The organism is Kitasatospora sp. MAA19 (assembly GCF_029894125.1).
Taxonomy (GTDB): domain Bacteria; phylum Actinomycetota; class Actinomycetes; order Streptomycetales; family Streptomycetaceae; genus Kitasatospora.
On record NZ_JARXYZ010000029.1, the window covers coordinates 57,672 to 106,152 of the forward strand.

The window sequence follows — 48,481 nt, forward strand, 5'->3', positions numbered from 1 at the left end:
GCGCTGTGGCGCTGGATGCCCTGGTCGCGGGCGGGTATGCCCTGCGGTGTGTCCGCGTCAGTGGGTTGAGCGGTCATCTCTCCTCCGCAACGGTGGTCTGGGGGGTCTTGTGGGGACGCTCGGTCAGGCGGGCCAGGTGCTGAACTGTCTCCTCCCGTAGAGCAGCGGCGGTGCGTCGCTGAGCTCGGTGATCCGGACGACCTCGCCGAAGACCATCCGCTGGCCGCCGACCGGGACCACCTGGCCGACCCGGCAGTCGGCCACCGCGTGGGCGTCGCGGACCAGGTGGGGTCCGCCGGCGCCGGGGGGCAGCCGCCAGGTGGTGGTGTCGAACCGGTCCGGGTCACCGGAGGCGAACAGTTCGGCGGTGCCGCGGCCGTCGGCGTGCAGCAGGTTCACCGCGAACGCGCCGCTCTGCAGCACGGCCTTCAGGGTCGGGCTCTCCGCCCGCATGCCGACCAGCAGCGTGGGCGGCTCGACGGTGACGCTGCACAGTGCGGAGCAGGTCATGCCCCAGGGCCGGGCCGTGTCGTCCAGCGAGGTGACGATGGAGACGCCGCTCGGGAAGCCGGCCATGAAGGTCCGGAAGTCGGAGGGGGTTGAGGTGACGAGTTCCACGTGATTCACCGCTCGACTGGGTAGGGGACCGGCGACGCGGTCCGGGGCGCGTCCGCGTCCGCCGTGCGCCGGTCGATGACCCACAGCAGCGGGCCGCTGAGCACCGTCGTGAACAGGGCCATCACGACGAGGGCGAGGAAGAGCGCCGGGGTGAGGATCCCGGCCTGGTAGCCCGTCTGGAGGACGGCGAGCTCGGTCAGGCCGCGGGCGTTGAGGAACACCGCGATCCGCATGCACTCCACCCGGGGCCGGCCGGCCGCCCGCGCGCCGAAGTAGCTGCCGACCAGCTTGCCGAAGATCGCGAGCACGACCGACAGGACGACGGCCTGCCAGGAGAACACGCTGAGCGGCGCCGAGGCGAGGCCCATGCCGGTCACCGTGAACAGCAGCGGCAGCACGAACCGGCCCCAGCCGCCGACGGTGTTGGCGGCCCTGGTCCAGGGCCCGGTCCCGCTGTCGCCCGGGAGGGCGAGTGCGACCAGGACGGCCCCGAGCACGTCGGTCAGGCCCAGCCGCGAGGTGGTCAGGGCGGCGGCCACCGCCGCGGCGGTGGTCAGCCCGATCGGCACCGCCACCGGGATCCGCTCGGCCCAGGCCCGGGGCCCCGGGAGGCCGCCGGCCCGGCGGATCGCCCACGCGCCCAGCAGGCCGACGACGAACACCAGGTACGGGGTGATCTTCCCGCCACCGTGCGAGAGGCCGACCGCGATCGCCAGCAGCGACCAGGTGACGGCGTCGATGGAGACCGCGACCGCCATGCAGAGCCGGCCGATCGCGGTGTTGAGCATGCCGCGGTCGTCCAGGATGCCGGCCAGCACCGGGACGGCGGTGACGGCCAGGGCGATCGCCAGCATCAGGACCAGCACCCCGGCCGGTGCGCCGCCGCGCAGGGCCGGGGAGCCGTCGGCCAGGACCCACGCGGCGAACGCCACGCCGCAGCCGAGCGGCAGCAGCAGCGAACCGGTGGCGGTCAGGGCGATGGTCCGCCCGCCGAGCCGGCTGCCGCCGGCCCGGATCTCGTGGACGGCGCCCACCAGGAAGAGCGCGAGGCCGAGGTGGCCCGCCTTCTCCAGGACGGCCCCGCCGTCCATGGTGGCCGGCTTCCAGTGCCACTGGCTCGCCAGCAGCGCACCGAGCAGGAGGCAGGCCATGATCTCGCCGACGATCTCAGGCTGTCGCAGCAGCTTGGCCAGGCGGCGTCCGAGCAGTGCCACGGGGACGAGCAGAGCGAGCGTCACCGCGGCCGGTACGTACGGAAGACTGTCCATGGTGCCTCCTTTCTCGGGGCGCGGACGGGTCAGTGCATCTGGGCGAGGTACTCGTACTGGCTGGGCAGGCGCTTCAGGAGCTCGGCCGACTGGTCGCTCAGCAGCTGGAACTCCTTCTCCGCGCGGGTGGAGTCCTGCAGGGCGAGCGCGGGCGGGGCCTTGAGCTCGATGCCGCCGAGACCGAGCAGCATGGCCAGGTAGGAGTAGGACTCGAACCCGTGGAAGTGCGGGAAGATGGTGGCCTCCGTCGGCGGCTTGGCCTTCCACAGCTCGATCCGCTCGGCCAGGCCGTCGGGCATCACCCGGGTCTTGGCGTCCCGCCAGTAGGCGTTGTCCTCGCGGGCCGCGGCCTTGTAGTGCAGGACGAGGAACTCCCGTACGCCGTCGATGGTGTTGCCGACGATGCGGTTGTAGGAGCGGCGCAGCCCCGGGTCCCAGGTGGCGTCCGGGAAGTGCTTGACCAGCTCCTCGATGCCCTGCTGGATGAAGAAGATGCCGGTCGACTCCAGGGGCTCGACGAAGCCGCTGGACAGGCCGATCGCGACGCAGTTGTTGACCCAGGCGTTGCGGGTGCGGCCGATCCGCATCTTGATGTGGTTGGCCTCCAGGCCCTCCGCATCCGGGCCGATCTGGGCGCGCAGCGTGGCCTCGGCCTGCTCGGGCGTCGTGTACTCGTCGGAGTAGACGTAGCCGGTGCCGATGCGGCCGAACAGCGGGATGGTCCAGATCCAGCCGGCGTCCGAGGCGGTGGCGGTGGTGCACGGGCGCAGGCCGCGCTTCTCCATGTCGACCGGGACGCGCAGCGCGACCGCGCGGTTGTTGGGCAGGGTGTCCTGGAAGGAGGTGAACGGCTCCTCCAGGGTCTGGTTGATCAGCAGGCCGCGGAAGCCGGTGCAGTCGAGGAACAGGTCGCCCTCGATCAGGCCGTGCTCCTTGGTGCGGACGCCGCTGATCCAGCCGCGCTCGTCCTGGACGACCTCGACGACGTCGTCCTCGATGTGCTTGGCGCCGCGCTCGGTGGCGTACTCGGAGAGGAAGTCGGCCAGCAGCGAGGCGTCGAACTGGTAGGCGTACGGGAACTGGGTGTCCTGCTCGGTGAGGGTGTCGCGCTCGGCCGAGTCGCCGCCCTCCTTGAAGTCCTGCTCGAAGAGGGTGCCGTCGAGGTAGCGCGGGGACTTCTCGGCGTCGCAGATCGCGGCCATCAGGAACACGTCCTGGTCGAAGCGGTCGCCGGAGCGGCTGTTCAGCCACCAGTCGGTGAGCGGGAGGCCGTCGACGACCCGGAGACGCTCGAAGGGGTGGTAGAAGTAGTGGCCCTTGCGCCGCCAGTTCTCGAATCGGATGCCCAGCTTGTAGGTGGCATTGCACTTGGGCATCCAGACGTGCTCCGGCAGGCCCAGGTAGTTGAAGAAATGCCGGACGGTACTGAAGGTCGCCTCACCGACCCCGATGGACTTGATTCGCTTGGATTCCACCAGCGTGACGGAAATGCGATCGCCGAATGCGGCGCGCAGGTACGAGGCGGCCATCCAACCGGATGTCCCACCACCGACGATGACGACGTTGCCCAGCATTCCTGACCCTCTCAGCGGTCGTTCAACCCGGAGGACCGGGCTGTCCCATGGCTCGAAATCCTCCGACAGCGGCGCCATCGGAAACAGGCTTTTAAGTCTCAGCGGAAACACGCACTCCAGCGCCGCCCGGGCCTTCGCCGAGAGTTTTCCGACATGCCGAACAGCTGGCACCCGATGGTCGGGGATGCCAACTGTTCGGCGGAAGTCGCCGGAATTCGGCGGGGTGGCGCGGGCCCGGACGGGCCGGCGCTCAGTCCCCGTCCAGCAGGTAGTCGTGCAGCAGCGAGATCACCCGGGCCCGCTGCGCGGTCAGGTAGAAGTGCCCGCCGGGCAGCACGTGGAAGGCGAACTCCTTGCCGGCCAGCGCCTCCCAGCCCCGGGCCCGCTCGACGCTCACCGTGACGTCGGAGTCCCCGGTGAACACCACGACCCCGCAGTCCACCGGGCGCAGCGCGGTGGGCCGGTAGGAGTCGATCAGCAGGTAGTCGTTGCGCAGGATCGGCAGGACCATCTCCCGGATGTCCGGGTCGTCGAAGATCGACATCTGGGTCCCGCCGTGGCCCGCGACGGTGGCGAGCAGGTCGTCGTCGCCGCGCGGCCGGGCGGCCGCCCGCCCGGCCGCCGCGTCACCGGTTCCGCTCGGCGCCTGCGGCGGCGGGTACCCGGAGAGCACCAGCCGGGCCACCGGGAGGCCGTGCGCGTGCAGCGACTGCACGGTCTCGTACGCGAGCAGCGCACCCATGCTGTGGCCGAAGACGACCGTCTCGACGCCGGGGCGGTCGGTCTCCAGCAGCGCCTGCGTCAGCTCGGCCACCAGGGTCTCGGCGTCGTCGACGAAGGGGTCCTCGATCCGCTCCTCCCGCCCCGGGTACTGGACGAGTTGGAGCTCGACGGCCGCCGAGAGGTGGTTGGCCCAGGGCCGGTAGAAGCCGGCGCTGCCGCCGGCGTGCGGCAGGCAGACCAGCCGCCGGGTCGCCTCCGGGCGCGGCCGGGGGATCACCAGCCAGGGTTGGTCGTTCACTCGGTCCCTTTCTGCCGTCGGCCCCGCGGGGCCGGGTTACCGGTGCGGCCGGTCATCCGCAGGCCCGGATGATCGCCCGCAGGGCCTCGTGCACGCCCTGGAGCAGGGCGGTGACGGCCGCGTCGTCGAACCGGCCGCCCGCGTGCACGCAGGACAGCTCCATCCGGCCGCCCTCGACCGCGGCGGCGACGTCCAGCTCGTAGGTCCGGGTCTCGGCCGGCTCGTGGTCGCCGCCGCCGTGGTCCAGGTGACGCAGGACCAGCCGGTCCCCCTCGGGCAGCTGGTTGTCCCACTGGCCGAGGTAGTTGAAGCCGATCCGGGCCCTGGGGGCGGGGACCCGCAGGTCCTCCCGGGCGGCGGCGTCCGCCGCCAGCCGCAGCACGCCGTGGCCGATGCCGCGGCGCGGCACGGCGCGCAGCCGGCGCTTGGCCGTCCGGACGGCGGCGGGCGGCGCGAGGTCCGCGGGCACGTCGAGCAGGACGGGGTAGATCGTGGTGAACCAGCCGACGGTGCGGGACAGGTCGACGCCGTCCAGGATCTCCTCGCGGCCGTGCCCCTCCAGGTCGATCACGGTGCCGCCGTCGCCCGCGTGACCCTGGGCCGCGAGCGCCTGGGCGAGGGCGGTCAGCAGCACCTCGTGGACCTGTGCGCGCAGCGCGCCGGGCACCCGGCGCAGCAGCGCCTCCGTCTCGTCCACGGTCAGGGTGCGCCGCACGGTGCGGCGGTCGCCGAACCGGCCGGTGTCGACGGGCTCCCCGGCGGACTGCTCGACGGCTGCGGGCAGCGCCCGCCAGTGCGCGAGCTCGTCGTCGAAGCCGCCGGCCAGGGCGTGCTCGCGCAGCCGGCGCGACCACTGGCCGAAGGAGGTGGAGCGCGGGGCGAGCCGGACGGGCCGGCCGGCCGTCAGATCGGCGTAGGCGGAGCGCAGGTCGTCCAGCAGGATGCGCCAGGAGACGCCGTCCACCACCAGGTGGTGCGCGGTGAGGAACAGCCGGGCCGGGCGGTCCGGTCCGAGGTCGGCCAGGACGGCGCGCAGCAGCGGCCCGTCGGCCAGCCGCAGGCCCCGCTGGGCCTGCCGGAACGCCTCGGTGAGCCGCTCCTCGACGTCGTCCCCGGCACCGGCGAGGTCGAGCAGCCGGAAGTCCCAGCACCCGTCGGCCTGTTCCGCCACCTCCTGGGACCAGACCCCGGCGCCGTCGCGGGTGTAGCGGGCGCGCAGCATGTCATGCTGCGCGACCAGCGCGGCCAGGGCCGTGCGCAGGGCCTCGACGTCGGTGCCCGGGACGAGTTCGAACAGCAGGGACTGGTTGAAGTGGTCCGGGTTGACGGTGTGGTGCTCGAAGAACCACTGCTGCACGGCGGTCAGCGGGACGGGCCCGGTGCGGTACGGGTCCTCCTCGGCCGGCCCGGCGTCGCCCGTCCCGGCGACCTTGGCGAGCGCGGCGACGGTCTTGTGCTGGAAGAGGTCCCGGGCGGTGAAGTGCAGGCCCTCCTGGCGGGCCCGGGCGACCACCTGGGTGGAGAGGATGGAGTCGCCGCCGAGCAGGAAGAAGTCGTCCTCGGCGCCGACGTCCTCGACGCCCAGCACCGAGCGGAACACCGCGGCCAGCGCGGTCTCCACCGGGCCGTCCGGCGGGGTGACGACGCGGGCCAGCGCCTCCCGGGCGTCCGGCAGGGCGCCCCGGTCGACCTTCCCGTTGGTGGTGAGCGGCATCCGGTCCATCGGGATCAGCGCGGCCGGCACCATGAAGGCGGGCAGTTCCTCGGTCAGCTCCGCGCGGACCGCGCGGACCGCCTCGCCTTGGTCGTGGCCGGGCGCGGCGACCAGGTAGCCGACGAGCTGCTTGCCGCGGTCGCTCTCGCGCACCACCACGGCGGCCTGCTCGATGGCGGGGTGGCGCTGCATGGCCGCCTCGATCTCGCCGGGCTCGACCCGGAAGCCGCGGATCTTGACCTGGTCGTCGGCGCGGCCGCGGAAGTCGATCCGCCCGTCCGGCAGCCAGGCGGCCAGGTCGCCGGTGCGGTAGAGCCGCGCCTTGGGGTCGTCGTCGAAGGGGTGCGGGACGAACCGCTGGCGGGTCAGTTCCGGGCGGCCCAGGTAGCCCTGGGCGACGCCGCGGCCGCCGAGGTGGATCTCGCCGGTGACGGCGGCCGGCACCGGGTTGCCGTGCGGGTCCAGCAGGTAGACCTCGGTGTTGGGCAGCGGCCGCCCGATCGACAGCCGGGTGCCGCCCTCCTCGGCCCGGACCTCGAACATGGTGGCGCCGACGGTGTTCTCGGTCGGGCCGTAGCCGTTGATGAAGCGGTGCACCCGCGACCACTTGCGGGCCAGGACGACCGGGCAGCGGTCGCCGACGGCGAGCACCACCGAGCCGGCGGGCAGCGCCTCGGGCTCGACCGCCGCCAGCGCCGCGGGCGGCAGCCCGAGGACGGTGGGCCGGCCGGCCGCCATGGTGCGCAGCTGCTCGCTGCCGAGCGCCTCGGACTCGTTCGCCGGGATGGCGAGGACGGCGCCGGAGACCAGGGCCAGGAAGGTCTCCCAGACCGCGCCGTCGAAGCTGGGCGAGGAGAGCTGGCACACCGTGTTGTCGGGACCGGTGCCGACGATCAGCCGCGAGGCGTTGATCATGTTGGTCAGGCCGCCGTGGCCCAGCAGCACGCCCTTGGGCGTCCCGGTGGAGCCGGAGGTGTAGACGATGTACGCGAGCGCGTCCGGCGCCACCGGCAGGCCCTCGGGCACCGCTCCGGTGTGCGCGTCGAGCTGCGGGCGCAGGTCCTCCAGGACCAGCGGCTCGGCCGCGGAGGCGGCGGAGTCGGCCGATCCGGCGAAGTCGGCGGCCAGCGAGCGCTGGGTGAACACGAACCGGGCGCCGGTCTCGCTCAGCATCAGCTCCCGGCGGGCGGCCGGGAAGCGCGGGTTCAGCGGCAGGAAGGCGGCGCCGGCCTTGAGCACCGCGAGGGTGGCGGCCACCTGGGCGGGGCCGCGCTCGCAGCAGATGCCCACGACGTCCCCGGGGCGGGTGCCGCGCTCGCGCAGCACCTGGGCCAACAGCCCGGACAGGCGGTCGAGTTCGGCGTAGCTGAGCTGCTCCTCGCCACGCACCACCGCGAGCTGGTCCGGACGTTCGGCGGCCCGCTTGGCCACCAGCAGGTGCACCGGGTCCTGCTCGGGGAAGGCCACCGGGTTGCGGGCCCAGTCGACGGTGAGCCGGTGGTGCTCCTTCGGGTTGAGCAGGTCGAGCCGGCCCAGCTCCTGGTCGGGGTCGGCGGCGATCGAGCCGAGCAGGGTGGTCAGGTGGCCGGCGAAGCGGCGCACCGTCTCCTCGTCGTACAGGTCGGTGCTGTACTCCAGCGCCGACCAGAGGCTGCCGTCGGGGCGCTCCTCGAAGGCCACCACGAGGTCGAAGCCGGTGCTCGCCTGCGGCAGGGCGAGCTGCTCCATGGTCAGCCCCGGCAGGTCGAGCACCGCCTCGGGGGCGTTCTGCAGGACGATCAGCACCTGGGCGAGCGGCATCCGGCTGGGGTCGCGCTCGGGCTGGACGGCGTCCACCACCCGCTCGAACGGGACCTCCGCGTGGTCGAAGCCGGCCAGCACGGTGTCGCGGACCTGCCCGAGGAACTCCCGGAAGCCGAGGCCCGGTTCGATCCGGGCGCGCAGCACCAGCGTGTTGAGGAACAGCCCGACCAGGTCCGCCAGTTCGGGCTCGTCGCGGCCGGCCACCGGGGTGCCGACGGCGACGTCCTCCTGCCGGGAGAGCCGGGCGAGCAGCAGCTGGGTCGCCGCGGTGAGCGTCATGAACAGCGTGGCCGCGGCGGACTCGGTGAGCTCGCGCAGCCCGGCGACGGTCTCGGCCGGGACGCTGAACTCGTGGAAGGCGCCCGCCCCGGTGGGCACGGCGGGGCGCTGCCGGTCGGTCGGCAGCTCCAGGACGGGGACGCCGTCGAGCTGCTTGCGCCAGTAGTCGAGCTGCTCGTCGAGCCGCCCGTCGGAGAGCCGCTCGCGCTGCCACACCGAGTAGTCCGCGTACTGCGGCCCCGGGGCGGGCAGGTCCGCCTCGCGCCCCTGCAGCGCGGCCGCGTAGGACTGGCCGAGCTCGCGGGTGACGATCGACAGCGACCAGCCGTCGTGCGCGATGTGGTGGATGCTCAGGACCAGCACGTGCTCGCGCTCGGAGAGCCGCACGAGGAGGGTCCGCAGCACCGGGCCGGTCCGCAGGTCGAAGGGCCGGGCGGCCTCCTCGCGGACCAGCCGCAGCAGTTCGTCCTCGCGGTCCTCGGCCGTCCCGCCGCCGGCCTCCACGACCGGCAGCGGGATGTCCACGCTCGGGTGCGGGATCTGCACCGGGACGCCGTCCACCTGGTCGTAGGTGGTGCGCAGCGCCTCGTGCCGGCCGACGACGGCGGCCAGCGCGCGGTGCAGCGCCGCGTGGTCGAGCTCGCCGCGCAGCCGCAGCGCGAAGGAGGAGTTGTAGCCGACCGCCTGCGGGTCGAACTCGTACAGGAACCACATCCGCTGCTGGGCGAAGGACATCGGCAGCGGGCGGCCGCGGTCGACCGGGCGCAGCGCGGTGCTCGCGGCGGCCGCCGGGGCGGGCGCCTCGGCGCCCGCCAGCCGGTCCCGCAGCAGGGCCCGCAGGTGCTCGGGCAGGGCCGCTATGCGGTCCTGGCGGGACGTGGACGTCTGGACTTCACTCATGTCGGTTGCCCCTACTCCCCCGCCGGCGCCGACTGGCGCGCGGCCTCTCGCTCCAGCTCCTCCAGCAGCGCGTCCTCGACGAGTCGGGCGACCGCCGACACGGTGGGGTTCTCGAGGAGGCTGCGGAAGGCGATCCGGACGCCGAAGGTCTGCTTGATCCTGGTGATCGCCTGAACACTGGTCAGGGACTGGCCGCCGAGCGCGAAGAAGCTGTCGTGCGCGCCGACCCGCTCCACGTGCAGGGTCTCGGACCAGATCCGGGCGATCAGCTTCTCGGTCTCGTCGCGCGGCTCCACCCAGGCCTCGGCGGCCTCGACGGCCGTCTCGGCCGGGTCGGGCAGCGCGGCCCGGTCGATCTTGCCGTGCCGGGTGAGCGGGAAGGACTCCAGTTCGACGAAGGCCGCCGGCACCAGGTGGGCCGGGAGCCGCTCCGCGAGGTAGCCGGCGAGTTCGGTGCCGCCGGGGGCGCCGCCCGCGGCCGGGCGCAGGTAGGCGACCAGGCGGGCGTGCTCGGCCTCGCCGCGGACCAGGACGACGGACTCGGCGACGCCCGGGTGATCGTCCAGGGCCGCGGTGATCTCGCCCGGCTCGATCCGGTAGCCGCGCAGCTTGACCTGGTCGTCGAGCCGGCCGAGGAACTCCAGCCGGCCGTCGGACCGCCGGCGGACCCGGTCACCGGTGCGGTACAGCCGCTCCTTCGGGTCGAACGGCGCGACCAGGAAGGCCTGTTCGGTCAGCTCGGGGCGGCCCAGGTAGCCGCGGGCGAGGCCGTCGCCGCCCAGGTACAGCTCGCCGGGCGCGCCGACCGGGGCGAGGTTGCGGTCCGGATCCAGGACGTAGGCCCGGACGTTCTGGACGGGCAGGCCGAGGACGGGCCGGGGGCTGTCGGCGAGCCGGCAGACCAGCGCGTCCACGGTGGCCTCGGTGGGCCCGTAGAAGTTGTAGACGATCAGGTCGGACTGGGCGCGCAGCCGGTCCCACTGGGCCTGGCCGATCGCCTCGCCGCCGAGCGCCGCCCCGCGCAGCGGGTGCGCGCCCGCGGCGAGCAGTCCGGCGTCGTCGAGCTGGCGGAACCAGGACGGGGTGGTCTGCAGGAAGTCGATCCGCTGCTCGGCGCGGTAGGCGACCAGGGCGTGCGCGTCGCGCCGGACCTCGTCGTCGACCAGGTGCAGCTCGTGGCCGGCGACCATCCACAGCACCGGATTCCAGGAGGCGTCGAAGGAGGCGGGCGCCAGGTGGGCCACCCGGACCTGCCGGTCGCCGCAGGCCTCGCGCAGCGGGTTGAAGACGGTGCGCAGGTGGCTGTCCAGCAGGTTGGCCAGGCTGCCGTGCTGGATCAGCACGCCCTTGGGCCGGCCGGTGGAGCCGGAGGTGTGGATGACGTAGGCGGCGTGCTCCGGGGCGAGGGCCACCTCGGGCGCGGTGCCGGGGCGGGCCGCGATCTCCTCGTGCTCGCGCTCCGGGACGACCACCGCGACGTCCGCGGGCAGCGGCAGCGCGGCGCTCGCGGCCTCGTCGGTGATCACCACCCGGGGCTTGACGTCGTCGACCAGCAGCCGCAGGCGCTCGACCGGGGCGGCCGGGTCCAGCGGGGTGTACACGCCGCCCGCCTTGAGCACCGCGAGCAGCCCGGTGATCAGGCCGGGGCCGCGCCGCAGGCAGACGGCGACCGGCACCTCGGGGCCGACGCCCCGGTCGGCGAGGTGGTGGGCGAGCCGGTTGGCCCGCTCGTCCAGCTCGGCGAAGGTGATCCGCTCGCCGTCGTGGACCAGGGCGACGGCCTGCGGGGTGGCCGCGGCCTGGCGGGCGAACTGCTCGGGCACCAGGGCGTCGGTGCTGAGCGCGGTGGTGGTCTCGTTGTGCCCGGTGAGCAGCCGCTCCCGGTGGGCGGGGGCCAGCGCGCGCAGCTCGGCGAGGGTGCGCTCGGGCTCGTCCGCGATCTCCTCCAGCAGGGCCCGCAGGTCGCCGGTGACCCGGTCGGCGGTGTCGGCGTCGAAGAGCCCGGGGTCGTAGGCGAGCCGGAAGGACAGCTGCTCGCCGGCGAAGACCGCGAGCACCATGGCGTAGCTGGTGGGCTCCTGGGAGCGCACGTCGCGGATCCGGATGCCCTGGTCGGAGCCCATCTCGCCGTCGAAGGGGTAGTTCTCGACGACCACGTAGCTGTCGAACAGGTCGACCCCGGCGGGCAGTCCGGTCCAGCCGCGGATCTGGGCCAGCGAGACGTACTCGTAGCTGCGGGCCTGGACCTGGCCGCGCTGGAGGTCGCCGAGCCAGTCGAGGACGGGCTGCTCGGGCCGGACCTCGACCCGCACCGGCAGGTTGTTGATGAACAGGCCGATCATCGACTCGACGTCCGGCAGGTCCGCGGGGCGGCCGGAGACGGCCGAGCCGAAGCAGACCTCCCGCTCCCCCGAGTAGCGCGAGAGCATCAGCGCCCAGGCGCCCTGGGCGAGGGTGTTGGTGGTGAGCCGGTGGCGCCGGGCGACCTCGGCGAGGCGCGCGGTGACCTCCGGCTCCAGCTGGAAGACGCTGGTCGCCTCGCTGCCCTGGCGGGCCGCCTCCTCGCCGGCCCGGTCGGCGGGCAGGGCGGTCGGGGCGGTGAAGCCGTCCAGCAGCTCCCGCCAGTAGCGCTCGGCCTCGCCCAGGTCCTGCTCGCCGAGCCAGGCGACGTAGTCGCGGAACGGGCGGCGGGCGGCCGGCCCGGGCCGGTCGTGACCGGTCAGCCGCAGGTAGTCGTCGACCACCTCGGAGACCAGCTCGGCGCTGCTCCAGCCGTCCAGCAGCAGGTGGTGCGAGGTCCAGACGACCCGCAGGGCGCCGTCCGGCTCGTCGATCAGGGCCAGGCGCATCAGCGGCGCCACGGCCAGGTCGATGCCGCGGGTGCGGTCCTCGGCGAGGAAGGCGGCGAGCCGCTGCTCGCGCTCGGACTCCGGCAGGGCGCGCCAGTCCAGCCGCTCGACCGGCACCGTGACGTGCTCGCGGACGACCTGGAGCGGCTGGTCGGTGTCCACCCGGGCGAAGGCGGTGCGCAGCATCGGGGTCCGGTCGGCGAGGCGCTGCCAGGCCTCGGCGAAGGCGTCCGCGTCCACGCCGCCCTCCAGCAGGAAGGACAGCTGGCCGAGGTAGACGCCCTCGCCCTCCTCGGTGAGGCTGTGGAACAGCAGGCCGTGCTGCATCGGCGTGGCCGGGTAGAGGTCGGCGATCCGGCCCTGCCCGGTCAACTCGTCGAGCAGCGGCTGGTCGACCCGGGCGAGCGGGAAGTCCGAGGGGGTGGCCCCGGAGGCGGCGGCGCCGGCCTCGCGGCAGTGCGCGACGATGCCGCGCAGCGCCTCGACCAGCTGCTCGCCGACCCGCTGGACGGTCTCGGCGGTGTGGGTCGCGGTGGAGTGGAACAGCTCGAAGCCGAGCTTGCCGTCGCGCACGTAGGCGACGATGTCGAGCGGGTACTCCAGCAGTTCCTCGGGCGACTGCTCGGTGCCGTAGCCGAGCCGCACGTCGTGCAGCAGGCCGCCGTCGTGGCCGTCGACCACCCGGCCGAGGTAGTTGAAGCCGACCTGGGCGCGGGGCTGTTCGGCCAGCAGCTCGCCGGGCGCCCCGGCCGGGCTGAGGTGGCGCAGCGCGCCGTAGCCGATGCCGCGCTGCGGGACGGCCCGCAGCTGCTCCTTGACCGAGCGCAGTCGGGCGCCCCAGTCGGCGCCGTCGGCGGTCTCCAGGGCGACCGGGAAGGAGGTGGTGAACCAGGCGGTGGTGCGGCTCAGGTCGACGTCGTCGAAGATCTCCTCGCGGCCGTGGCCCTCTAGGTCCACCAGGACGGTGGAGCCACCGGTCCAGTCGGCGAGCACCCGGGCGAGCGCGGTCAGCAGGACGTCGTTGACCTGGGTGCGGTAGACCGCGGGGACCTCGCGCAGCAGCGCGTCGGTGCTCTCCGCGTCCAGGCCGACCCGGACGGCGGCGGCGGTGGCGACGGTCGGGGTGCCGGTGAGGTCGGCGGGCAGCGGCTCGCCGCCCGCGCGGCCGGCCGCGAACCAGTGGTCGAGCTCCTCGTCGAAGCCGCCGACCGCGGTGTGCTCGGACAGGCGCCGGGACCAGTCGAGGAAGGAGGTGCTGCGCGGGCCCAGGTCGACCGGCCGGCCCTCGGCCGCCTGCCGGTAGGCCGTCTCCAGGTCGCCCAGCAGGATCTGCCAGGACACCGCGTCGACCACCAGGTGGTGGGCGGTGAGGAAGAGCCGGGCGCCCGCGGTGCCGCCCAGGTCGGCCAGCACGGCCCGGACCAGCGGGCCCTCGGCCAGGTCGAAGCCGGACTGGGCGGCGGTGGCGGCGGCCAGCAGCGCGCCCTCCGGGTCGGCCTCCAGGGTGAGGTCCAGCCGCTCCAGCGGCCAGCCGTCGCCAGGGGCGGCGATCTCCTGCTGCCAGCGGCCGTAGACGGTGCGGAAGCGGGTGCGCAGGGCGTCGTGGTGGGTGAGGAGCGCGTCGAGCGCGGTGCGCAGGTGCGCCTCGTCCGGGAGCTCCCGCAGTTCGGCCAGCACGGACATGGTGCTGTGCTGGGGGGCCTTGGTGTGGTGCTGGAAGAAGGCCCGCTGGATCGGGGTCAGCGGCGCCCTTCCGGTGACGGGTTCGGTGTTCACGCCGGCCGGCTCCTCGGGTTCGTGGGTGGTGATCGCCGCGGCGATCCCGGCGATGGTCTGGTGGCTGAAGATGTCCTGCGAGCTGAGGCGCAGGCCCAGCTGCCGCGCCCGGGAGACGACCTGGATGCTCAGGATCGAGTCACCGCCCAGGTCGAAGAAGTTGTCGTCGACGCCGACCTCCGGCACCCGGAAGACCTCCGCCCAGAGCCCGGCGAGGGCCTGCTCGGCGGGCGTCCTGGGGGCGGTCCTGGTGACGACCGGGCGGTCGGTGGCGGCCGCCGCGGGCAGGGCCCGCCGGTCGACCTTGCCGTTGGCGTTCAGCGGCAGCCGGTCGAGCCGGACGAAGGCCTGCGGCACCATGTGGCGGGGCAGCGAGCCCTCCAGGTAGCGCCGCAGTTCGGCGCTCTCCGGCGCGGTGCCGGGCCGGGACACGACGTACCCGGTCAGGACGGCGCCGGGTTCGGTGCGCAGCGCCGCGACGGCGTCGAGGACGTCGGGGTGGCGGCGCAGGACGGCCTCGATCTCGGCGAGTTCCACCCGGAAGCCGCGGATCTTGACCTGGTCGTCGCCGCGGCCGAGGAACTCGATGTCGCCGGTGGGCAGGTAGCGCGCCTGGTCGCCGGTGCGGTAGAGCCGGCCGTCGGGGTAGGGCGTGAACGGGTCGGCGGAGAAGCGCTCCTCGGTGAGGTCGGGGCGGTTGAGGTAGCCCCGGGTGACGCCGGTGCCGCCGAGGTAGAGCTCGCCGACGACGCCGACCGGCAGCGGCTCCAGGTCCGCGTCCAGGACGTACATCCGGGTGCCCGGGATGGGCCGGCCGATCGGCACGCTCGCGACGTCCGGCAGGCTCTGCGGGGTGACGGTGAAGTACGAGGACTCGACGGTCGCCTCGGTGACGCCGTAGGAGTTGAGCACGACGGTGCCGGGGGCGACGCTCTTCAGCAGCCGCCGGCAGTCGTCGGTGCGCCAGTTGTCCGAGCCGACGGCCAGGTAGCGCAGCGGCGGGAAGGTCCGGCCGGTGCGGGCGGCCTCGTCGGCCAGCGCGTTCGCCAGCGAGGGCACCGTCTCGACGTGGGTGACGCCCCGGCGCTCCATCAGGTCGAGCAGGCGGACCGGGTCGGTGGTGGCGTCCTTCGGGCAGAGCACCAGCGTGCCGCCGGCGGTCAGCGCGTGCGTCAGGTCGGAGACGAAGACGTCGAAGGCCATGCTGGCGAGGTTGAGTTGGCGCACCGGGCCCTGGTCGAGCCGGTACGCCTCCCGCCAGGCCGCGGCGGCCCGGGCGACGCTGCGGTGCTCGACCGTGACGCCCTTGGGCTTGCCGGTGGAGCCGGAGGTGTAGATGACGTAGGCGAGGTTGTCCGGGGTCACCTCGGTGCTGGGCGCCTCGGCGGGCCAGCTGTCGATCTCCGCGCGGTCGGCGTCCAGGCAGAGCACGGTCGCGTCGCACAGCGGGAGCCGCTCGGCGAGCTCGCGCTGGGTGACGAGCATCGCGGCGGCGCTGTCGTCCAGCACCAGGCGCAGCCGCTCGGCGGGGTGGGAGGGGTCCAGCGGCAGGTAGGCGGCGCCGGCCTTGAGGACGCCGAGGGCGGCGACCACGGTGTCGGGGCCGCGCTCCAGGCAGATGGCGACCACGGTCTCCGGGCCGATGCCCTGCCCGACCAGGTGCTGGGCCAGCCGGTTCGCCCGGGCGTCCAGCTCCGCGTAGGTCAGCACGGTGTCCTCGAAGACCACCGCCTCGGCGTCCGGGGTCTGCTGCGCCTGCTCGGCGATCAGCTCGTGCAGGCAGGCGTCCGCCCCCGGGGTGCCGGTGTCGTTCCACTCGTACAGGACCCGGTCGCGGGCGCGCAGCGACAGCATCGGGACGTCGCCGACCCGCTGGCCGGGGGCGCTCGGCATGCTGCCGAGCAGGACGGCGAGCTGGTCGGCCAGCACCTCGGCCTGGGCCCGGTCGTAGAGCGCCGGGTCGTAGGAGAGCAGCAGGGTCAGCGAGCCGTCGTCGTCGTAGGCGGTGAGGTCGAGGGTGAAGCTGGTGGTGTCGACGGCGCGGACGTCGCTCAGCCGCAGTCCGTGGCGTTCGGCGGCCGCCCCGTTGCCGGGGTAGTTCTCGAACACCACCAGGGTCTGGAACAGGGCGCTGCCGCGCGGGACCTTGCTGCTGCGCTGGATCTCGGCGATCGAGGAGTGCTCGAACCGCCGGGACTCGGCCTGGTCGGCCTGCAGCGCCGCCAGCCACTCCACCAGCGGCACGTCCTGGTCGACCTCGGTGCGCAGCGGCAGGGTGTTGAGCAGGTTGCCGACCATGGTGTCGGCGCCCGGCAGGTCGGTCGGGCGGCCGGCCACGGTGGTGCCGAAGCAGACGTCGCGCTGCCCCGAGTGGCGGGCCAGCAGGATCGCCCAGGCGCCCTGGACGGCGGTGTTGAGGGTGAGCCGGTGGCGGCGGACCATCGCGACCAGCGCGTCGGTCTCGGCTCCGGACAGGCCCACCCGGACCTGGCCGGCGGACTGGGACTCGTGGCCCTGGGGCACCGAGCGGCCGAACGGCAGCGGGGTCGGCGCGTCCAGGTCGCCCAGCAGGGCGCTCCAGTGGGCGGCCGCCGCGTCCTTGTCCTGCCGGGCCAGCCAGGCGACGTAGTCGCGGAACGGCCGGCGCTCGGGCAGGACCGGGGCCTTGCCCCGGCCGTCGGTGAGCGCCTGGTAGACGGCGAAGAGGTCGGCGAACAGGTGCGAGGTGCTCCAGCCGTCCAGCACCGCGTGGTGGAAGGTCCACACGACGCGGACGGTCCGCTCGTCCTCGCGCGCCAGGGCGAGCCGCATCAGCGGCGCCCGGGACAGCTCGATCCCGGTGGCGCGCTCCTCGTCGATCAGCGCCTTCAGCCGGCGGTCGAGCTCGGCGGCGGGCAGGCCGGTCCAGTCGAGGTGGCGCACCGTCAGCTTCGCGGTGCGCTCGACCACCTGGACGGGCTCGGGGACGCCGTCCCAGACCAGCCGGGTGCGCAGCGCGGGGGTGCGGTCGACCACCTGCTGCCAGGCGGCGGCCAGCGCGTCGACGTCCCGCACGCCCTCCAGCTGGAAGGCGACGTGGTCGGAGTAGGCGCCGACGCCGTCCTGGTTGAGGGTGTGGAAGAGCATCCCGCTCTGCATCGGGGTCAGCGGGTGGATGTCCTCGACCGTGGAGCCGGCCGGCACCAGCCGGTCGACCGTCGCCTGGTCGAGGGTGAGCAGCGGGAAGTCCCCGGGGGTGGCGCCGCCGGCGCCGGGCGTCAGGCAGTGCTCGACGAGCTCGGTCAGGGCCGCCGCGAAGTCGTCGGCGAGACGCTGCACGGTGGCCTCGTCGTGGCGCTGCGGCGCGTAGTGGAAGTCGAAGCTCAGCACGCCGTGCCGGACCTCGCCGACGATGTCCAGCAGGTGCGGCCGCTCCTCGTCCGGGTGGTGGTCCAGGCCGTAGTCCGGCTCGACGGCGCGGAACAGCTCGCTGCCGGCCGCGGCGTCGCTCCACTGGCCGAGGTAGTTGAAGCTCACCAGCGGCTGCGGCGCCCCGGCCAGGGCGCGGGCCTTCGGGTCGTCGCCGCTCAGGTAGCGCAGCGGGCCGTAGCCGGCGCCGCGGCCGGGCACGGCGCGCAGCAGTTCCTTGGTGTCCCGGATGAGCCGGCCCAGCGGGCGGTCGGCCGGGGACTCCAGCAGCACCGGGAAGATCGAGGTGAACCAGCCGACCGTCCGGGAGATGTCGGTGCCGTCCAGGATCTCCTCGCGGCCGTGGCCCTCCAGGGTGATCAGGGTGCGGGCCCGGCCGGTGAAGCGGGCGAGCGCGCGGCCGAGTGCGGTCAGCAGGACGTCGTTGACCTGGGTGCGGTAGACGGCGGGCACGTCCTGCAGCAGCTGCCGGGTGCGCTCGGCGTCGAGGCCGGCGGAGACCGCGCGGGTGTCGCCGACGGTGTTGCGGCCCTCCCGGTCGGTGGGCAGGTCGGCGGAGCCGACCGGTACGGGGCGGGCCCAGTGGTCCAGTTCGGCGTCCAGGCCGCCGCCCCGGGTGAAGGCGGCGAGGCGGCGCGCCCAGGCGCGGTACGACGTGCCGGCCGGGCCCAGGTCGACGTCCTCGCCGCGGACGGCCTGCCGGTAGGCGCTCTCCAGGTCCTCCAGCAGGATCCGCCAGGAGACGCCGTCCACGGCCAGGTGGTGCACGGTGATCAGCAGGCGCGCGGGTTCGGTGCCGTGGTCGAACAGCAGGGTGCGCACCAGCGGCCCCTCGGCCGGGTCCAGCGAGGCCTGGGCGGCCTCGGCGAGGGTGCGCATGGCGGCGGCGCGCTCCTCGGGGGCGGCCTGGCCGAGGCTGACCCGCTCGATCCGGGCCTCGGCCGGCGGGGCGTCGGCGTCCGGCGCGGTGACGACCTGGAGCCGCCGGCCGTCGGGGCCGGTGGTGAAGCGGGTGCGCAGGGCGTCGTGCCGGCGGACGAGGCCGGCCAGGGCGCGGGCCAGCGCCGGCTCGTCGACCGCGCCGTCCAGGGTGATCAGCACGGACTGGTTGAAGTGGTGGGCGCCGCGGGTGTGGTGGGCGAAGAACCACTCCTGGACGGGGCCGAGCGGGGCCGGCTCGTGGTCGTCGGCGTCGGCCTGGACGACCGGCGCCTCCTCCACCGGCCGGGCGGCGCGGGCGAGGTCGGCCAGCGACTGCCGGGAGAAGATGTCCTTCGAGGTGATGACGAGTCCGGCCCGGCGGGCCTTGGCGACCACCTGGATGCTCAGGATGGAGTCGCCGCCGAGCTCGAAGAAGTTGTCGTCGGCGCCGACCCGGGCGATGCCGAGCACCTCCGACCAGACCTGGGCGAGCGCCTGCTCGGCCGGCTCCTCGGGGGCCCGGTAGTCCTCCCGCTCCAGGGTGGTGTCGGGCGCGGGCAGGGCCCGGACGTCGACCTTGCCGTTGGGCGTGAGCGGGAAGGCGTCGAGGGTGACGAAGGCGGTCGGCACGCTGTAGGAGGGCAGCCGCTCCTCGGCGAACGCGCGCAGGTCGAGCGGCGCGAGCACGGCGGCGGGCTCGGCGCGCAGGTAGCCGACCAGCCGCTTGTGGTCGCCGTCGGCGAGGGCGACCACCAGGGCCTCGGCCACCGCGGGGTGGGCCTCCAGGACGGCCTCGACCTCGGCGGGCTCGATCCGGTAGCCGCGCACCTTGACCTGGGTGTCGGCGCGGCCGAGGTACTCGACCAGGCCGTCGGCCCAGCGCACCACGTCCCCGGTGCGGTACATCCGCTCGCCGCTCCCGGCCGCGAACGGCGAGGGCTGGAAGCGCTCCTCGGTCAGCTCCGGCCGGCCCAGGTAGCCGCGCGCGACGCCGGGGCCGGCGATCCAGAGTTCGCCGGGGGTGCCGGGCGGGACGGGCCGGCGGCGCTCGTCGAGGACGTACACCGCGGTGTTGGAGATCGGGCGTCCGATCGGGATGGCCCGTACGCCGTCGGTCTCGCGGATCAGGTGGGAGACGGCGAAGGTGGTGGTCTCGGTCGGCCCGTAGCCGTTGACCAGCCGCTGCGGCGGCCGTCCGCCGGCCAGCAGCTCCGCGATCCGGCGCGGGTTGAGCGCCTCGCCGCCGACCACTAGGTGGCGCAGGCCGCCGAAGGCGGTCGGCTCCAGGCCGACGACCTGGTTGAAGACGCCGGCGGTGAGGAACATCGCGGTGGTCCCGGTCGAGCGCAGCGCGGCGGCGAAGGCCGGCGGGTCGAGCAGGACGTCCTTGGTGATGACGGCGATCCGGGCTCCGACCACCAGCGGCGCCCAGAACTCGAAGGTCGCCGCGTCGAAGGTGGCGTCGGCGACCTGCGCCACCACGTCGTCGGCCTGCAGCGGGGCGTAGTCGGCCCCGTGGACCAGCCGGACGATGGAGCGGTGCTCGACCACGACGCCCTTGGGCTTGCCGGTGGAGCCGGAGGTGTAGATGACGTAGGCGGCGCTCTCCGGGCCCGCGTCGGTCTGCGGCGGTCCGGCCGGGAGGGCGGCCAGCTCGGCCGCGCACTCGGCGGGCAGCAGGGCCGGGACGGCCAGGTCGGGCAGCCGTTCGAGCAGGTCCCGGTCGGTGACGCAGAGCGCGGCCGCGGTGTCGGCGAGCATGAACTCCAGCCGGTCGGCCGGGTAGTCCGGGTCCAGCGGCACGTAGGTGCAGCCGGCCTTGAGCACGGCCAGCAGGGCGACCACCAGGTCCGTGCCGCGGGGCAGGCAGACCGCGACGTACTGGCCGGGGCGGACGCCGCGGTCCAGCAGCAGGCGGGCCAGCCGGTCGGCCCGCTCGTCGAGCCGGCGGTACGTCAGCTCACCGTCGGCGGCGGTGACGGCGACGGCGTCCGGGGTGGCCGCGGCCTGCTCGGCGACCAGCGAGTGGACGGTCCGGTCGGCCGGATAGGGCACCCGGTTCTCGGCCCAGTCACGGGTGACGGTGACGAGTTCGGCGGCGGTGAGCAGCGGCAGGTCGCCGACCGGGCGGTCGGCGTCGGCGGCGACGCCCTCCAGCAGGAGCAGCAGCCGGGCGCAGAGCGCCTCGATGGTGGCGGCGTCGAACAGGTCGGTGTTGTACTCCACCGTCCCGCCCAGCGAGCCGTCCTCGGTCGGGGTGAACTCCAGCGTCAGGTCGAAGATGGAGGACACCGACGGCGCGCGGAACTCCTCGACGGCCGGGCCGCCGAAGTCGGGCAGGCCGCCGGGCGCGTTCTGCAGCACGAGGGCGGCCTGCACCAGCGGGGTGCGGCTCGGGTCGCGCTCGGGCTGGATCTCGTCCACCAGGCGGTGGAAGGGGACGTCCTGGTTGCTCAGGGCGTCCCAGAGCTGGTCGGTGGTGCGCTCCAGCAGCTCGCCGAAGGGCTCGTCCAGGTCGATCCGGCCGTGCAGGACCAGGGTGTTGACGAAGAAGCCGACCAGCGGCTCCAGTTCGGAGCGGTCGCGGCCCACCGACACCGTGCCCAGGCCGACGGCGCGCTGGCCGGTGTGCCGGGCCAGCAGCACCTGGGTGGCGGCGGCGAGCACGGCGAACAGCGTGGTGCCGCGTTCGGCGCCGAGCGCGTCGAGGCCCGTGGCGACCTTGGCGTCGACCCGGAAGGCGTGCAGGGCGCCGACGGTGGTGCGCACCGCCGGGCGGGGTCGGTCGGTCGGCAGCTCCAGCGGCTGGATGTCCGCCAACTCATCGCGCCAGTAGTCCAGTTGCCCGGCCATGAGGTCGTCGGTGCAGCGCTCGCGCTGCCAGCGGGAGTAGTCCCGGTAGCTGACCGGCAGCGGGGCGAGGGTGTGCGGGCGGCCCTCGACGGCGGCCCGGTAGAGCTCGCCCAGCTCGTTGACCAGCAGGCCCTTGGACCAGCCGTCGGCGGCGATGTGGTGCAGGTTGAGGAAGAGCGCGTGGTCGCCCGGAGCGTGCCGGACCACCGTGGAGCGCAGCAGCGGGCCGCTCGACAGGTCGAAGGGGGTGGCCAGCTCGCGGCGCAGCAGCGCGGCGAACTCGGCCTCGCGCTCCTCGGCGCCCAGCGCGGTCAGGTCCACCGGCTCGGTGTCCGGGGTGTAGGCGGCGCGGACCTCCTGGCGGGCCACGCCGTCCTCGGTGGCGAAGACGGTGCGCAGCGGCTCGTGCCGCTCGACCAGGCCGGTCAGCGCGGTGCGCAGCGCGTCCAGGTCCAGGTCGCCGCGCAGCCGGATGCCGAACGAGGTGGTGTACTCCACCGCGTCGGTCTCGAACTCCTGGAGGAACCAGAGGCGTTCCTGGCCGAAGGAGAGCGGGGCGGGCCCGTCGCCGCCGGGGCGGATCGCGTCGCGGTCGCCGCCGCCGGCGGCCGCCAGCCGCTGCCGCAGGATCTCGTCGGCGTCCTGCCCCTCGGCCGTGGTGCCGTCACTGTGTCGCTGGTCTGTCATCGGTTGCTCCCCCGCGCGGCACCGCGCGTCGTCTTCCGGTCCGCCGGTGTCCGGCGCACGTCGTCGAGTACTTGCTTGCGGACCTGGTCCGCCAGGGCCGCCACGGTGCGGGCGGCGAACACGTGCCGCGCCGAGACACCGACGCCGAACACCTCCCGGATCCGGGCGGTGACCTGCAGCGTGAGGACCGAGTTGGCGCCGTGGTCGAAGACGTTGTCCTCGGCTCCCACGACGGGCACGCCCAGCACCTCGGCCCAGATCCGGGCCAGGGCCTCCTCGGTCTCGTCACGCGGGGCGGTGGGCTCGGCGGCGGGCCGCTGTTCCACCGGTTCCGGCAGGGCCCGCCGGTCGATCTTGCCGCTCGTGGTCATCGGGAACGCGTCCAGGACGACGACGACCGGGGGGACCATGTAGCCGGGCAGCCGCTCGGCGAGCCGGGCCCGGATCTTCTCCGGGTCGGCGACGCCGTCCGCGGGCACCACGTAGCCGGTCAGCACGGTCTGCCCGGACGGCTGGGTCCGGGTGACCACCGCGGTCTGCTCGACCGTCTCGTCGTCGAGCAGCGCGGTCTCGATCTCGCCCAGCTCGATCCGGTAGCCGCGCACCTTGACCTGGTTGTCGATCCGGCCGAGGAACTCGATCGTGCCGTCGGGCAGCCAGCGGACGAGGTCGCCGGTGCGGTACAGCCGCGCACCGGCGGTGGCGGCGAGGTGGTCCGGGACGAACCGCTCCTCGGTGAGCTCCGGCCGGCCCAGGTAGCCGCGGGCCACGCCGGCGCCGCCGACGAAGAGTTCGCCGGGGACGCCCACCGGGACGGGCTCGCGGCGCTCGTCGAGCACGTAGCCGGTGGTGTTGGCGATGGGCCGGCCGATCGAGGGCAGCCGCCCGACCGGGGCGTCCTCCTCCGACTCCAGCACCGTGCCGGTGGTGAGCACGGTGGTCTCGGTCGGGCCGTACAGGTTGGACAGCGAGAAGGCGGTGCCGCGCGGCAGCCGGCGGCGCACCACGTCGGCGCCGGTGAGGATGTGGCGCACCCGGCCCCGGTGGAGCGCGGGCTGGTCGAGCAGGGCCTCCAGGCGCGGCGCCGGGATGAGGATGAGGGTGATCTCCTGCTCGACGATCCAGCCGGCGAGCAGGTGCGGGTCCTCCAGGACGTGGTCGGGCACGAAGCTGATCTCGACGCCGCAGGCGAGGGCGCCCCACTGCTCCAGCACCGTGGGGTCGAAGCCGGGGGGCACCATCTGGGTGGCCCGGTCGCCCGGCCGGGCGTCGAAGAAGTCCCGGTACCAGTCGCAGAGATTGACCACCCCGCGGTGCTCGATCAGGACGCCCTTGGCCTTGCCGGTGGAGCCCGAGGTGTAGATCACGTACGCGAGGTCCGACGGGCCGACGGCGACCTCGGGCGGTCCGGTGTGCGCGCCGGGCTCGGCGTCCTCCACGTACAGCACCTCGACGCCGGCCGGCACCTGCGGGCCGGGCAGGTCCCGCTGGGTGAGGAGCACCGGCACCGCGGCGTCCTCGATCACGTAGGCCGTCCGGTCGTCGGGCAGTTCGGGGTCCAGCGGCAGGTAGGCGCCGCCGGCCTTGAGCACGGCGAGCTGGGCGATCGTCATCTCGGCGGCGCGCCGGGTGCGGACGCCGACGACGGTGCCCGGGCCGACCCCGCGGTCCACCAGCCGGTGGGCCAACGCGTTTGTCAGCGCGTCGAGTTCGGCGAAGGTCAGGGTGCGGTCCGCGGTCCGCACGGCCACGGCGTCCGGGGTACTGCGGGTCTGTTCGGCCACCAGCCCGTGGATGGTCTCCGTGTGGAACCGGGCCTCGGTCGCGGTGGCGTTCCAGCCGGTGGTGACCAGCCGGCGCTCCTCCTCGACCATCAGCGGGAGTTCGTCGACGAGCCGGTCCGGGTCGGCCGCCATGCCCTCCAGCAGCACGGTGAGGTGGCCGGCGATCCGGGCGACGGTCTCCGGGTCGAAGAGCGCCGTGCTGTACTCGACCAGGCCGCCGAGCCGGCCGTCCCGCTCCTCGAACTCGAAGCCGATGTCGAACAGCGCGTGCATCCGCGGCAGCGCGGTCTCCTCGACCCGCAGGCCGTCGGGGCCGGGGAGCACGTCCTGGGCCCGCTTCAGCATCAGCGCGGCCTGGATCAGCGGCGTGCGGCTGGGGTCGCGGTCCGGCTTGAGCTCGTCGATCAGCCGGTCGTACGGCAGGTGCTGGTGGGTGAAGGCGTCCAGGACGCCCTGCCGGACGTCGGCCAGGAAGGCGCCGACGGTCGTCTCCGGGGTGGTCCGGGCGCGCAGCACCAGCGTGTTCACGAAGAAGCCGAGCACGTCCTCGAGTTCGCTGTGCTCACGGCCGGAGACGATGGTGCCGACCGCGACGTCACGCTGGCGCGCGTAGCGGGAGAGCAGCAGCTGGACGCCCGCCGTGAGCGCGGTGAACAGGGTGATGCCCTCCCGGCGGCAGAGCCGGGTGAGGGCGGCCACCAGCTCGGGGCCGAGCTCGAAGGGGTGGCCGGCGCCCCGGGTCGCGCGGGTGGCGGGCCGGGGCCGGTCGGTGGGCAGCTCCAGCGGTACCACGCCGTCGAGTTGGCGCTTCCAGTAGGCGAGGTCGGCGGCCTCCCGCTCGCCGCGCTCGCCGTGCTGGTGCACCGCGAAGTCGGCGTACTGCAGTGGCAGCGGGCTCAGCGAGGCGGGCCGGCCGGTGGCCTCCTGGTCGAGCAGGGCGACGAGTTCCCGGGCCATCACCTCCTTGGACCAGCCGTCGGTGACGATGTGGTGCATGTCCAGGACGAGCAGGTGCTCGGCGTCGCCCAGCCGGATCAGCCACGGACGCAGCAGCGGGCCGCCGCGCAGGTCGAAGGAGCGGCTCAGCTCGGTGCGCAGCAGCGCGTCGAGCTCCTCGGCGCGCCCCTCGGCCGCGAGGTCGGTGAAGCGCACCGCCCGGTGGCCGGGGGCGTGCACGACCTGCACGCCCTGGCCGTCCTCGGTGGCGAAGGTGGTGCGCAGCGCCTCGTGCCGGGCCACCAGGGCGTCGACGGCGCGCCCGAGGGCGTCGCGGTCGAGCGGCCCGGTCAGCCGCAGCCCGAGCGGCGAGTTGTACTCGGTGCCCTGGGACTCGTAGTCGTACAGGAACCAGAGCCGCTGCTGGCCGTAGGAGAGCGGCAGCGGCCGCTCGCGCCCGACCGGTACCAGCCCGGCCCGGCGGGCGGGTTCGCTGCCCAGCCGGCCGGCCAGCCCGGCGACGGTGGGCGACTCGAACAGGGTGCGGATCGGCACCTCGACGTCCAGCACCGAGCGGATCCGCCCGATCAGCCGGGTGGCGAGCAGGGAGTGGCCGCCGAGGTCGAAGAAGCTGTCCTCGACGCCGATCGAGGCGACGCCGAGCACCTCGCAGAACAGGTCGCACAGCTGCTCCTCGCGGGCGCTGCGCGGCCCGTGCCCGGTGCCGGCCGCGGCGGTGCCCGGGTCCGGGAGCGCGGCCCGGTCGGTCTTGCCGTTGGGGGTCAGCGGGATCTCGGGGATCGGCACCACCACGGCCGGCACCATGTACCCGGGCAGCGTCGCGGCGGCGTGCGCGCGCAGCTCGGCCGGGTCGGCGCCGCCCTCGCCGGCCGGCACCACGTAGGCGACCAGCCGGGTGTCGCCGGCGGCGTACTCGCGGGCCACCGTGACGGCGCGGGCCACCGCGGGGTGCTGCTCCAGGACGGCGTCGATCTCGCCGGGCTCGATCCGGAAACCGCGGACCTTCAGCTGGAAGTCGGCGCGGCCGACGTACTCCAGGTTGCCGTCGGCGGCCCAGCGCACGATGTCGCCGGTGCGGTACATCCGGTCGCCCTCGGCGCCGTACGGGTCGGGCAGGAAGCGGTCCCGGGTGAGGTCCTCGCGGTGCAGGTAGCCGGTGCCGACGCCGTCCCCGGCGAGGTACAGCTCGCCGGCGACGCCGACCGGCACCAGGCGCAGCGCCTCGTCGAGGACGCGGACCCGGGTGTTGCCGATCGGCCGGCCGATGGTCGGCGCGCCGGGGCGGTCGTCGAGCCGGGCGGCGGTGGACCAGATGGTGGTCTCGGTGGGCCCGTACAGGTTGGTGACCTCGCTGCCGAGCGCGCGCATCCGCTCGGCGAGGGCGGCCGGCAGGGCCTCCCCGCCGACCAGCATCCGCAGGCCGCGCAGCGCCTCCGGGACCTCGTCGCACAGGGCCTGCCAGAGGCTGGGGGTGGCCTGCATGACGGTGGTGCCGGTACGGCCGAGCAGGGCGCCCAGCTCGGCCGGGTCGGTGACGCTCGCCCGGTCGGCGAGGACCACGGTGGCGCCGGCGACCAGCGGCAGGTAGAGCTCCAGGGCGGCGATGTCGAAGGCGATCGTGGTGACGGAGGTCCAGACGTCCTCGGCGGCCAGGGGGAACAGGTCGGCCATCGAGACCAGGAAGTTGGTCAGCGCGTGGCGGCTGATGACCACGCCCTTGGGGCGGCCGGTGGAGCCGGAGGTGTAGATGACGTAGGCCGGGTCGGCCGGCGTCGCGGCCGGGCCCTCCTGCGGGGCGGCGCCGGCGGCGAGCCGGGCCCGCACCTGCGCGTCGTCGAGCAGCACCCGGTGGGCCGCGGTGGCGGGCAGCCGCCCGGCCGTCGCGGTGTCGGTGACGAGCGCCGAGGGGGCGGCGTGGTCGAGGATGTAGCCGATCCGGTCGGCCGGGTAGTCGGGATCGAGCGGCACGTAGGCGGCGCCGGTGCGGGCCACCGCGAGCAGGGCGACGACGAGGTCGGCGGAGCGCGGCAGCGCCAGTGCGACGAGCCGGCCCGGGGCGGCGCCGTGGCGGCGCAGCTCGCCGGCCAACCACTCGGCCCGGTCGTCCAGTTCGGCGTAGCTGAGCACGGTGTCGCCGGCGATCAGGGCGGTGCGTGCGGGCTGGGCGGCGGCCCGGGCCCGGAACAGCGCGGAGACGTCGGCCTCGGGCACCGGCCGGTCGGTGGCGTTCCACTCGGTCAGCAGGGCGTGCCGCTCGGCCGGGTCCAGCACCTCGTAGCCGTCCGGGTCGCCGTCCGGCGCGGCGACGGCGGCGGCCAGCAGGCGCGGCAGCGCGTCGGCGAGCCGACGGACGGTCGCCGGCTCGAACAGCTCGGTGCTGTAGCCCACGGTCAGCCGCAGCCCCGGGCCGTCGGGCGCGGTGCGGAAGCGCAGCTGCAGGTCGAACGGGGAGTACCGGCGGGGCAGCCGGGCGACGCGGGCGTCGAGCGGGCCGAAGTCCGGCCGGGCGGGCAGGTCCTCGGCGAGGTCGAAGGCCACCTGGGCCAACGGGTGACGGTTGAGCGCGCGTTCGGGCCGCAGCTCGCCGACCACGGTCTCGAACGGGACGCCGCCGTGGCGGCGGGTCGTGCCGGCGACCGCCGCGCAGTCGCGGACCAGCTCGCGGAAGGAGGCGCCGGGCCGGCGCACGACCCGCAGCACCACCGGGTTGGCCAGCGGGCCGACCACGGCGGCGCGCTGCGCGTCGTCGCGGCCGGGCAGGCTGCCGATCAGCGGGATGTCGGCGCCGGCGCCGAAGCGGCCGAGCAGCGCCACGACCGCGGCGTGCAGCACCGCCTCGACGGTGGCGCCGCAGTCGGCGGCCAGCTCGGCGAGGGAGGCGGACAGCGGGCCGTCCAGCTCGGTGCGGTACTCGTCGGCGGCGTACCGGGTGACGGCCGGCCGCGGCCGGTCGACGGGCAGGTCGAGCTGCGCCGGCGCACCGTCCAAGGTGGCGCGCCAGTGGGCGAGTTCGGCCGCGGCTCGGTCGCCGGGCCGCTCGGGGGTGCCGTTCAGCTCCAGGTCGGCGGCGGCCGCCGCGGCGTACTGCGGAGCGGGCTCCGGCGCGCCGGGGGCGGCCGGTGCGGCGGTGGCCGCCGCGTACGCCCGGGCCAGGTCGTCGACGATCAGGCCGAGGGACGGCTCGTCGGCCGCGATCTCGTGCACCGTCAGGACCAGCACGTGGCCGTCCGGCCCGGTGGCCAGCAGCCGGGCCCGCAGCGGGGGCTCCCGGGTGAGGTCCAGGCCCTCGCCGCCGGCCCGGGCCAGCTCCTGGTCGAGCCGGTCGGCGGCGACCGGCTCGGGCCGCAGCCCGGCGAACGCCTCGCCGTCGGGGGCGGGTTCGGGGCGGCAGCGGCCCTCGACCTCGCGGTGCACGGTGCCCAGCAGCGGATGCCGCCGGACCAGGGTGCCCAGTGCGGCGCGCAGCTGCTCCGGATCCAGGTCTCCGGCCAGCCGCAGCGCCACCGTGTGGGTGTGGCCGGCGGCGCCCTCCTGGAAGCGGTTCAGGAACCACAGGCGCTGCTGCGCCGGCGACAGGACACTGTCGTTGGTCATCGTCACTTTCGCTCTCCAGCCTGTTCAGGCGACGCGTCGCAGGACGCGTCCGCCGAACTGCATGTGGTCCGCGCGCCCGGTCTCCGGGTCGAGCAGGAAGCGGCCGAGGTGCTCCACCTCGGGCAGCCGCGGGTGCCGGGCGGCGAAGAATCGCCCGCCTCGGCCGGTCAGGTCGTACTCCGTCCCGTCGTCGTCGACCAGGACGGTGGCGCCGGGGACGTCGGCGCCGGAGTGGATCCGGTACACCGTCTCGCCGTTGGCCCACCGCCCGGCGCAGTCGGGCAGGTCCTGCTCGGCGCCGGCGGCGGGGCCCGGGGCGTAACCGGCGACGTCCACGCCCTCGGCCCGGAGCTGTGCCAGCAGGTCCTGCCAGGCGGCGAGGCCGCCCAGGGAGTCGGCCTGCAGGGCGACGACGGTGCCGCGCTCCGGCTGGATCCGCAGGTGGCAGGTGGCGCCCGCGCCCACGCCGTCGAGGCCGAGCCAGCGGTCGGCGCCGTTGCCGTACCGGGCCCAGCCGTGGCCCCAGCCGTCGGCCAGGCCGAACGGCAGGGTGTCGAAGGGCGGTTCGGCCATCTCCCGGACGGCCTCCTGGTCGAGCAGGAGGGCGTGCGCGGCGTCGCGGTCGGCCAGGTGGAGCCGGGCGAACGCGACCAGGTCGGTGACCGTGCCGGCGATCGCGGTGGCGGGGGCGAGGTCGCGCGGGATCGCGTCGGCCGCCAGGAAGGCCGGCTCGACGCCCAGCGGCCGGAGCAGGAAGTCCGCCACGGCGGTGCGCCAACTCGCCCCGGCGGCGGCCTCGATGACCTTCCCGGCCAGCGCGAACCCGGCGTTGGAGTACGAGAACGCGGTGCCGGGGGCGAACAACGGGCCGGCCGCGACGGCGGCCCGCAGCCCGCCGTCGCCGGGGCCGTCGCAGATCATCCCGGAGGAGTGGCTGAGCAGGTGGCGGGTCGTCAGTTCGAGCCCGGAGAAGGGTGGTTCGGTCAGGTACTCGCCGACCGGTCGGTCCAGGTCGAGGTCGCCGTCGAAGGCCAGCTGCATGACCAGCGTCGCGGTGAAGAGCTTGGTGAGCGAGGCGAACGGCGCGGCGGGCGCCGGCCCGGGCTCCGCCCCCACCTCGGCGACGTGGAGTTCGCCGGCGTCGTAGAAGGCGCACCGCAGGGACGGCACACCGTGTTCACGCGCGAGCCGCCCGGCCTTTTCACGCCATGACTGTGAATTCACTAAAACCCACCCACCGCATTCACCGGAATCCGAAAAAGGCGCAGCACGACAGCCCCGTTCGGCCGCGTTCCGTCCACGGCTCGTCGGTACGGGGATTACACAAAAGGGGAATTTGCTCTGGTGAATGCAGGCTAACACCGGGCGGCGGGGGCGGTCAGGGTCGTTAAGCGGCAGCCGAATGACCCTGGTTGCCGCACTGCGACATGCCGCTCGACCTGCCCGGAAACCCGAAAACGCCGATGGGGTCCGCGGTCGCGGACCCCATCGGCGGGTCGGTGTTGCAAAGGGTCGGGCAGGACTACTCGCGCAGCCCGATGGCCTCCACCGGGCGGGCGCGCAGGGCGAGCTTGGTCGGCACCAGAACGGCCGCCGCCGCCAGGGCCGAGGTCGCCGCCACGATCGCCAGGTACAGCAGCGGCGGAATGTGCGGAACCAGGGACCCGGTCAGGCCCATGCTCACCGTCATCAGCGGCACGATCGGCACCAGACTGCCGACCACCACCGCGATCAGGATCAGCATGAGCGTCTCGGTGCGCATCATCCGCATGACCTGCTCGGGGGTCGCGCCCACCAGCCGGAGCAGCGCGAACTCCCGTGCTCTGGACAGGGTGGTCATCACCAGGGTGTTGGCGACGGCCACCGCGATGTACCCGAAGACCAGGATCAGCGGCAGCGCGCTGCCGAACAGGTTGGCCGTGCCCGCCTTCTCCTGGGCGGCGGACAGCCCGCCCTTGTCCCGGACCTGCACCCCGGGGTAGCGGTCGTTGAGCCCGGTGAGCTCGGCGATCACCTTCTTCTTGTCCGCGCCGTCCTTGGCCCGGACCAGCACGGAGTCGTACATCCGGCGCGAGCTGTGCTGGAGCACGGTGTCGTAGGACAGCGTGACGTCACCGAAGCCCAGGCCGCGCTGGTAGACGGCGATCACCTTCGGCTCCAGCGTCTGCCCGTCGGGCATGTGCACCTTGATCGCGCCGCCGACGCCGGCGCCGAGCGTGGCCGAGGCCCCGCTGCTGATCGCCACCGTGTCCGCGGACAGGTCGTCCAGGGAGCCCGCGGTGACGCCCAGGTCGACGACCCGGCTCAGGTTGCCCGTGGTCAGCCCCTGCGCCTTGTAGTCGAAGATCTCCGGCGAGCCGAGCATCTTCGTCGAGGCGAACAGGTCGACCCGCACCGTCCCGGCCGCGGCGTCGATCCCGTCCAGGCCCTGGATGAACTTCGGCGCGCTCACCGGCAGTCCGCCGGACTCGCTGGTCACCGTGTAGTCGGCGAGGACGCCGGCCTGGGCCTGCGCCTCGGCCGCACCCGAGGTGGTGGTCGGGATGAACAGCTGCACCGAGGCGAAGCCGATCGCCAGGATCAGCGGGCCGATGCCGGCGGCCAGCCGCCGGGCGTTGGCCCGGGTGTTGGCCACGGCCAGGAACCCGAGGGTGCCGAACCGCCGCTGGAAGGGCGCGGCCATCAGCCTGGTCGCCCTCGCCACCACCGGCGGGGCCAGCATGAGGATCGCGATCACCATGATCAGCCCGCCGCTGCCGGCCGCGGCCACCGCGAAGATGCTGCCGAAGAACAGCGGCAGCAACGACGCGCCGAAGCCGAGGACGAACAGCAGGATCCCGATCGCCACCCGCGCCCCGCCGATGCCCGGCTGCTCGGTCTGGGCCTCGCTGAGCGCCTCCACCGGCCGGATCGACACCACCCGGCGGGCCACCGCGAACGCCGCCACCTGCGCGGCGATCACGCCGATGCCGACCGCCGCGATCGCCGGGATCGGGCCGTAGGAGAACTCGAAGTCGTCCGGCAGGATGCCGATGGCGCCCAGCGCCCCGCGCAGCATCCCGGCGGCCAGCATGCCGGGGAAGCAGCCCAGGATCGAGGCCACCAGCGAGATCACCAGGGCCTCGCCCGAGATCATCTTGTGGATCTGCTTGGGCGTGGCCCCGACCGCGCGCAGCAGCGCCAGCTCGCGCCGCCGCTGGTGCACGCTGAGCGCCAGCGTGCTGCCCACCACCATCATGGTGATCAGCACGACGGTGCCGCCGAGCGAGCCCGCCAGTTCCTTCAGGCTGCCCCGGGCCGAGGCGACGTCCGGGTTCTCGACGCTGCTGCGCCCGTCACCGGTGTAGACGTCGATCAGCGAGCCCTTGAGCGCCTTGTCGATCCGGTCGCCGAGCTTGCCGGCGTTGGTGCCCTTGGGCGCCAGCACCCCGATGGCGCTGACCTGGTCGGTGCGGCCGAACAGGGTGCGCGCCTCGTCGTCGGAGAAGAACACCGGCGGGGTGCGCAGCGCCCCGCCGTCGCCCTTGTAGGTCACGATGCCGACGACCTTGTACGAGCTGGCGTCCCGGGTGGAGGCGATCTTGACGCTGTCGCCCACCTTCACCTTGGCGTGGGCGGCGACGGACTTCTCCAGCACCACCTCGCCGGAGCGCTTGGGCTCGTCGCCGTTGCGGTCGTACGGGCCGAGCGCGGCCGCGCCCCAGTTGGTGCCGTTCGAGGTCCGGTCGTCGGCGCCCTTGACCAGGCTCTCGCCGTCCTTCGAGACGACCTGCGCGGGGAAGGTGAGCACCGGGACGGCCTTGTCGACGCCCTCGGTGCGGGCGACCTTGTCGACCAGGTCGATGGGGACGCCGACGGCGTCCTTGAGGTCCTTGGACTTGCTCTTCTTGGCCTCGTGGACCGTGAAGTGCTTCTGACCGCCGACCACGACCGCAGCGCTGGCGTAGCGCTGGACCGGCACCCCGTTGCCGATGCCGGACTGCAGGATGATGCCAAAGGCCGTGACGAGCACGGACGCGCCGAACAGGGCGACGAACGCCCCGACGAACCCGGCCTTACGCTCCTTGACGGTCTGTACGACGAGCCTGAACACGCCTCACCACTCCCCCAGCCGGGTCATGCGCTCGGCCACCCGGTCCGGCGTGGGGTGCGTCATCTCCTCCGCGTAGCGCCCGTCCGCGAGGAACACCACGCGGTGCGCGTAGGAGGCCGCGATCGGGTCGTGGGTCACCATGATCACGGTCTGCCCGAGGGAGTCCACGACCTCGCGCAGCAGCGTCAGCACCTGCTTGGCGGTGCGGGTGTCCAGCGCCCCGGTCGGCTCGTCCGCGAAGACCACCTCCGGCCGCGCCGCCAGCGCACGGGCGATGGCCACCCGCTGCTGCTGGCCGCCGGACAGCTCGGAGGGCCGGTGGCTCATCCGGTCGGCCAGCCCCACCTGCGTCACGACCTGCTGCAGCCACTGGTTGTCCGGCTGGCGGCCGGCGAGCATCAGCGGCAGGGTGATGTTGTCCGCGACGGTCAACGCCGCCATCAGGTTGTACGCCTGGAAGATGAAGCCGACCCGCTCCCGGCGCATGATGGTCAGGTCGACCTCGCTGAGCTGCGCCAGCTCCGTACCGCCCAGCACCACCGAACCGGCGTCCGGGCGGTCCAGCCCGGCGGCACAGTGCAGGAAGGTGCTCTTGCCCGCTCCGGAGGGGCCCATCACCGCGGTGAAGGTGCCCCGGGCGAAGGCCAGGGACAGATCGCGCAGCGCGTGCACGGCCCCGGCGCCCTTGCCGTACGTCTTCCGGACCCCGTCGAGGCGGACGACCCAGTGAGCGTCCAGAGCGGCACTGCCGTCCGGCCGCGGCGGAGTCGCGTACTCCTCCTCCGCGGCCGCGCTCTGGATCTCCTCCGTCCGCGCTCCGCGTCCCTTTCTGCTCACTTCCGGCCTCCACCACTCGCACGCACTACTTGACGTTCACGAAGGTAGGTGCTGGAGCGGGTGCGGAACCAGGGCGCGAACTGGAGACTCGATGGTGCAGAAAAGTGCCACCCACCGCTGCATTTGGGGCGGTGGTAGGGTGATCGGGATGACGACTCGGAGGGTTTTAGGAGCCGTGCGCGCCCCCAGTGTGGCCGAGTTACGACGGTTACAGCCCGAGCAGTGGGTCCGCCAGACCGTCGTGCGTTTCCCTCCGGCCGCGGGCTACGTCCTGCTCTGCCTCGTGACCGGACTCGCCGGGCTGCTGCTGTTCTACCTGATCGCCGTCGTCTTCGCGCTCTGCCTGGTCGGGACGGGCTTCCTGCTGCTGCCCCGGACCCTTCGCGTGCTGCGCAGGTACGCGGAGGTCCACCGCCGGCGGGTGGGGCGGCTGCTGGAGACCGAGGTCCGCACCCCCTACCGCGACCTGGAGCCCGGCCGCACCGGCCCCCGCAAGCCCTCCCTGCGCGACCCCGCGATCCGCAAGGACCTGCTCTGGCTGGTCACCCACGGCGTCGTCGGCTCGGCCCTGTGCATCTTCGCCCTGAGCATCTGCGGCAACGCCTTCAACTGGCTGTCCGCACCGGTGTGGTGGAAACTCGCGTCCGGCGAGCGCAACTCGATCATCCTGATGAACGTCGACTCGTGGCCGAAGTCCTTCCTCGCGGTGTTCATCGGCGTCGGCTACGCCGTGGTGGCGATGGCCGCGATGCGGGGGCTCGCCCTCGTGCACGCCAGGATGTCCCGGTGGCTGCTGACCGCCCGTCCCCGGGTCGCGCTCGCGCAGCGCGTCCGCGAACTGTCGGTGACCCGTGCCGAGGCGCTGGACGCGCACGACGCCGAACTGCGCCGGATCGAACGCGACCTGCACGACGGGGCGCAGGCCGGCATCGTGGCGGTCTCGCTGCGGCTCGGCATGATCAAGCGGGCGCTCGGCCAACGGCCCGAGCAGGTACCGGAGATGGTGGACGCGGCCCAGCACCTCGCCGAGCAGGCCCTGGAGTCGCTGCGCCACCTGGTGCGCGGCATCTACCCGCCGGTGCTCGCCGACCGCGGCCTGACCGACGCCGTCCGGGCGCTCACCGCGCTCTGCGGGGTCCCGACCCGGATAGACATCGACGAGTCGACCGGCGCGGCGCCGCGCGCGCCCGCGGCGGCCGAGGCCGCGGCCTACTTCGTGATCTCCGAGGCGCTCACCAACATCACCAAGCACAGCGGTGCGCGCAGCGCGCTGGTGTGGCTGCGCATCGCCTCGGACGCGATCTCGATCCGGGTCGAGGACGACGGCAAGGGCGGCGCCACCGAGGGATCCGGAAGCGGCATCCTCGGACTCCGGCGGCGGGTCGCCGCCTTCGACGGGACCACCGAGCTGTTCAGCCCGCCCGGGGGCCCGACCGTACTGAAGGTGGAGATTCCATGCGGATCCTGATCGCCGAAGACAACGCCCTGCTCCGCGAGGGGCTGGTCCTGCTGCTGAACAGCGAGGGGCACGAGGTCTGCGCGACCGTGGACAACGGCGACGACCTGCTGCCCGCGCTGCTCGAACACCGCCCGGACGTCGCCGTGGTGGACGTCCGGCTGCCGCCGACGTTCCGCGACGAGGGCCTGCGGGCCGTGGTCGAGGCCCGCAAGCAGATGCCCAACCTGCCCGTCCTGGTGCTCTCGCAGTACGTCGAGCGGGCGTACGCCACGGAGTTGCTCGCGCAGAGCGCCTCCGGGGTCGGCTACCTGCTGAAGGACCGGGTGGGGCGCGCCGAGGAGTTCCTGCACGCCCTGGAGCGGGTCGCCGACGGCGGCACGGCGATGGACCCGGAGGTCATCTCGCAGTTGATGGTCCGTCGGGCCGGCGACGACCCGCTGTCCTCGCTGACCCAGCGCGAGCGCGAGGTCCTGGCGCTGATGGCGGAGGGACGCAACAACGGCACCATCGCCGAGATGCTGTTCATCGCGGAGAGTTCGGTGAACAAGCACATCGGCAACATCTTCGCCAAGCTGAACATGCCGACGCCGGACAGCGGCCACCGCCGGGTGCTCGCCGTACTCACCTACCTGCGGGCCTGAGCGGTCGGACACACCGGAAGGGGCGGCGCCGGTCCGGCGCCGCCCCTTCCTCGTGCCCGCCGCCTCAACTCCCGGTCTGGTCCCCCCGGTTGTCGGGCAGGGCGGGGAAGGCGCGCACCGCGGGGGTGACGGCCACGCCCAGTGCGATCAGCAGGAACGCCGCCGCACAGCTCAGAACGGTGGGCACCGTGTGCACGGTCTCCAGCAGCAGCCCGCAGAGCAGCGGGCCGAGCGCCGCGGCGGCGCCCATCGAGACCCCGATCAGGCCGGCCAGCCGGCCGCGCATGGCGTCCGGCGTGACCATCATCTGATGGCCCGCCACCAACGCGGTGGCGGTCGGCGCGAGGAACGCGGCGGCCCCCAGCACCAGCCCGCAGGGCCAGCCGGTCGGCACCACCGCGAGCAGCGGCACCAGCACGGCGGTGGCCCAGGTCAGCACCATCAGCGCCGTGTACGGCGTCAGCGACCGGCGCAGCCGCCCGGCCGACAGCGCGCCGAGCACCCCGCCGCCGCCGACCAGGGCGCCGATGGCGCCGATCTCGGCGCCGGGCCGGCCGTCCTGCTGGGCCATCACCACCACGGTGATCAGCAGGCCACTGAACACCAGGTTGAAGGCGGTGCCGAGCAGCACGGTGGCCCGCACCGCCGGGTTGCCGCGCAGCCAGCGCAACCCCGACGCCATCGCCTGCAGCGTGCTCTCGGCCGGGCCGTCGCCGGCCGCGGACGCCTCGGCCCCGCCCGCCCCGGCCGCGCCGCCGTCCCCCGGTCGCGGCGCCGCCGGCGGCCGCAGGAACAGCAGCGTGACGAAGGCGATCGCGGAGGTGATCGCCTGGGTGAGGAAGGGCAGCAACCGCTGGAGGCCGTACAGGAATCCACCGATTCCCGGGCCCACGATGGTCGCCAGGTAGTAGCGGGCGGTGTTGCGGGTGACGGCGTCGGCGAGTTGCGAGGACGGCACGACGCTGGGCAGCAGCGCCTGGTCGGCGGTGCCGAACAGGGAGGTGCACACCCCTTCGACGACCGCCACCACCAGGATCACCGCCAGCGGCGCGTGGCCGAGCGCCACCAGGAGCGCGAGCAGGCCCAGCGCCGCGGCCCGCCCGAACTCCGAGACCAGCATCAGCGCCTTGCGGCTGACCCGGTCGGCCAGCGCGCCCGCGGGCAGCGCGGCGAGCGCCCGCGAGCCGGCGATGGCGAACTCGGCCAGCGAGGCCTCGAAAGCGCTGCCGCCGAGCCCGAGCACCAGCAGCGGGTACGCGATCAGCGTGCCCTGCGCCCCCAGTTGGGAGACCACGTTCGCGGTCCACAACACGTTGTACTCGCGGTTGCGGGACAGCGGCGGCGGGCCCGGCTCGGCGGCCACGGCGGTGTCGGCCGTCGTGCTGCCCGAGGTCACTGCGGCGCGGTCGGCAACGCCACCGCCGGCGCCGACACCCGCTCCACCGGGCGCAGCTCGGACCACGCGTGCGCCCCGGCCATGCTGACGAACAGGTCCCGCGGCGGGACGAAGGGGGCCCGCCCGTGCGCCACGCTGATGTTGTCCACGATCAGGACCTCACCGGTGTGCACGTTGACGTCGATCTGCTGCGCCCGGTACGCGGCCTGGAGCTGCCGGACCACCTCGTCCGGGATCTCGCTGCCGTCCGCGTAGAAGGTGTTGGTGGGCATCCCCCACGGGCCGTACTCCTCCAGCAGGAAGTCGGCGACGTCCTCGCGCAGGGTGCGGGCGTGGAAGAAGGTCATGTGGTTGAACCAGGAGCGGACGCCGGTCTCCGGGTGGGTCGCGACGGCCCAGCGCAGCTGGCGGGTCCGCAGGTGGTTGCGTTCCAGCCACTCCAGCTCGATGTTGTTGGCGTCACAGTAGGCCTGGACCTCGTCCGGGTCGCTGGTGCCGAACGCCTCCTGCCAGGAGAGGCCGAGGCCGGGGCGGAAGTTGCGGACGAGCAGGTACCCCTCGCGCTCGAAGCGCTCGGCGGTCTCCTGGGGCAGCCCGCCGTACAGGGCGCGGCAGTCGGCCAGCAGGCTGGCACCGCCGTCCGGCGACTCCTGGCGGCAGAAGAAGAACAGGTAGCGCGGGACGTTCAGGTTGTACGACTGCTCGGTGTGGAGGAAGATCTCCTCGGTCGCCGGGTGGTCGGTGGCCGTGAACACCCCGGGGTGCAGCTCGGTCCGCGGCGAGGAGCGCTCGGTGTAGTCGAGCGGCCGGCCGACCACGGCGTTCACGAAGGTGTCCAGCTCCGGCCATTCCTGCCAGTCGAAGCCGCTGAGCACCACCGCGCCGTGCTCGGTGATCCGCTCGCGGATGAACGCCCCCTGCTCCTTGCCGAGGTCGACCAGCCTGTTCCCCCCGGTCTCGGCGGAGATCCCGAGGACCAACCCGTCGTGCCGCGCTTCGGTCGAGATGCTGATGGCGGTTGTCACGGAGTGACTCCCTTCTGCGGGCTGCGGGCGCGAAGCCGCTCGGCAGCGGTGTCGAGGGTGTGGAGTGGACGGTTGAAGGCGATCCGGACGTAGCGCTCGCCATCGGCCGGGTCGACGAAGAACGAGGTGCCCGGCGCCACCAGCACACCGGTCTCGGCGAGCAGCGTGCGGACGAACCGCGGGCTGGGCTCGTCGGTCAGCCCGTCGATCCGGGCCAGGACGTAGCAGCCGCCGGCCGGGCGGGTGAAGTCGAAGCCGGCGTCCCGCAGCAGGTCCACGGTGCGGTCGCGCCGCTCGCGCATCCCCTCCGCGTGGTCCCAGCGCTCCGGCAGCAGCAGGTCCGCATTGGCCGCGGCGTGCTGGAGCGCGGCCGCCGCGCCGCCGGTGGTGGCCACGTGCACCTTGCGCAGCAGGGCGGTGAGCTCCGGCGCCGCGCGGAGGAAGCCGAGCCGCCAGCCGCTGATCGCGTGGCTCTTGGAGAGGCTGCCGATCACCACGGACCGGTCGGCCAGGCCCTCGATCTCGGTCACCGAGCGGTAGCCGGCCGGCTCGTAGACGTACCCGGCGTACACCTCGTCCGAGATCACCACGGCGTTCCAGCGGCCGCAGAGCTCGGCGAGCAGGTCGAGGGTGGCGCGCTCCAGGATGACGCCGGTGGGGTTGGCCGGGCTGTTCACGATGACGGCGCGGGTGCGCGGTCCGAAGGCCGCGGCCAGCTCGTCCGGGTCGACGCTCCAGTCGGGCGCCCGCAGCCGGACGGGGCGCGGGCGCGCGCCGGTGAGGGCGATGGCGCTGAGGAAGTTCTCGTAGAAGGGCTCGAACACGATCACCTCGTCACCGGGGTCGACGAGGGAGAGCAGGGCGACGCCCAGGCCCTCGCTGCCGCCGACGGTGACGGTGATCTCGCTGCCCGGGTCCGGGGCGCCGGGCAGACCGGCGGCGATCCGCTCGCGCAGCAGCGGCACCCCGGCCGGGTCCTGGTACTGGTGGATGCCGGCGCGCAGCGCGGCCACCGCCGCCTCGACCAGCTCCGGCGGCGTGTCGGGGTAGGCCGGAGTGCCGACCGCGAGGTCGACCGTGCCCGGGGGCAGGCCCTCCAGGAGCAGCGAGGCCAGCCCGCCGCCGGGCATCCCGCCCACCCGCTCGGCGCCCAGGGCGCGGCGGGCCGGGGTGTCACGGTGCGTGGTCGCACTCATGCGCCCACCTCGCTTCGCTCGGTCCGGTCGAAGGCGCCGCGCGGGATCTCGGGCAGCCAGGCCGGGCGGCGCGCCTCGTACGCCTCGATGTCCTCGTTCCTGAGCAGGGTCGCCGCGATCACGTCCTGCCCTTCGAGCAGCCGGGCCCGGGCCCGTTCGTCGACCGTGAACGGGTGTTCGCCGCCGGGCCGGCGCAGCAGGCCCGCCCGCAGGTCCACGGTGACCCGCAGGCCCTCGGCGGACTCCGCGAGGGCCATCAGCTCCTCGACCACGGGGGTCGGCAGGTCGACCGGGACGAGCCCGTTGTTGAGGGCGTTGCGGCGGAAGATGTCGCCGAAGCCGGTGGCCACGACGGCGCGGAAGCCCCAGTCGCGCAGCGCCCAGACGGCGTGTTCGCGGGAGCTGCCGATGCCGAAGTCCCGGCCGGCCAGCAGGACCGTGGCGTCCGCGTACTGCGGCTGCTCCAGGACGAAGCCGTCCTCGGCGCGCCAGCGGGCGAAGAGCGCGTCCTCGTAGCCGCTCTTGACGACCCGCTTGCAGAACTCGGCGGGCAGGATCTGGTCGGTGTCGACGTCGTCGCGGCGCAGGGCGACCGCGCGACCGTGGTGTTCGACGAAGGGTTCCATACTGAGCTCGTCCTCTCTCCGGCCGGGCCGGCTGTCAGGCCAGATCGGCGGGGGCCGCGAGCCGCCCGGCCACCGCCGTCGCGGCGGCGACCGCGGGCGACACCAGGTGGGTGCGGGCCCGCGCCCCTTGACGGCCTTCGAAGTTGCGGTTCGAGGTGGAGGCGCAGCGCTCGACACCCTCGAGACGGTCGGTGTTCATGCCCAGGCACATCGAGCAGCCGGGCAGGCGCCACTCGGCGCCGGCGTCCAGGAAGACCTCGTGCAGCCCCTCCGCCTCGGCCTCGGCCCGCACCTGCATCGAGCCGGGGACGACCAGCAGCCGGGTGCCGGCGGCGACGGTGCGGCCGCGCAGCACCCCGGCCGCGGACCGCAGGTCCTCGATCCGGCCGTTGGTGCAGGAGCCGAGGAAGACGACGTCGATCGCGAGGTCCCGCATCGGGGTCCCGGGCCGCAGCCCCATGTAGGACAGGGCCCGCTCGGCCGCCGCGAGTTCGAGCGGGTCGGCGAAGGTCTGCGGGTCGGGGACGGTGGCGGCCAGCGGCACGGTCTGGGCGGGGTTGGTGCCCCAGGTGACGAGCGGGGTGAGCCCGTCGACGTCGAGGACCACCGTCCGGTCGAACACCGCGCCGGGGTCGGTGGCCAGGGTGGACCAGTCGGCGACGGCGGTGTCCCAGTCCGCCCCGGTGGGGGCGTGCGGACGGCCGCGCAGGTACTCCAGGGTGGTCTCGTCGGGTGCGACGATCCCGGCCCGGGCGCCGGCCTCGATGCTCATGTTGCAGAGCGTCATCCGGGCCTCCATGGAGAGCCCTCGCACCGCCTCGCCCCGGTACTCGATGAGGTGGCCCTGCGCCCCGTTGGCCCCGATCCGGGCGATCAGCGCGAGGATCAGCTCCTTCGCCCCGACCTCCGGGGGGAGTTGGCCGGTGAACTCGACGGCCAGCGTGCGCGGCCGGCTGATCTCCAGGCACTGGGTGGCCAGGACGTGCTCCACGTCGCTGGTGCCGATGCCGAAGGCGAGCGCGCCGAAGGCGCCGTGGGTGGCGGTGTGGCTGTCGCCGCAGACGATCGTCATACCGGGCTGCACCAGGCCGAGTTCGGGCCCGACGACGTGCACGATCCCCTGCCGCCGGTGGCCGACCGAGTAGAGCTCGATGCCCTGGTCGGCGCAGTTGCGGCGCAGCGTCTCCAACTGGACCAGGCTGACCGGGTCGAGCACCGCGTCCGCCGTGGTGGCGACGTTGTGGTCCTCCAGCGCCAGGGTCAGCCCCGGGCGCCGGACGGCGCGGCCGGCCAGCCGCAGCCCGTCGAAGGCCTGCGGGGAGGTGGCCTCGTGGGTCAGGTGGAGGTCGATGTAGAGGAGGTCCGGTTCGCCGGGCCGGGCGGCCACGACGTGGCGCTCCCACAGCTTCTCCGCGAGTGTCCGTGCTGGGCCCATCGTCGTCCCTTTCTCCCCTGCACTACCCGTGCACCACGACCCTGAGGCGGAACGCCGGGTACCGCCTGCCGTCCGGCCGTACGGATCTCAGCCTCCATGCCGCCGCCCACCGCCCACCACGTCTTTAAGCCGGTGCGAAAACGCCCAGGACAGGCGATCACGTGCACGAAGAAAGGTGCAGAGAACTGCACCTCGGATCGGAAGTAAGCCCCCATGAAATCGGCTTCGCCCGGCCTCAGGATGGAGTCATCGAAGGCGGAACCAACGCCAGGACGACGGGCAGACAGATCATCGGATCCCACGGGAGCCAGGGAGGAAGCATGTACCCGATGCGGAGGAGCCGCGGGGCCGAGCCCGGAGGCCGGCGGAGCAGGACGGTCGTGCTGACCCTGGCCGCCGTCCTCCTGGTCGGCGCCGGAACGTCCGCCTGTGAGGTCAGCACCAAGGCCGCCGACCGGATCGAGCTGTGCGCGAAGATCTTCGGCAAGACCTTCACCGATCCGTTCCCGGACAACGTGGAGGAGGCCCGCAAGAAGATGCGCGACCGGGCCGACGAGCTCGACGGGCTGGCCAAGCAGGCCGGGGACGACAAGCTCCGCAATGCGATCCACTCGACCGCCGAGAAGATGCGCAACGCCGACATCCGGGAGAAGGGTACGGCGCGCACCGTGGTGGGTTACATCGGTGAGCAGAACGACCGCATCAAGGAACTGCGCCAGACCTGCCTCGACCACCACGACTACCCGTGAGGACTGGGCTTCCGAACCAGCGTCACCGTTGAGGCTCCCATGGAGCCCACGGTGATCCCAGACCGGAATCGGTGAACAGGGCACTAACAGTTCCCCCACCGATTCCCTTGGCCGGGCCCCTCGTTGGGTCCCCCGTCTTCCGAGGGGCCCGGCCGTAAATCTCCCCGTACCAATACAAGCCAGGAGCAGTCATGCCCGATTCGACCGGCTGGAAGCCCACTAAGGAACGCCCGATGTGGCCCTGGGTCGTCCTCGCGGTGGTCGCCGTTGGCGTTCTGATCAACGTGCTTATCACGATCTGACGAGCAGATCGAATCCGCACCTGAGGAACTTCCGCGCTCTTGGCAGGTAGGCCGAGGGCGCGGACCCACGTCCGGCGTGACTCCGACCCCGTTGGCCCCTCGCGTCACACCCGTCACTCGGGCCACCCGGCCCGAGTGACGCGGGTAGACCCGAGTCGAGCAGGCTATCTGGATCAGGTGCAGAGAACTGCACCTTCGAACTGGCGAAGACTCGACTGTCACCCCCCTAAAGCGGGACGTAGCGTAGTCGGTACGGGAACCGGCATGACCATGTCGAGCTTGCGGTCACGCAAGTCCGCTCATCCACCTCACCGTGGACCCCGGCTCCCGACCCGCATACGTCAACGGCATTCTGGGGGACTCGTGCCACGTCTGCACTTCACATCGGCAAGCCTGTTGAGAACGCGTATCATGCCGACCCCTGACTGGGTCAGCGAATCACTCTTCGCCCTGGATCTGCTCTCTTCCCGGCACCGCCAGGCGAAACGCCGACTCCGATGGCATAAGACCCGTCCGGCCGGGCCGGCCCGTCGGCTGGGCCCCGCCCACCGCCTCGGGTCCACTCAACGGCTCGTCGAACTCGCCCGAACCATCCGCCCGTTCCCCGACCTGGACGCCATGGTCCGGCGCGCCCGCCGCACCGGAGACGACGCGGACACGCGTCTGCTCCGGGACCTGGAGTCCTTCTACCGCATCGTGGTCGCCCCACATTGGGACGTGATCTCCCTCACGGTTCAGAGCGACCGCAAGAAGCGGCTGGAAATCCTCCATGACTGCGGCGCCCGCGGCCTGCTGAGCACCCTTCACCCCGCCGTCCGGCTCTCCACCTGCTCCCTGGAGATACCCGGACAGAGCGAGGACGTACAACTGGAGGAATGCGGACTGACGATTGCGCCGTCCTACTTCCTGGCGCCCGATTCGCCGGTCCTGGTGGACGACCACACCATTGCCGACGGACCGACACTCTTCTATCCCATTCTCCCCGACGGACCGGCCTGTACGACCGAGGACGCGATCGAAGCGGCAGCGATGCCGGCCTGAGACCGATCACCTCCGATCACGACAGCGTCGGCACCTTCAAGGGGGAACACCGAAATGCGACGCATATTCTTCAGTCCGGCGAGCCTGGCCAAGGTATCGTCAGCCGCCCACCTGGATCCGATGAGAGAGGCGCTCTGCGCCCTGGAAACCTTCGCGACGGGCGGCGGAGGCCCCGTCTTCCATTCCTGGCGCCGACGGGTCGCGGGTGAACGGGACGGCCGCGCGCTGGCCGAACTCGCCCGCACCGTCCGCCCTTTCCCCGATCTCTACCGAATCCTCGAAAACTCCTCCGCGGCCGGATCCGGAAACGAATTCCGCCCGCGGGTTCTGCGCGACCTGGAGACATTCCATCGCATCGCGGTGGAACCGTACTGGAGCCAGGTCTCCACCCTGCTCGAAGTGGACCGGAACGCCCGGGCCCAGATCATGATGAGCGGCGGCGTCGACCAACTGCTCAGCACGCTGCACCCGGCGATCCGCTGGCGCCCCCCGGTGCTGGAGGTCCCCGGGACGGGGCACGACATCAAGCTGGAGTCGACCGGCCTGGAGATCGCCCCGTCACTGTTCCTGTTCTCCCGGTCGCCGATCCTGGTCGAACAGCAGGGCGACCGGCCCTTACTGCTGCTTTACCCGATCCCCGTCCCGCGCGAGCGGGAGAACCTCTGGGATCCGGCACCCGACGGCGAGCAGGCCCTGGGGGCCCTGCTGGGCCGCACCCGGGCGGCCGTCCTGCAGGTGCTGACGACCACCTGCACCACCACCGAGGTCGGCGAGCTGGTGGGCATCTCCACCGCCGCGGCGAGCCAGCACACCGCGGTCCTGCGGGCCGCCGGCCTCATCACCACCCTGCGCTCGCTCAACAAAGTCCACCACACCCTGACCCCCCTGGGCGGGGCGCTTCTCCGTGGGGATCCACTGGTCTGACAATTCGCCCTATACCGACGATTCTCGGAGTAACGAACCGGCAACACATTGCTACGCACGATCCGGATCTGACACGGATGGTCTAGGAAAGTGCACCATACATACGGATGCGGGCAGCATGGCCTAAACCCATTACGAGCGAGTAGGTTCAGGGCATGCAAGCACGATGCCTTGTCGCCGCACGCATCAATTACGGAAGCCTGGGAGCCGATTCATGATGGGAGGAGCATCAGCTGCGCGGGAAGCCGCCCCCAGCTGTGCCGTCACGCTGGAAAACGTGTCGAAAATCCACCCGGGCACGAACGGCCCCACGGCAGTCCTGCGCGAGTTCTCACTCGGTGTTCGAAAAGGCCGCTTCTGTGCCGTCATGGGAGACGAACGCGCCAGCACGACGGCGCTCCTGGAGTGCATGGCCGGCGTCACCACCCCGTCCACCGGAACGGTCCATTGGGCCGACAGTGAACGGGGTGCCGTCGGCGCACTCTGGGGTCAACACGAGCCCGTTCACCCGAATGTGACGGTTCGTGAATTCGTCGACCCCGGCACTCCCGCACTCGGCCGCCGCCAGGCCTGGCAGATCAGTCGGGCCACCCGACTGTGGCACTGGCGGCGGCCGCTGCGGAAGCTGGGCCGGGTCGAGCAGCACAACGCCATGCTGGCCCGGCTGCTGGCCGCCTCACCACGCCTGCTGCTGGTCGACACCCCGGGACACGACGACTCCCCCGAACTCGCCCGCGCCATCGGCGCCTCGCTCCGGCGCGCGGTCCGCGCCCTCGACCTCACGGCGGTCCTCGTGACCACCGACCCCGAAGCCGCCGCGTGCGCCGACAGCGTCGTCTTCCTGCGCCACGGCCGCCTGGCCGACGCTCTCGGCCCCTCCACCCCCGCCGAGATCGCCGACTGCCTCCAGCACCTCCGAAGAGGCCCGGCCTCCTGATCCACGCCCCGGCTTCCCCGGCGCCCTCTCCCCGGGCGCCCACCGGCGCCCCTTCCCGTGGCCCCCTTCCCCGGCGCCCCGGTCACGCAGTGCCCCGGTCGAGCGGGGCCCGGCACCTCCCCAGCCCGTCGGTCCCCCGGCCCTCGCGTGCCCTCCCGTGCACGGCGCCGTCGCGTCCCGGACCGTCGCCCGCGCACCCGGCCGACCGGCTGACGCACGCTTCACGCCCCGTGCCCCGCGTAGAGGTCGTCCTCCTCCCGGCGTCGGGCCACCTGCTCAGGAACCAGGCCCGGCCGGTCCTGGACCTCCTCCGTCCGGCCGACGGCACACCGCCCCTCCCCTCCCGGCAGCACTGCGCCCCGGGGCCGGACGCGGCGACGGGCGGCGTCGGCGGCGCCCGGCCCCGGGTTCGGGTTCGGAGTCGGTCCGCCATCCCGTAGTCCTGAGCGAGGAAGGTGGTCACCTCCTCGGCGTACGGCTGCAGTGCGGGCCGCTGCCCGGCTCGATGGGGGGCCCGGCGCGTGACCGACGATCAGCCGTGGACTGATCTCTCGGGGGCCGGCAGGAAGATCACGGTTCACGGCTCAGGCGGGTGGTCCGCAGCCAAGTAGTAGCGGATGGTCTTCACGGGCAGCCCGGTGCGTGCGGCCAGTTCGCCGATGCCCACCGTGTTCCCGCCTTGGGTGCCGTGCGCTTGCGTGTCGTGCGTCAGAGCCGGTTGAACCTCCACCGCGCGGGAGCCGTTAGCGTCCTCGGCGATCCCCGCCCTCCGGTGTGCTCCGGGGCGGCACTCGCCGAGGAGGATCATCACATGCGGATTCTGATCGTCACCGCCGGTTCGCGAGGGGACGTCGCACCCTTCACCGGCCTTGGACGGCGCCTGCTGGACGTCGGCCACCGGGTCACTGTGGCCGCGCACCCGCCCTTCGCCTCGCTCGTCGGTGGGTGTGGCCTCGGCTATCGGCCGCTGATAGGGCTCTTTGAAATTCCCCACCCCTCGCTATGGGTGCGGACAGACCTGCTCGCCCAACTTCCCCACCCACCACCTGCACGCTGACTTGCGGACAGGCCCGTAAGGGCTCGCGCGTGCCGCCGTCCGGATGATGAGGTGGCACGGTGACCAATCATGATGAGGCGGCGACTGTCCGACCGTTGACACTGGCCTGGGTGAGCCGGCACCTGGAGGCCGGCGAGCGGATCGTCGGAGCCGAGGCGCTGCACGGCGGCGCCACCGCCGACATGCGGAGGCTGACCATCGGCACGCGGGACGGAGGCACCCGGCACCTGGTGCTGCGCTCCTTCGTCGACCCGACCCGGCAGGGGCCGGCCGAGGACCTCCTGCACAGGGAGGCCGACGCCCTGACCACGCTCACCGGCACCGGCGTGCCGGCTCCCGGACTCGTCGCCGTCGATCCGACCGCCGCGCACTGCGAGTACCCCTCGCTCCTCATGACCCACCTGCCGGGCCGGACGGTCCTCGACGACGAGGGGCTGGAGACGCGCCTGCCCCTGCTGGCCCGTCAACTCGTGGCGGTCCACGCGGTGCGGCCGGCCGTCCGGCCCCGGGAGTACGTGGCGCTGACGACCGCCGACACGGTCGTGACCCCCGAGGGCGCCGACGCCGCGGTCTGGGCCGCCGCGATCGACGTGATCCGCAAGCCCGCGCCGCGCTACGAAGGGCGGTTCCTGCACCGGGACTTCCAGCCCGGCAACGTGCTGTTTGACCTGCCGCCCGAGGACCCGGCCGGTGCCGCCGGCGCCCGGATCGCCGGCGTCGTCGACTGGGCGGCGGCCTCCTGGGGCCCGGCGGACCTCGACGTGGCGCACTGCTCCACCAATCTCGCACTGCTGCACGGCCCGGCGTGGGGCCTGCGCTTCACCGAGGCGTACCAGGAGGCCGGCGGGATGCTGGCCGCGGCCGCGGACGAGCGGCTGTACTGGCAGGTGCGGGAGCCACTGGCGTTCTCGGAGGAAGTGCAGTGGGTGGCGCAGCCGTGGCGGGAGGCAGGACGGACCGAGCTGACGACACGAGCCGTGGAGGAGCGGCTGGATGCCTATGTCACCTCCCTGATGGACGCGCTGGGCTGAGCCAAGGCGGTCCGGGGCGCGGCCCCGACCTCATCGTTTATCGCTCAACCAAGTGGGGAATCGAGCAGACCCTGGGGAATTTCGGGCATCCCCATCACCGCTGCCGGGCGACCCGTACGAACTGATCCGCGCCAGGGCCCGGGCGGCGTCGCCGGAGGAGGCGCGCGCGGCGACGACGGAGTTCCCGGGCCGGCTCGCCGACGGCGTGGTGGCGGCCGTGGTGGACGGCACCGACCTGGTGCTCACCGCGCTCGGCCCCGCATCGCTCAGCCAGGCGGCCGGCGAGGCCGTCGGCGTCCCCGTCATCGGCACCTACCTCGCACCGGCCTTCGCCACGCGGGAGTTCCCGCTGCCCGGTCTGCCGGACGGCGACGACCTGGGACCGGAGGGCAACGTCGCCGCAGGCCGGGCGCTGCCGGCCCGGGCCGGAGCGCTCCAGGACGGGGTCCTGACGCGGCTGCGCACCCGGCTCGGGCTGCCCGCCGCCGCGTCGCAGGTACGGGCAGGGGAGATCCGGCCGGTCTTCCACGGCTTCAGTCCGCTGGTGGTGCCGCGCCCGGCGGACTGGCCGTCCGAGGTCGAGGTGACGGGCTACTGGTGGCCGCTTCAGGCCCGCAGGACCCGTACGCCGGCGGCCGTGACGGCCTGCTCCTGGGCGTCGGTCAACTGGTCGTCCGTGACGAGCTCGTGGATGTCCGGGAGCGGGCAGATCTCCGCGAAGGTGACCCGACCCACCTTGCTGCTGTCCGCCAGGACGACGGATCGGGCCGCGCTGCGCAGGAAGGCCCGGTCCGTGGTCGCCTCCATCTCGTCGTGCGTGGTGCAGCCCTCGCTCGCGGTCAGGCCGTCCACGCCGATGAAGGCGAGGTCCAGGTGGTACTGCGAGAGCATCCGCTCGGCCGCCGGTCCGACCAGCTCGTAACTCGCCGTCCTGGCGATGCCCCCGACCACGACCAGGCGGATCTCGGGCCGGACGATCAGATCGGCGGCGATGTTGACGGCATTGGTCACGATGGTGACCCCGCCGCGGTCGGCGAGCACCCTCGCCAGTTCGCCGGTCGTCGTGCCACCGGTCAGCCCGACCACGGCGCCGTCCGGGACCAGGCTCCCGGCGGCGAGGGCGATCCGCCGCTTCTCGGCCTGCCGCGTCCCGCGCCGGTGGCGCAGCGGCAGCTCCAGGCCGACCGCGCCGGTGACCGCACCGCCCCGCGTACGGTGCAGCAGCCCCTGGTCGTGGAGCTCCTGGAGGTCGCGCCGGATGGTGGCGGTCGAGACCTCCAACAGCCCGGCCAGCGCGTGCACATCGGCACTGCCCTCCTCGGTCACGTGCGCGAGGATCCGGGCCGTACGGTCAGCTTTGAGCATGCGGGGAGTTTAGACGACACCCCTGCGCGGCGGGCCGTCGGCGACCTTGGGACGCCTGCGACCTGCGCCGCCACGATTCGCGCGGCGTCGAGTCCATCAATTCGCGTGCTCAATATTGACTGGAATGCAGCACCAATGCTCAACTCTGGTCGAGATCATCGACCCCCTCGGACAGCACGAGGCCCCGACGACGGGATCGCCGACCGCAGTGCTGCCCGTCCCGTCCCTGGAGGCGACCACCGTGGGCATGGACCGTACCGTCTTGGCCGGGGCCCGGCTGGTCCTGCCCGGCGCCGTCGTCGAGGGCGACCGCCTGGCCGTCGAGGGCGACCGCATCGCCGGCCTCGGCGGCGAGAGCGAA

Annotated in this window: 26 protein-coding genes (1 of these 26 running past the window's edge); 8 read left to right on the forward strand and 18 right to left on the reverse strand. The window is 73.6% G+C overall.

The window, feature by feature from the left end:
- The 11 genes from P3T27_RS31615 to P3T27_RS31665 form a co-directional block, all read right to left on the reverse strand.
- A protein-coding gene (locus P3T27_RS31615) for a 2-isopropylmalate synthase (protein WP_280684674.1) crosses the window boundary here: on the reverse strand, positions 1-77 show its start. It extends 1,597 nt beyond the left edge of the window; only the first 77 of its 1,674 coding nucleotides appear in the window; its start codon is at positions 75-77; its stop codon lies beyond the left edge, outside the window.
- A 46-nt stretch (positions 78-123) separates the two neighbouring features.
- Positions 124-618 (reverse strand): flavin reductase family protein, encoded by a 495-nt coding sequence (locus tag P3T27_RS31620; protein ID WP_280684675.1) that lies wholly within the window; start codon positions 616-618, stop codon positions 124-126.
- Positions 619-623: 5 nt separating this feature from the next.
- Positions 624-1,886 carry a cation:proton antiporter gene (locus tag P3T27_RS31625; RefSeq protein WP_280684676.1) on the reverse strand — a complete coding sequence of 421 codons (1,263 nt, stop codon included), beginning with the start codon at positions 1,884-1,886 and terminating at the stop codon, positions 624-626.
- A 29-nt stretch (positions 1,887-1,915) separates the two neighbouring features.
- Positions 1,916-3,460, reverse strand: coding sequence for a tryptophan 7-halogenase (locus P3T27_RS31630; protein WP_280684677.1), 1,545 nt, complete (start codon positions 3,458-3,460; stop codon positions 1,916-1,918).
- Between the two features lie 250 nt (positions 3,461-3,710).
- Positions 3,711-4,481, reverse strand: a complete 771-nt coding sequence (locus P3T27_RS31635) for an alpha/beta fold hydrolase (protein ID WP_280684678.1) — start codon at positions 4,479-4,481, stop codon at positions 3,711-3,713.
- A gap of 52 nt (positions 4,482-4,533) precedes the next feature.
- A complete protein-coding gene (locus P3T27_RS31640; RefSeq protein WP_280684679.1) occupies positions 4,534-9,177 on the reverse strand; it encodes a non-ribosomal peptide synthetase in 4,644 nt (1,547 codons plus the stop codon).
- A gap of 11 nt (positions 9,178-9,188) precedes the next feature.
- Complete coding sequence (locus P3T27_RS31645; RefSeq protein ID WP_280684680.1) at positions 9,189-21,671, reverse strand: non-ribosomal peptide synthetase; 12,483 nt, start codon at positions 21,669-21,671, stop codon at positions 9,189-9,191.
- Positions 21,668-28,006 (reverse strand): non-ribosomal peptide synthetase, encoded by a 6,339-nt coding sequence (locus tag P3T27_RS31650; protein ID WP_280684681.1) that lies wholly within the window; start codon positions 28,004-28,006, stop codon positions 21,668-21,670. The genes P3T27_RS31645 and P3T27_RS31650 overlap by 4 nt, the downstream gene beginning before the upstream one ends.
- Before the next feature lie 24 nt (positions 28,007-28,030).
- Complete coding sequence (locus tag P3T27_RS31655) at positions 28,031-29,368, reverse strand: serine hydrolase domain-containing protein (RefSeq protein WP_348534162.1); 1,338 nt, start codon at positions 29,366-29,368, stop codon at positions 28,031-28,033.
- A 160-nt stretch (positions 29,369-29,528) separates the two neighbouring features.
- Positions 29,529-32,099, reverse strand: a complete 2,571-nt coding sequence (locus P3T27_RS31660) for an ABC transporter permease (RefSeq protein WP_280684683.1) — start codon at positions 32,097-32,099, stop codon at positions 29,529-29,531.
- Positions 32,100-32,102: 3 nt separating this feature from the next.
- Positions 32,103-32,837, reverse strand: a complete 735-nt coding sequence (locus P3T27_RS31665; RefSeq protein WP_280684701.1) for an ABC transporter ATP-binding protein — start codon at positions 32,835-32,837, stop codon at positions 32,103-32,105.
- 274 nt (positions 32,838-33,111) lie between these two features.
- Between P3T27_RS31665 and P3T27_RS31670 the strand changes: the two genes are divergently transcribed.
- Together P3T27_RS31670 and P3T27_RS31675 are read left to right on the forward strand one after the other, a co-directional pair.
- Complete coding sequence (locus P3T27_RS31670) at positions 33,112-34,404, forward strand: sensor histidine kinase (RefSeq protein WP_280684684.1); 1,293 nt, start codon at positions 33,112-33,114, stop codon at positions 34,402-34,404.
- Positions 34,392-35,036, forward strand: a complete 645-nt coding sequence (locus P3T27_RS31675) for a response regulator transcription factor (RefSeq protein ID WP_280684685.1) — start codon at positions 34,392-34,394, stop codon at positions 35,034-35,036. Before P3T27_RS31670 ends, P3T27_RS31675 begins: the two co-directional genes overlap by 13 nt.
- 64 nt (positions 35,037-35,100) lie before the next feature.
- Here the strand turns inward: P3T27_RS31675 and P3T27_RS31680 are convergent, their stop codons facing one another.
- The 5 genes from P3T27_RS31680 to leuC are packed head-to-tail and all read right to left on the reverse strand — an operon-like array spanning position 35,101 to position 40,714.
- Entirely contained in the window at positions 35,101-36,432 is a 1,332-nt protein-coding gene (locus tag P3T27_RS31680; protein WP_280684686.1) for an MFS transporter, read from the reverse strand.
- Positions 36,429-37,457, reverse strand: coding sequence for a TauD/TfdA family dioxygenase (locus tag P3T27_RS31685; RefSeq protein ID WP_280684687.1), 1,029 nt, complete (start codon positions 37,455-37,457; stop codon positions 36,429-36,431). Before P3T27_RS31685 ends, P3T27_RS31680 begins: the two co-directional genes overlap by 4 nt.
- Positions 37,454-38,653, reverse strand: coding sequence for a pyridoxal phosphate-dependent aminotransferase (locus tag P3T27_RS31690; RefSeq protein WP_280684688.1), 1,200 nt, complete (start codon positions 38,651-38,653; stop codon positions 37,454-37,456). Before P3T27_RS31690 ends, P3T27_RS31685 begins: the two co-directional genes overlap by 4 nt.
- Positions 38,650-39,279: a 3-isopropylmalate dehydratase small subunit gene (gene leuD, locus P3T27_RS31695; protein ID WP_280684689.1), complete on the reverse strand. Its 630-nt coding sequence runs from the start codon at positions 39,277-39,279 to the stop codon at positions 38,650-38,652. Before leuD ends, P3T27_RS31690 begins: the two co-directional genes overlap by 4 nt.
- 34 nt (positions 39,280-39,313) lie before the next feature.
- Positions 39,314-40,714, reverse strand: coding sequence for a 3-isopropylmalate dehydratase large subunit (gene leuC, locus P3T27_RS31700; protein ID WP_280684690.1), 1,401 nt, complete (start codon positions 40,712-40,714; stop codon positions 39,314-39,316).
- A 329-nt stretch (positions 40,715-41,043) separates the two neighbouring features.
- Between leuC and P3T27_RS31705 the strand changes: the two genes are divergently transcribed.
- From P3T27_RS31705 to P3T27_RS31720, 4 genes are all read left to right on the forward strand, one after another.
- Positions 41,044-41,463, forward strand: coding sequence for a hypothetical protein (locus P3T27_RS31705; RefSeq protein WP_280684691.1), 420 nt, complete (start codon positions 41,044-41,046; stop codon positions 41,461-41,463).
- A gap of 713 nt (positions 41,464-42,176) precedes the next feature.
- Positions 42,177-42,806: a hypothetical protein gene (locus tag P3T27_RS31710; RefSeq protein ID WP_280684692.1), complete on the forward strand. Its 630-nt coding sequence runs from the start codon at positions 42,177-42,179 to the stop codon at positions 42,804-42,806.
- Between the two features lie 54 nt (positions 42,807-42,860).
- Positions 42,861-43,730, forward strand: coding sequence for a winged helix-turn-helix domain-containing protein (locus P3T27_RS31715; RefSeq protein WP_280684693.1), 870 nt, complete (start codon positions 42,861-42,863; stop codon positions 43,728-43,730).
- A gap of 217 nt (positions 43,731-43,947) precedes the next feature.
- Positions 43,948-44,667, forward strand: a complete 720-nt coding sequence (locus P3T27_RS31720; RefSeq protein WP_280684702.1) for an ATP-binding cassette domain-containing protein — start codon at positions 43,948-43,950, stop codon at positions 44,665-44,667.
- Positions 44,668-45,244: 577 nt separating this feature from the next.
- Here P3T27_RS31720 and P3T27_RS31725 read toward each other — a convergent pair.
- The gene (locus tag P3T27_RS31725; protein ID WP_280684694.1) at positions 45,245-45,565 is read right to left on the reverse strand and encodes a hypothetical protein; all 321 of its coding nucleotides are present in this window, start codon (positions 45,563-45,565) and stop codon (positions 45,245-45,247) included.
- Between the two features lie 218 nt (positions 45,566-45,783).
- On the opposite strand from P3T27_RS31725, the gene P3T27_RS31730 reads away from it, so the two are divergent.
- Positions 45,784-46,755: an aminoglycoside phosphotransferase family protein gene (locus tag P3T27_RS31730; protein ID WP_280684695.1), complete on the forward strand. Its 972-nt coding sequence runs from the start codon at positions 45,784-45,786 to the stop codon at positions 46,753-46,755.
- Positions 46,756-47,361: 606 nt separating this feature from the next.
- Here P3T27_RS31730 and P3T27_RS31735 read toward each other — a convergent pair.
- Positions 47,362-48,120, reverse strand: a complete 759-nt coding sequence (locus tag P3T27_RS31735) for a DeoR/GlpR family DNA-binding transcription regulator (protein WP_280684696.1) — start codon at positions 48,118-48,120, stop codon at positions 47,362-47,364.
- Positions 48,121-48,244: 124 nt separating this feature from the next.
- Between P3T27_RS31735 and P3T27_RS31740 the strand changes: the two genes are divergently transcribed.
- The coding region (locus P3T27_RS31740) for a hypothetical protein (protein WP_280684697.1) at positions 48,245-48,481 on the forward strand (237 nt) is incomplete at its 3' end.

Coding starts and splice junctions, on each gene's coding strand:
- P3T27_RS31630 (WP_280684677.1), bottom strand. CDS start 3,460: ATGCTGGGCAACGTCGTCATCGTCGGTGGTGGGACATCCGGTTGGATG.
- P3T27_RS31675 (WP_280684685.1), top strand. CDS start 34,392: ATGCGGATCCTGATCGCCGAAGACAACGCCCTGCTCCGCGAGGGGCTG.
- P3T27_RS31645 (WP_280684680.1), bottom strand. CDS start 21,671: ATGACAGACCAGCGACACAGTGACGGCACCACGGCCGAGGGGCAGGAC.
- leuC (WP_280684690.1), bottom strand. CDS start 40,714: ATGGGCCCAGCACGGACACTCGCGGAGAAGCTGTGGGAGCGCCACGTC.
- P3T27_RS31650 (WP_280684681.1), bottom strand. CDS start 28,006: ATGACCAACGACAGTGTCCTGTCGCCGGCGCAGCAGCGCCTGTGGTTC.
- P3T27_RS31715 (WP_280684693.1), top strand. CDS start 42,861: ATGCGACGCATATTCTTCAGTCCGGCGAGCCTGGCCAAGGTATCGTCA.
- P3T27_RS31710 (WP_280684692.1), top strand. CDS start 42,177: ATGCCGACCCCTGACTGGGTCAGCGAATCACTCTTCGCCCTGGATCTG.
- P3T27_RS31640 (WP_280684679.1), bottom strand. CDS start 9,177: ATGAGTGAAGTCCAGACGTCCACGTCCCGCCAGGACCGCATAGCGGCC.
- P3T27_RS31705 (WP_280684691.1), top strand. CDS start 41,044: ATGCGGAGGAGCCGCGGGGCCGAGCCCGGAGGCCGGCGGAGCAGGACG.
- P3T27_RS31690 (WP_280684688.1), bottom strand. CDS start 38,653: ATGAGTGCGACCACGCACCGTGACACCCCGGCCCGCCGCGCCCTGGGC.
- P3T27_RS31720 (WP_280684702.1), top strand. CDS start 43,948: ATGGGAGGAGCATCAGCTGCGCGGGAAGCCGCCCCCAGCTGTGCCGTC.
- leuD (WP_280684689.1), bottom strand. CDS start 39,279: ATGGAACCCTTCGTCGAACACCACGGTCGCGCGGTCGCCCTGCGCCGC.
- P3T27_RS31735 (WP_280684696.1), bottom strand. CDS start 48,120: ATGCTCAAAGCTGACCGTACGGCCCGGATCCTCGCGCACGTGACCGAG.
- P3T27_RS31625 (WP_280684676.1), bottom strand. CDS start 1,886: ATGGACAGTCTTCCGTACGTACCGGCCGCGGTGACGCTCGCTCTGCTC.